This window comes from Flindersiella endophytica (genome assembly GCF_054779015.1).
In genome coordinates this window covers 227,350-285,020 of record NZ_BAAGYY010000041.1, presented here as the reverse complement: position 1 = coordinate 285,020, position 57,671 = coordinate 227,350, and the positions used below count along the sequence as shown (strand labels likewise).

At 69.2% G+C, this 57,671-nt stretch carries 42 protein-coding genes (2 of these 42 only partly in view); 18 read left to right on the top strand and 24 right to left on the bottom strand.

The annotated features are described in order from the left end of the window. The 8 genes from ACYVF6_RS42190 to ACYVF6_RS42155 form a co-directional block, all read right to left on the bottom strand. Positions 1–1,413, bottom strand: partial view of a hypothetical protein gene (locus ACYVF6_RS42190; RefSeq protein ID WP_460531268.1) — the 5' portion only. 54 nt of this gene lie to the left of the window's left edge; the window shows 1,413 of its 1,467 coding nt (coding positions 1–1,413); it begins with the start codon at positions 1,411–1,413; the stop codon falls past the left edge of the window. 148 nt (positions 1,414–1,561) lie between these two features. Then, a complete protein-coding gene (locus ACYVF6_RS42185) occupies positions 1,562–2,038 on the bottom strand; it encodes a carboxymuconolactone decarboxylase family protein (protein ID WP_460531265.1) in 477 nt (158 codons plus the stop codon). An 83-nt stretch (positions 2,039–2,121) separates the two neighbouring features. Continuing rightward, positions 2,122–4,086 carry a glucosidase family protein gene (locus ACYVF6_RS42180; protein ID WP_460531262.1) on the bottom strand — a complete coding sequence of 655 codons (1,965 nt, stop codon included), beginning with the start codon at positions 4,084–4,086 and terminating at the stop codon, positions 2,122–2,124. After that, positions 4,083–4,925: a carbohydrate ABC transporter permease gene (locus ACYVF6_RS42175; RefSeq protein ID WP_460531259.1), complete on the bottom strand. Its 843-nt coding sequence runs from the start codon at positions 4,923–4,925 to the stop codon at positions 4,083–4,085. Before ACYVF6_RS42175 ends, ACYVF6_RS42180 begins: the two co-directional genes overlap by 4 nt. Next, positions 4,918–5,817 (bottom strand): carbohydrate ABC transporter permease, encoded by a 900-nt coding sequence (locus ACYVF6_RS42170; RefSeq protein WP_460531255.1) that lies wholly within the window; start codon positions 5,815–5,817, stop codon positions 4,918–4,920. The genes ACYVF6_RS42175 and ACYVF6_RS42170 overlap by 8 nt, the downstream gene beginning before the upstream one ends. Positions 5,818–5,821: 4 nt before the next feature. Then, positions 5,822–7,282 carry an ABC transporter substrate-binding protein gene (locus ACYVF6_RS42165; protein ID WP_460531252.1) on the bottom strand — a complete coding sequence of 487 codons (1,461 nt, stop codon included), beginning with the start codon at positions 7,280–7,282 and terminating at the stop codon, positions 5,822–5,824. Between the two features lie 15 nt (positions 7,283–7,297). Beyond that, a complete protein-coding gene (locus tag ACYVF6_RS42160) occupies positions 7,298–9,592 on the bottom strand; it encodes an endo-1,4-beta-xylanase (protein ID WP_460531249.1) in 2,295 nt (764 codons plus the stop codon). A gap of 109 nt (positions 9,593–9,701) precedes the next feature. Further along, on the bottom strand, positions 9,702–10,715 hold the full coding sequence (locus ACYVF6_RS42155; RefSeq protein ID WP_460531346.1) for a LacI family DNA-binding transcriptional regulator: 1,014 nt from the start codon (positions 10,713–10,715) through the stop codon (positions 9,702–9,704). A gap of 193 nt (positions 10,716–10,908) precedes the next feature. On the opposite strand from ACYVF6_RS42155, the gene ACYVF6_RS42150 reads away from it, so the two are divergent. Further along, a complete protein-coding gene (locus ACYVF6_RS42150) occupies positions 10,909–11,601 on the top strand; it encodes a sodium:calcium antiporter (RefSeq protein ID WP_460531245.1) in 693 nt (230 codons plus the stop codon). Here the strand turns inward: ACYVF6_RS42150 and ACYVF6_RS42145 are convergent. The 4 genes from ACYVF6_RS42145 to ACYVF6_RS42130 form a co-directional block, all read right to left on the bottom strand. Next, entirely contained in the window at positions 11,582–12,823 is a 1,242-nt protein-coding gene (locus tag ACYVF6_RS42145) for a metal-dependent hydrolase family protein (RefSeq protein WP_460531242.1), read from the bottom strand. The genes ACYVF6_RS42150 and ACYVF6_RS42145 overlap by 20 nt on opposite strands. 122 nt (positions 12,824–12,945) lie before the next feature. Continuing rightward, positions 12,946–14,019 (bottom strand): prenyltransferase/squalene oxidase repeat-containing protein, encoded by a 1,074-nt coding sequence (locus ACYVF6_RS42140; RefSeq protein ID WP_460531239.1) that lies wholly within the window; start codon positions 14,017–14,019, stop codon positions 12,946–12,948. Positions 14,020–14,086: 67 nt separating this feature from the next. Next, positions 14,087–15,115 carry a phosphotransferase gene (locus ACYVF6_RS42135; RefSeq protein ID WP_460531236.1) on the bottom strand — a complete coding sequence of 343 codons (1,029 nt, stop codon included), beginning with the start codon at positions 15,113–15,115 and terminating at the stop codon, positions 14,087–14,089. A 34-nt stretch (positions 15,116–15,149) separates the two neighbouring features. After that, positions 15,150–15,437 carry a hypothetical protein gene (locus ACYVF6_RS42130; RefSeq protein ID WP_460531233.1) on the bottom strand — a complete coding sequence of 96 codons (288 nt, stop codon included), beginning with the start codon at positions 15,435–15,437 and terminating at the stop codon, positions 15,150–15,152. 182 nt (positions 15,438–15,619) lie between these two features. Here ACYVF6_RS42130 and ACYVF6_RS42125 point away from each other — a divergent pair, with 182 nt between their 5' ends. The 5 genes from ACYVF6_RS42125 (at position 15,620) to ACYVF6_RS42105 (ending at position 22,762) form a co-directional block, all read left to right on the top strand. Continuing rightward, positions 15,620–18,502, top strand: coding sequence for an alpha-glucuronidase family glycosyl hydrolase (locus tag ACYVF6_RS42125; RefSeq protein WP_460531230.1), 2,883 nt, complete (start codon positions 15,620–15,622; stop codon positions 18,500–18,502). Positions 18,503–18,535: 33 nt separating this feature from the next. After that, positions 18,536–19,057, top strand: a complete 522-nt coding sequence (locus ACYVF6_RS42120) for a GNAT family N-acetyltransferase (RefSeq protein ID WP_460531226.1) — start codon at positions 18,536–18,538, stop codon at positions 19,055–19,057. A gap of 33 nt (positions 19,058–19,090) precedes the next feature. Next, the gene (locus tag ACYVF6_RS42115) at positions 19,091–20,509 is read left to right on the top strand and encodes a peptidase C69 family protein (protein WP_460531223.1); all 1,419 of its coding nucleotides are present in this window, start codon (positions 19,091–19,093) and stop codon (positions 20,507–20,509) included. A gap of 211 nt (positions 20,510–20,720) precedes the next feature. Next, positions 20,721–20,921 carry a hypothetical protein gene (locus ACYVF6_RS42110; RefSeq protein ID WP_460531220.1) on the top strand — a complete coding sequence of 67 codons (201 nt, stop codon included), beginning with the start codon at positions 20,721–20,723 and terminating at the stop codon, positions 20,919–20,921. A 92-nt stretch (positions 20,922–21,013) separates the two neighbouring features. Next, positions 21,014–22,762 (top strand): sialidase family protein, encoded by a 1,749-nt coding sequence (locus ACYVF6_RS42105; protein ID WP_460531217.1) that lies wholly within the window; start codon positions 21,014–21,016, stop codon positions 22,760–22,762. A gap of 71 nt (positions 22,763–22,833) precedes the next feature. Here the strand turns inward: ACYVF6_RS42105 and ACYVF6_RS42100 are convergent, their stop codons facing one another. Together ACYVF6_RS42100 and ACYVF6_RS42095 are read right to left on the bottom strand one after the other, a co-directional pair. Beyond that, positions 22,834–23,664 carry a nucleoside hydrolase gene (locus tag ACYVF6_RS42100; RefSeq protein ID WP_460531214.1) on the bottom strand — a complete coding sequence of 277 codons (831 nt, stop codon included), beginning with the start codon at positions 23,662–23,664 and terminating at the stop codon, positions 22,834–22,836. Between the two features lie 82 nt (positions 23,665–23,746). Beyond that, complete coding sequence (locus tag ACYVF6_RS42095; RefSeq protein WP_460531211.1) at positions 23,747–23,890, bottom strand: hypothetical protein; 144 nt, start codon at positions 23,888–23,890, stop codon at positions 23,747–23,749. A gap of 147 nt (positions 23,891–24,037) precedes the next feature. Here ACYVF6_RS42095 and ACYVF6_RS42090 point away from each other — a divergent pair, with 147 nt between their 5' ends. The 7 genes from ACYVF6_RS42090 (at position 24,038) to ACYVF6_RS42060 (ending at position 30,499) form a co-directional block, all read left to right on the top strand. Then, the gene (locus tag ACYVF6_RS42090; RefSeq protein ID WP_460531208.1) at positions 24,038–24,499 is read left to right on the top strand and encodes a hypothetical protein; all 462 of its coding nucleotides are present in this window, start codon (positions 24,038–24,040) and stop codon (positions 24,497–24,499) included. 136 nt (positions 24,500–24,635) lie between these two features. Further along, entirely contained in the window at positions 24,636–25,343 is a 708-nt protein-coding gene (lipB, locus tag ACYVF6_RS42085) for a lipoyl(octanoyl) transferase LipB (protein WP_460531205.1), read from the top strand. Next, positions 25,340–26,608: a kynureninase gene (gene kynU, locus ACYVF6_RS42080; protein ID WP_460531202.1), complete on the top strand. Its 1,269-nt coding sequence runs from the start codon at positions 25,340–25,342 to the stop codon at positions 26,606–26,608. Before lipB ends, kynU begins: the two co-directional genes overlap by 4 nt. 97 nt (positions 26,609–26,705) lie before the next feature. Further along, positions 26,706–27,557, top strand: a complete 852-nt coding sequence (locus tag ACYVF6_RS42075; protein ID WP_460531199.1) for a S1 family peptidase — start codon at positions 26,706–26,708, stop codon at positions 27,555–27,557. A gap of 172 nt (positions 27,558–27,729) precedes the next feature. Continuing rightward, complete coding sequence (locus ACYVF6_RS42070; RefSeq protein WP_460531196.1) at positions 27,730–28,782, top strand: LacI family DNA-binding transcriptional regulator; 1,053 nt, start codon at positions 27,730–27,732, stop codon at positions 28,780–28,782. Then, positions 28,779–30,113, top strand: a complete 1,335-nt coding sequence (locus tag ACYVF6_RS42065) for an FAD-binding oxidoreductase (protein ID WP_460531193.1) — start codon at positions 28,779–28,781, stop codon at positions 30,111–30,113. The genes ACYVF6_RS42070 and ACYVF6_RS42065 overlap by 4 nt, the downstream gene beginning before the upstream one ends. Next, positions 30,110–30,499, top strand: coding sequence for a PPOX class F420-dependent oxidoreductase (locus ACYVF6_RS42060; protein WP_460531190.1), 390 nt, complete (start codon positions 30,110–30,112; stop codon positions 30,497–30,499). The genes ACYVF6_RS42065 and ACYVF6_RS42060 overlap by 4 nt, the downstream gene beginning before the upstream one ends. A 372-nt stretch (positions 30,500–30,871) precedes the next feature. On the opposite strand, the gene ACYVF6_RS42055 is transcribed toward ACYVF6_RS42060, so the two are convergent. The 6 genes from ACYVF6_RS42055 to ACYVF6_RS42030 are packed head-to-tail and all read right to left on the bottom strand — an operon-like array spanning position 30,872 to position 39,749. Beyond that, positions 30,872–31,945, bottom strand: a complete 1,074-nt coding sequence (locus ACYVF6_RS42055; protein ID WP_460531187.1) for an ABC transporter ATP-binding protein — start codon at positions 31,943–31,945, stop codon at positions 30,872–30,874. Continuing rightward, on the bottom strand, positions 31,945–32,973 hold the full coding sequence (locus ACYVF6_RS42050) for an ABC transporter ATP-binding protein (protein WP_460531184.1): 1,029 nt from the start codon (positions 32,971–32,973) through the stop codon (positions 31,945–31,947). The genes ACYVF6_RS42055 and ACYVF6_RS42050 overlap by 1 nt, the downstream gene beginning before the upstream one ends. Positions 32,974–33,023: 50 nt before the next feature. Beyond that, a complete protein-coding gene (locus ACYVF6_RS42045) occupies positions 33,024–34,220 on the bottom strand; it encodes an ABC transporter permease (RefSeq protein WP_460531180.1) in 1,197 nt (398 codons plus the stop codon). A gap of 6 nt (positions 34,221–34,226) precedes the next feature. Then, entirely contained in the window at positions 34,227–35,219 is a 993-nt protein-coding gene (locus ACYVF6_RS42040) for an ABC transporter permease (protein WP_460531177.1), read from the bottom strand. A 39-nt stretch (positions 35,220–35,258) separates the two neighbouring features. After that, positions 35,259–37,190: an ABC transporter substrate-binding protein gene (locus ACYVF6_RS42035; protein ID WP_460531174.1), complete on the bottom strand. Its 1,932-nt coding sequence runs from the start codon at positions 37,188–37,190 to the stop codon at positions 35,259–35,261. 51 nt (positions 37,191–37,241) lie between these two features. Beyond that, positions 37,242–39,749 (bottom strand): hypothetical protein, encoded by a 2,508-nt coding sequence (locus tag ACYVF6_RS42030; RefSeq protein ID WP_460531171.1) that lies wholly within the window; start codon positions 39,747–39,749, stop codon positions 37,242–37,244. A 252-nt stretch (positions 39,750–40,001) separates the two neighbouring features. Between ACYVF6_RS42030 and ACYVF6_RS42025 the strand changes: the two genes are divergently transcribed. After that, positions 40,002–41,534: an MFS transporter gene (locus tag ACYVF6_RS42025; protein WP_460531168.1), complete on the top strand. Its 1,533-nt coding sequence runs from the start codon at positions 40,002–40,004 to the stop codon at positions 41,532–41,534. Here the strand turns inward: ACYVF6_RS42025 and ACYVF6_RS42020 are convergent. Beyond that, positions 41,488–44,283 carry a heparinase II/III family protein gene (locus ACYVF6_RS42020; protein WP_460531164.1) on the bottom strand — a complete coding sequence of 932 codons (2,796 nt, stop codon included), beginning with the start codon at positions 44,281–44,283 and terminating at the stop codon, positions 41,488–41,490. The genes ACYVF6_RS42025 and ACYVF6_RS42020 overlap by 47 nt on opposite strands. Positions 44,284–44,718: 435 nt before the next feature. Between ACYVF6_RS42020 and ACYVF6_RS42015 the strand changes: the two genes are divergently transcribed. Genes ACYVF6_RS42015 through cydC form a run of 4 tightly spaced genes read left to right on the top strand, consistent with a single transcriptional unit; the run spans position 44,719 to position 50,418 of the window. Continuing rightward, positions 44,719–46,128, top strand: a complete 1,410-nt coding sequence (locus ACYVF6_RS42015; RefSeq protein WP_460531161.1) for a cytochrome ubiquinol oxidase subunit I — start codon at positions 44,719–44,721, stop codon at positions 46,126–46,128. A gap of 32 nt (positions 46,129–46,160) precedes the next feature. Beyond that, on the top strand, positions 46,161–47,192 hold the full coding sequence (gene cydB / locus ACYVF6_RS42010) for a cytochrome d ubiquinol oxidase subunit II (RefSeq protein WP_460531158.1): 1,032 nt from the start codon (positions 46,161–46,163) through the stop codon (positions 47,190–47,192). Next, positions 47,192–48,685 (top strand): ABC transporter ATP-binding protein/permease, encoded by a 1,494-nt coding sequence (locus ACYVF6_RS42005; protein WP_460531155.1) that lies wholly within the window; start codon positions 47,192–47,194, stop codon positions 48,683–48,685. The genes cydB and ACYVF6_RS42005 overlap by 1 nt, the downstream gene beginning before the upstream one ends. Next, on the top strand, positions 48,682–50,418 hold the full coding sequence (cydC, locus tag ACYVF6_RS42000) for an amino acid ABC transporter ATP-binding/permease protein (RefSeq protein ID WP_460531152.1): 1,737 nt from the start codon (positions 48,682–48,684) through the stop codon (positions 50,416–50,418). The genes ACYVF6_RS42005 and cydC overlap by 4 nt, the downstream gene beginning before the upstream one ends. Here the strand turns inward: cydC and ACYVF6_RS41995 are convergent. The 3 genes in view from ACYVF6_RS41995 to ACYVF6_RS41985 are tightly spaced (at most 35 nt apart) and all read right to left on the bottom strand, a layout consistent with a single transcriptional unit that may run on beyond the window. Then, positions 50,385–53,036 (bottom strand): vWA domain-containing protein, encoded by a 2,652-nt coding sequence (locus ACYVF6_RS41995; RefSeq protein WP_460531149.1) that lies wholly within the window; start codon positions 53,034–53,036, stop codon positions 50,385–50,387. The two genes, cydC and ACYVF6_RS41995, sit on opposite strands and share 34 nt — an antisense overlap. 27 nt (positions 53,037–53,063) lie before the next feature. Next, entirely contained in the window at positions 53,064–54,989 is a 1,926-nt protein-coding gene (locus ACYVF6_RS41990; RefSeq protein WP_460531146.1) for a DUF6519 domain-containing protein, read from the bottom strand. A gap of 35 nt (positions 54,990–55,024) precedes the next feature. Further along, positions 55,025–57,671 carry the 3' portion of a phage tail protein gene (locus ACYVF6_RS41985; protein WP_460531143.1) on the bottom strand. It continues 296 nt past the right edge of the window, so the window shows 2,647 of its 2,943 coding nt (coding positions 297–2,943); its start codon lies beyond the right edge, outside the window; it ends in the stop codon at positions 55,025–55,027.

Sequence of the window (57,671 nt, the reverse complement as noted above, 5' to 3'; positions counted from 1 at the left end):
CGACATGCTGACCACGAGCAGCGGGCCGAACCCCGACCCTGCCGGGCTGCTGCCGTGAACGTGCGGCACGAGGGCGATCCGAGTCGTGGGTTCAGGCGTGGTCGTGGGCGTCGGCGTGTGGCCGGGTCGCCCGGTTGTCGGTGACGGTCGCGGTTGCGGTGTCACCTGCCGTGGCACCGGCGACGTCGACGGTGTGGGCACCTCGGCGGCCGGCGCCGCCGCCGCGGGCACCGGATCCGTCGTGGAACAGGACTCTCGCGGCGTGCCGGGGCAGGCGCTGGTGACCGTCGCCGGCGGTCCGCGGACGACGCCGGCCTGATTGACCAGAACAGTGTCGTCTTGCGCGCCGGTCGTCACACGCACCCGCAGAGCCAGGCTCGCGGACTCTCCCGCGGCGAGATCGCCCACCGACCACAGCAGCCGGCCGTCGCCGGCGGGGTTCACCCCACCGCGCGACGGCTCGGCCGCGATCAGGTCGACGGCGGCCGGCAGCCGGTCGGCGACGACGACATCGGCCGCGGTGCCGGCACCGTCCGCGTTCCCGACCTCGACTGTGAACGTCAGCTCCGCACCGGGACGAGGGTTCGTGTCACTCACGCCGGTGCGCAAGCTCAGCTGGGCAGGAACGATCCGGCCGTTGACAGCGACGTCGTTGTCGGAACGATCGGGGTCGTCGGAGGCGGGACCCGTGACGGTGAACCGGCTGGTGAGCGGCGTGCGGCCGACCCGCCTGGCGCCAAGGCGTACACGCGCGCGCAGCTCACGGCTCTCACCGGCCCGCAGTCGGCCGAGCTCACAGGCGAGGTTTCCACCGTGGAGCCGACAGGAATCCGACATTCTTTCGACGATCAGATGACCGTCGACCACGCCGGTCACGCGGGCTTTCGGCGCTGTCGCCGGACCCCGATTAACGATCTTGAATCTCAGATCATATGACGTCCCTGGCGCGAGCTCCGGCGGACGAGTGGCGGTGATCTCAAGATCGGCAAGCGGCTTCCCAATATGGGTCCTGATTGCCGTACTGTTGTCCGACTCATCGGCGTCGTCGGACACCGAGTCGGCCGTCGCCGTCGTGTAAGCCGTGCTGTCCAGGACAGCGTCGTCAATTGCCCTGAAGGGCAGCTCGATATTCCAGCTCTCGCCGCTCTTGATCTTCTTTCGCTTGCATTTGATCTTGTTTTCGGTGAGCGCGCAGCCATCGGGAACACCGGTGACGATCAGCGCCGGATCGACCGACACACGCACCTTCGTGTGCCAGGCGCTGGCCTCACCTTCGTTCTCTACAACGATTCTGTAGGAGCCCGCCGCACCCGGCCTGACCTGCTGCGAGCCCGTCATGCTGACCGCAAGGTCGGCCTTCGGGCAATGCAACAGATCAGACGCCAGGACAGGCGAACCTGCCAACAGAAACATAATGGCGGCAGCGAAACCTGCCGTCACAAACACCGGCCCTTCCCCCCTCTATCGGGTCGAGCTTGGTTTTCTGAAACAACGGTAGCTGCGCGTTCTCCCGCTGTCACGAAAATCGCACGGTTGAGGGGCTCGGGCGGTGACGCCCCTGCTAGTGGAACGCGCCAGCTACGTAGTCGCCCTTGGCGGGCTGCTGCGTCATGACGTTCAGCCGGTTCATCGTGTTCATCACGGAAATCGTCATGACCAGGGCGGTGAGCTGGTCCTCGTCGAAGTGCTTGGCGGCGTTCGCCCACACGTCGTCCGGTACGCCACTGGCGGCGTCCGCCATCCGGGTGCCCTGCTCGGCCAGCTCGAGAGCGGCGCGCTCGGCCTCGGTGAAGACCGCGGCTTCCCGCCAGGTCGCGACCAGGTTGAGGCGGACCGCGGTCTCGCCCGCCGCGGCGGCTTCCTTGACGTGCATGTCCACGCAGACGGCGCAGCCGTTGATCTGGCTGACGCGCAGCGACACCAGCTCCCGCAGCGACGTCGACAGTCCCAGGTCCACCATCGCCCGGCCCGTGGCCATCAGGTGTTTCAGTACCTTGCCGGCGTTCGGGTTCGCCATCACGTTCAGTCGAGCTTCCATCAGCCATCTCCTGTGCCGTTGTCTTTGCCTACGTCTCTCAGGACGGATTGGCCCGGCACAGTTGTGACACCCCTCGATGTGACCTATGCCTCTCCCGGCAGTACGCGGACCGCGCGCGGCGGGCCGGCATACACTTCGGCGCCGTCCAGCGTGATCCGGGCAGCCGAGGCGCTCAGCTCGAGGTCGAGCTGGTGCCCACGAAAGCCCAGGCCCGTAAGGGCGATCTCGCCCTCGCCCGGTGGCTGTGGATCGACGACGAGGCCACCGTCCGGCTCCGGCGTCAGCCCGGCCAGTCCGCACAGGATCGCCTCGGCTCCGGCCAGGCCCGCCACGACGTTGCGCCGCTTGTGCGCCGGCGGCGCGACCGGGCGGTCGCAGTACTGCTCCTGCGGGAAGTACGGCAGCTGCTTACCGAGCCACAGGTGCCGCCGGAGTACGGACCAGGCCAGCTCCGGCCGGCGCTGCTCCCACAACGTGAGAGCGAGCTGAGGCCCTTCGCCGATATAGGCGCCGCCGCCCGACCAGTCCGGGTCGCCGAGCTCGTAGTGCAGTCGGTCGGACGTGCCGACGCTGCTGACGCCGTAGTCGCCGAGGAAGTCGCCGAGCCTGGCGAACATCGCCTCGGCCATCTCCGGCGTGCACGCGCCGGCGCGCAGCGCGTCGTACGCCTGGATCGAGTGGACGATCTCCGCATGCCCACCGGGGTGAACCGCGCGGAACCAGCCATCATCCTCGCTCCACAACTCGGTCCGGATCAGCTCGCGGATCCGGGCGGCCTTCGTACGCAGGCCGTCCGCGCCGACCGAGGCACCGGTCAGGCCGGCCAGCCGGGCGATGGTGTCGAAGCTCCACGCCCGTTCGGCGTTCGGGCTGGCGACGACATGCTCCCAGCCGGTTGCCCGCATCTCGAGCAGGTTCTCCTGGCTACCGAGGTCCAGCAGTCCGTCGTCCAGCGGCCAGATCTCGGCCAGCTGCGTCACCAGGTCGGCCGAGATGCCTTCGTGGCAGGCGATCGCCTCGGCCAGCGCGGTGATCGACCAGGCGCTGTAGGCATAGCCCACGCCGACACCCGATCCGTCCGGTGCCACGGCGTAGTGCTTGGTCAGGTCCGTTGCCAGCAACGCCGCGGCGACACGACGAGTGTCTGCACCGAGCAGCATCGTCAGCACGTGCGGCGCATAGCCTCCGGTGTCCCAGGCGTACGCGCACAGCGCCCCGCCGTCCAGTCCTGAGGTCGCCACCCATGGCGTGACCGCGAACGCGGGGTTGTCCCACAGGCAGACCAGGCCGCTGGCCAGCGAGCCGCGATAGAACTCCTCCAGCCCGTCGATGTCGCTCGCGAGCACCGGAATCCGTTCCAGTGAACGCGCGGCACGCGTCCGCCAGGCGTCCCGGGCCTCCTCGGCCAACGCCGCCAGCGCGGCCACGTCCGGCGGATCGGCGCCCACGACCACGCCGAGCGTGAACGTGTGACCGCCGCCCGCTGGAATCCGGCTCGTCAACGCTCCGCTGACAAGCGACATGGACGCTCCCTCGCCGGCATCCGCGCCACCCGGCGGCACCCACCCCCACTCCCCCAGCGGCACCAGCCGGGCCTCCCCCTCGAGCCGCGGCCGGATCGCGAGGTCGAGCGTCCGGTCGCCCCGGTTGTGCACAGCGATCCGCAGGCAGTAGCCGGCCCGCGACCACAGCGGCGTCGTCGTGCTCTCCACAGAGAACGAGCTGAGCCGGCCGTCGTCGTACCGGTGGTACGTACCGTGCCGCACCACCCGGTCGGGATACCACGTGCCGCCCGCGAACAGCAGGCCTCGCGCACCTCCTCGCGGCCGGAGCCGGTCGACGACGACCACGCCGTCGGCCGAGAACTCCACGTCGAGCGACGACTCCCCCGCCGCACAAGGCGGTCCGTAGAACCCGCCCACGCCGCACACCGAGTCGAGCCGTGGCAGGACGGTCGTCCGCCCGCTTCCCACCCACGGCTCGGCGTACGGCACGAGCCGGCGCAGGTCGAACGCGAAGTCGTCCACTTGGTAGGTGTTGCCAGTCATGCCTTGACAGCTCCAGCTATGCCGTTCACGAAATATCGTTGCAAGAGTACGAAAACCAGGATGATCGGCGCGAGCGTGAGCACCGAACCGGCGCAGAGATACGTCCACTGTGTCGAGTTCTGGCCGACGAACGCGTACATCCCGACGGCCAGAGTATGCAGCTCGGGCCGCGACAACGTGAAGACCAGCGGGATGAAGAAGCTGTTCCAGGCGCTGATGAACGTGAACAACGCCACGGTGGCCAGCATCGGACCCGCCAGCGGGAGCATCACCCGCCAGAACACCTGGTGGAAGTTCGCGCCGTCGACCCGCGCGGCGTCCTCCAGCTCCCGGTCGATCGTCATGAAGTAGCCCATGAACAGGAACGTCGCGAACACCACACCGCCGGCCGACTGCACGATCACGACCGCCCACAAGGTGTTCAGCAGGCCGAGGCCACGGATGACGTCGAACACCGGAATGATCGTGTAGCCGTGCGGCAGGAACAGCGTGACCGACACCAGCAGCAGGCAGCCGCGCCGGCCGACGAACCGTGTCCTGGCCAGCACGTAACCCGCCGTCGAGGTGAGGAACAGCGTGAGCACGACGGTCCCGACCGCGATCACCACGGTGTTCAGGAAGAACCGGCCGAACGACGCCTCCTCCCACGCCGCCGGATAGTTCGACCACACGAACTCGCTCGGTATCGGGTTGAGTCCTTGGTTGAAGAACCCGTCCGTGCTCTTCAACGAGCTGCCGAGCGTCCACAGGAACGGATAGAGCCAGGCCAGTCCGCCGATCAACAGCAACGTGTGGCCGAACGCCCGGCCGGCTGTTCTGCCACCTGGTCCCCTACGCACTGGCCGCCCTCCTCCTGCCGATCGCCCGGAACACCAGCACCTGCACGACCGAGAAACCGATCAGCAGCAGGCCGTAGAAGAACGACGCCGCCGACGCCAGCCCCACGTCAGGTTGCACGGCCGTCGTGGAGTAGCCGCCGAAGGCCAGGTGGTAGATGTAGGTGTTGACCACCTCGGTCGCGAAGAACGGCCCACCGTTCGTCAGCACCTGCACCAGGTCGAAGATCTGGAACGAGCCGAGCACGGCCAGGATCGTGATGACCACGCCGACCGACCGGAGCATCGGAATCGTCACGTACACGAACGACGCCAGCCGCCCGGCACCGTCCAGCTTCGCCGCCTCGTACAGCTCGTCCGGGATCGTCTGCAGCCCCGCCAGGAAGTAGACCAGGTTGTAGCCGAACGTGTGCCAGATGCCGATCGCGATGATGACGCCCATCGCCAGGCGCGGGTCGCCGAGCCAGTTCGTGTCGTCGCCGACGTTGGTCAGGATGAGCTGGACGACGACCGCGACCACCGCCGCAGATGTGACCACCGGCAGGAAGAACAGCGTGCGATAGAACGTCGACCAGCGCAGCCTGGAGCTGTTCAGCACCAGCGCCAACGCCAGCGCGCCGACGAGTTGCACCGGCACCACGACGGCCGCGTAGACGAAGGTGTTCCGCAGCGCCTTCCAGAAGATCGGGTCGTGCAGCACCTTCGCGAAGTTCTGCAGCCCGACGTATCGCGATGGCTCGCCGATCCCGTCCCACTGGTAGAAGGTGTAGCCCAGCGACGCGAAGATCGGATAGACCACGAACACCAGCAGGACAAGGAGCATGGGCGCCAGATAGACGTACGACCAGCGGTCGGCGGCCACCCGGCGCCACAAACCCATCGGCACCACGGACATCGAGTCAGGCTCGCTTCGTCGTGTACGCCTGGGTCGGATCCCAGTCGGCGAACACGTAGTCGTCGAGGCTCACCTTTGCCCCTGCTTCCTTGGCCTTCTTCACCCCGTCGGAGAGCGCTTGGTACTGCCGGTCGGCGAGCTCCGAGAGTGCCGCGCCCATGTCTTTGAGCTGCCCGGTGTAGAGCCCAGCCAGGACGTCGTTGATGTCCGGCTTCACCGGCGCCAGCACGACCTTGGACAGCTCCGGGTTGCGGATCGTCGGAGTCGGCCCGATCAGCGCGAGGTTCCTGGTCTCGACGTACTGCGCGAACGGCGCGAACTTCACCGCCTTCGGATCGTTGCTCTGCTCGAACACCGAGAGCCCCTGTCCCATCTCGACCCAGCGTTTGCCGGCCGCCGGGCTGTAGATCCAGTCGAACCAGGCCCACGCCTCCTCGGGATGTTTGGCCTTCGCGGAGATCCCCATCAGCGTTCCGCCGGGGCTGGCGTAGAAGTACGCCTTCGGTGTCTCGGTCGGCGACGGAAGTGTCACCAGGCTGTAGTCGGTGAACTTGTGGTCGCTCCACTCCGGCTGGTTCCAGACACCGCCGACCGTCATGCCGAACTTGCCGCGCTCGAAGAATGCCCGGGCCTGCTCGTCGGAGATGCTCATCGAGTTCGGATACATCAGGCCACGCTGCTTCCAGTCCAGCAGCAGCGTCAGGAAGTCGGTGTACGCACGGTCGGTCGCGTACGTCCACTTGCCGGTGCGGAGGTCCTGGCCACCCGACCCTCCCGGAGCTCCGGCGCCGCGGACGAACAGCTCGAGCCACCAGCTCAGCGGGCCGTTCTGCGCGTTGCCGAAGCCGAGCCCGTAGGTCTTACCGCCGCTCTTCTTGGTGATGGTGTCGGCCGCCCGGGTCACATCGTCCCAGGTCTTCGGCAACTGTGGCTTGCCGTCGGCGCCGACCAGGCCGGCGTCGCGGAACACGCCGTGATGGATGTAGAGCTGCAGCCAGGGTGCGTGCCCGCCGAACGGCGCGCTGTAGACCTTGCCACCGAAGACGTTCCCGCCCTCGTAGAAGCTCTCGGCCGGGAACTTCTTCTGCCATGCGGGCGTCGCCCACTTGTCCAGTGGAAGCAGCCAGCCCTTGGCCACCTGGTCGGGCAACGGCGGGTTGCCGGGGAGCAGGAACACCTCGGGCGCATCGCCGCCGCGGAACGACAGCGACACCAGATCGGCGTACTTGTCGGTGACCTGGGTGGTCTTCTCGATCCGGACATCCTTGTGTGCCTGCTGGAACAGCTTGATCTCGTTGTCCACCCAGCCGGCCTGGCTGACGTAGTAGTCCCAGTACCGCAGGCTCTCCGTCGACGACGAACTGCCAGACGTACCCCGTCCGCAGGCCGCCGTGCCGAAAGTAGCGGCCGCTCCTGTGAGCGCCGCACCCAGTAACGTTCGGCGGCTCACCTTCGCTGTGCTCATTGCCGTTCTCCTTGTTTATGCCGCGTTACGAAACGCGACGTCATCGACGAAGAGGTCCGCGGTGCCGGACGTCGTACTCAGCCACCACTCGGCGTGGTCGAGGGTCTTGCCGCTCCAGCTGACCGGCACGATGCCGCCGCGCAGCTGCGTCCAGCCGCTCGCGGTCGCGGTCGCGGAGGCCAGCGCGATGGTCTGCGAAGTGCCGTCGGTGAACGTCAGCTTGAGCTTGGCCTGGGCCGTGGTGTCCGAGCCGCCGGCGAGCTTGACCCAGCCGTTCGAGACGTAGGTCTGGCCGTTCACGACCTGCACGCCCTCCGCCGGTCCCTGCCACTCGGCTGTCCGGCCGGACGAGCGGATCGAGACGTTCCCGAGGTGCTGCTGGTCGGTGGTGGCCTTGGCCGTACTCGGGCTGAACCCGTACCAGCCGGCCGATCCGAGCTCGGCGTCGGCGTTCTTCAGCAGGTTGGCGTCGTCGGACGAGGTGCCGTCGGCCCGGATCGTGATCGCCTTGCCGACGTTGCTGGGCATCGAGACGTGCACCTTCTCGGTCGCACCGTTGGCGGTGACCGTCACGAGGTAGTCCCCGAGGAAGCCCTTGGTGGCATAGCTTCCGGCGGCGTTCGTGCTGCCGGAGGCGTTCGTCCACCACTGGTTGTGCACCAGGTCCTTCAGCACCTGTCCGTTCGGCTTGAGCGACCAGTCGGCGCGGTAGAGCGCGCAGTCCGGGCACCAGATGTTCGACTCCCACAGGCCCCAGTTGCTGATGCCGGTGACCTTCGGATAGCTGAACGCCATCGTCATGAAGTCGCGGGTGTAGTCGGCCTGCAGCTGCTCGTCGGCGGTGTCGAGGTCGAACTCCGTGATCTCGATCGGCAGCCCGAACGAGGCGAACCGGTCGAGGATCGGCAGCAGGTTCTCCGGTGCCGTCGGCTGCGTGCCGCGGAAGTGGCCCTGGATCCCGATGCCGTCGATCGGAGCGCCGGAGTCCTTCACCAGCTTGATGGCGTTGTAGGTGTAGTTCTGGTGGCGGACGTTCCAGCCGTTGCCCTCGAGGATGTCGTAGTCGTTCAGCACCAGGCGGGCCTTCGGGTCGCCCTGCCTGGCCAGCTGGAACCACCGCGCCATCTCGTTCTGCCCGAGGATGTCCTGCAGGTTGTGCTCGGAGTACGGCTCGTTCAGCACGTTCCAGGTCGGGATCTCACCGCGCAGGTTGCTGGTCTCGTCGACGATGTGGTTGTCGACGCGCTGGCGCAGCGCGGTCGGGTCGTTTCGCAGGGTGTAGACGTCGGCGGGGAGGTAGCCCCACGACGGCCAGACCAGGTGGCCTTCGCGGACGAACAGGCCCTGTTCCTGGGCCCACTTCAGGGCCGGCAGCGCGACGTTGTTGCGTTCGGTGAGGTTCTCCCAGTGGTGCCAGAGGAAGTCGTTGGCCAGCGACACCTGGTTGAAGTCGTCGGTCACGACCTGGCGGTACTTCGGGTTGTAGGACGCGCCCGAGACGACGTGTGCGCCGTCGGCGGCCGTACCGAACTTGAACGCGTGCTTCTGCAGGTCGACCCGCACGGCCGCGTTCGGAACGGGGTTGCCGGCCGCGTCGACGACGTTCACGGTCAGGTTTCCCTTGCGGTACTGCTCGATCCTGGCCTGTGCCTGCGTACGCCAGGCGGCGCCGGACTCCCGGCCCTGGTAGGTGACCTTCGGAAAGCCGGTGGGGTCGGGCTGGCCGTAGTCCTTGACGGACAGGCCGGCGATCTGGAACGACTGCGGGCCGTAACCCAGCCAGAGGTTGAAGTGCGTGGCGCCGGCGGCGTCCGACTCGTCCATGTGGAAGGGGTACTCGAACTTCTGCCACTCCGAGGTGAACTTCAGCGCCGCCCGGCCCGAGGTGTGGAAGCTGCCGCTGCTCTGCTGGTAGACGAACTGCGCCAGCCCGAAGGTGCCGCCGGCGATCGGCGTCGTCGAGCGGGCCCAGAACGTCGCGAGCATCGCATCGCCCTGGCTGACGGGCTGCGAGCTCAGCACGCCGGCAGTGAACTCGTACTCGCCGTCGAGTCCCTGGCTCTGCGGGCTCGCCGTTGTCGTGATCTGCAGAGCCTTGCTGAAGTTGGGGTTTCCGCTGATGTCCACCACTTGGGTCTGCGGCGCCGGGTTGCCCTTCAGGTTGGTGAACGCGGCCAGCGGATCGGCGGGCAGAACGTCGAACGGTGCCGCCGCCCTGGCCGGCTGGGCGGGAACCTGCAGGGCCGCTGCGACGATCGGCGCCGCGATCAGGAGGGCGGCCAGTGACAGCCGGGCTCTCTTCGTCATCATGCGCTTGCTCCCCTTCGAGCTGGTGCCGGAACAGGTACGGACATGACGCGCTACGGCGAACGCGGTTGTACTCGCGCTCACCCTTTTGCTGGGTGGATGCCGGGGCCGGCTAGGTCGACAGCCGCGCTGTGCTCGCGCGTACGACCAGCTCGGTCGGCATCCTGACGATGTTGTCGGCCTGCTTGTTCGGCTCGCCGCCGGCCTCGACCTCGGCCAGCAGCAGCTCGGCCGCATGCCGGCCCATTTCCCGGAACGGCTGCTTGACGGTCGTCAGCGCCGGCCGGACATCGGTGGACGACGGGTTGTCGTCGAAGCCGACCAGCGAGAGATCCTCGGGGATCCGCAGCCCGCAGTCGGCGGCCGCCTGCATCACGGCGTAGGCCATGTTGTCGTTGTGGGTGAAGATGGCAGTTGGCGGTTTCGACAGGCTCAGCAGCTCCTTCGCCTGGTCCCTCGTCGTATCGGGATCGAAACCGCCTTGTTTCACGAGCCTGTTGTTGGGTTTGACGCCTGCCTCGGTCAGCGTGTCGCGGAAGCCCTGATGGCGTTCGCGGCAGCATCGATAGGTCATCGGCCCCTGGATCGTGGCGATCCTGGTGTGGCCGAGCTCCAGCAGGTGGCGCGCCGCCAGGCACCCTCCGGTGTAGTTGTCGGCCTCGACGCACGGCAGGTCGACCGGAGTGCTGAGCGTGTTGACCACGACCACCGGAAGTCCGTGATTTCGCAACTCCACAATGGGTTCCAGCGGCTGGTAGTGCGTGACAACGAGCAGCCCAGCCGACAGCCGGGTCGCGAGGATCCGGTCGACAACGTTGCTGTAGTCGCGCTCGTTCGTACTGGTGTAGAGGATAATCTCGTACGGCGTCGGCTCCAGCACCGAGGCGACCCCGAAGTTGATCGCGGCGACCATGCCCCACGACAGTCCCGGCACGAGGATGCCGATGAACGGGCTGCTGCCCTTCGCCAGCGACGTCGCCTGGAAGTTCGGCACGTAGTTGTGCTCGCGCATCACCGCCAGCACGTGGTCGCGGGTGGCGGGGTCGACCTTCGGGCTGTTGTTGAGCACCAGCGACACGGTCGACTTCGAGACGCCCGCCACGCGGGCGATCTCGCGGATCGTCATTCGTGCCACGGGCTCACGTCCCTTGTGCCGACTCGGTTTGCTTTTGGTTTTTGGGTGTTGGACCGGTCCAATCCTCGTACGCTGTTGGACCGGTCCAACGGTGGTTTCCTGCGAAAGTAGCACCCACCGGATTCCGGGTCAACGGCCCGGCGGCGATGTCCGGAGCCGGTCAGCTGGTTCTCCAGGCGTAGGGATGGGCATTGGCACAGGCGTGACCGCGGCCCTGCTCCTGATCGCCGGCCTGGTGGCCCTGGTGGCGGGCGCCGAGCTCGTCGTGCGAGAAGGATCGGCGCTCGCGGCCCGGTTCGGTGTGCATCCGATCGTGGTCGGGATGACGGTCGTGGCGCTCGGCACCAGCCTTCCCGAGCTCGCGATCGGCATCAACGCGGCGCAGCAGGGCAACGCAGGCCTGGCGGTCGGGAACATCGTCGGCACGAACCTCGTCAACGTGCTGCTCATTCTCGGTCTCAGCGCCCTGCTCAGGCCGGTCGGCTTCGAACGGCGGTCGTTGCGCTTCGACCTTCCGGTCATGACGGGTGCGGCCGTGCTGTTGCTGATGCTCGGCGCGGATGGCGCGCTGTCGACGTCCGACGGGCTCCGGCTGTGTGGGTACGGCGGCTTCTACCTCGGCGCGCTGATCGTCATGACCGTACGCGGGCCACACGAGGTGGAGCCGCCGGCGGGTCGCGGCGTTCCGCCGTCGTCGGTGGCGTCCGTGTCGGCGTCGGTGCGACGCGACGAACGCCGGGTGGCCGTCCGGATGGTGTCGCTGGTGGCCGGGCTCGGCGTGGTCGTCGTGGGCTGCCGGCTGAGCCGGATCGAGGGCGGCCTGTTCGTGGCGACGTACGTGGCGTACCTCGGCTGGCTCATCGTTGCGCGGGTGTGAGCGTGTTCTTGACGACCTCACCGTTCTTCATGATGACGGTGAACGCGGTACCGGGCCGTGCAAGCAACGTGATGTCGTCGAGCGGGTCGCCGTCGACGAGGACGAGGTCGGCCAGCGCGCCCTCCTCGACGACGCCGAGCGTTCCCGGGTAGGGATTGCGCGGGCCGGACAGGGCCAGCAGCTCGGCGTTGGTGGCGGTGGCCATCACCAGGATCTCGGCGGGTGTGAACCAGCGGGTCAGCTTCGCCAGCTGCTTGCCCTGCTTGGCGGCGAGCACCGGATCGAACAGCGTGTCGGTCCCCCACGCGAGTCGTACGCCGTGCTTCTTGGCCAGCGTGTACGCGTTGTCGGTGCCGGCGACCATCTGCGCGAACTTCGCTTCGCTCCCGGGTGGTACGGGCACGGCGTCCTCGTCGTCCAGGAACGGCTGGAGCGACCACCAGACATCGTTCTCGGCCATCAGCGCGGCGGTATTGTCGTCGAGCAGCTGGCCGTGCTCGATGCACTTGACGCCGGCGCGGATCGCCTGCCGCACGGCACGCGGCGTGTAGGCGTGCACCATGACGTAGGTGCCCCAGTTCTCGGCCGCCTCGACGGCGGCGTGCAGCTCCGCCTCGGTGTACTGGGTGACGTCGAGCGGATCGTAGGACGAGGCGACGCCGCCGCCGGCCATCAGCTTCAGCTGGCTGGCGCCGCGCATCAGCTGTTCTCTGGCTCCTTGCAGCACTGCCTCGAAACCGTCGGCGATGCAGACCGCGCCGACGAGCTCGACGTGCGACAGGTGGCCGAGGCGTCCTCGCGGCAGGTCGTGCAGCGTACGGAAGTCGCCGTGCCCGCCGGTCTGGGAGATCATCGCGCCGGACGGGTAGATCCGGGGGCCGATGGTCAGGCCTGCGTCGATGGCCTGCTTCAGTCCGAACGCGGGTCCGCCGGCGTCGCGTACGGACGTGAACCCGCGAAGCAGCGTGTCGTGCGCGGTCTTGGCGGCGAGGATGTGCAGGAAACCGACGTCGGCATAGGTCGCGGTCTGCAACGGGGTGGCGGCGAAGATCGAGTGCCAGTGCGCGTCGATCAAGCCGGGCATGAGCGTCTGCCCGCGCGCGTCGATGACCGTCGCGGCATCATCGGTCGTGTCCCGCAGCGGGCCGACCGACTCGATCCGTCCGTTGCGCACCAGCACCTGCTCCGCCCCGCCGATCGTGGCGGTCCGGCTGTTGAACACGCGCACATCCCGAAGGACAGTGGCAGCCTCGTTCGACTCCACCGCACACCCTTTCCTCGGCCTCCCCCCTGCGTACCCCTTACCGGCCAGTATGGAAACAGCAGCGCGCTAGAGGCAGGTCGTCACGTCGTCGCCGGCAGCCGACCGGCGGCGCGGAGGATGCGGAGCGCGTTCAGCGTGATCAGCTCGCTCGGCTGGTGGGCGCGTCCCCACTCGACCACGTCGCTGCAGCGATCCTTGGTCGGCGCCCACCACTGGCGGTCGGCGGCCCACAGGCCGTCCTTGCGGCGCTTGCTCTCCAGCAGGTCGAGGCCGTCGCTCGCGCGCGGGTCGTCGATTCGGCCGAAGCGGGTGAGGAACGTGAGGACGGCCAGGATGTCGTAGTGCCAGTAGGCCGGGTAGCCCAGCTGGGCCCAGCGCTTGTTGATCAGCCGGCCCTTGGGCGGCGGGTTGGGCCGGAACCGGCTCGGGATGCCCGTGCCCAGGCTGAAGAGCAGGCGATGTTCGAGAAACAGCTCGGCCGTCCGGTCGGCGGCGTCGGCGGCTCGGGTGTCTCCGGTTGCCTGGGCGTACTCGTGGAGTCCCCAGGCGGCATTGAGCGAATGGTTGAACGTCGAGCGCCGGCCGGAGGCGTTGCGGTGGCAGTTCCAGCCGCCGTCCGGCCACTGCCATTCGAGCAGCGCCTCGGCGAGCCGCCGGGCGCGCGGATCCTCGGCCATGCCGAGCCGGCAGGCGATGCGCAGCGCCGCACCTTCACCACCGGCGCAGGCACGCACCAGTCCGTTCTTCACCAGCGGCCGGCCATGGTGCCGCCGATCGCGGAGGACCAGCTCGAGGACGTAGTTGGCGGCGGCCCGCACTCGCGGGTCGTCAGCTGGGACGGCGAGCTCGGTCAGCGCGATCAGCCGCCACATCGGAGCGGTCCACCCACGGTCCGGATTGCCCGGGACCGTTTCGACCCTGATCAGGTTGTCCGGGCTGCGGCTCGCGCCCCGGTACCGCCCAACCTGCGTGACGAACGTTCCGTAGCCACCGTCCGGCCGCTGGCCGGCGAGCAACGCGGACACTTTCGGGCCGTCGAGGATCCGGCCGGCGTCCGCTTCGGCACACTCCGCCAGCAGGTCGCGGCGCGTGACGTAGCGTACGGCGGGCTCGTCGGAGGTCAGCAACCACTCGACCGCGGGGTCGTCCACCATCCGGCTCCTCTCCGCGACCTACGATGCCGTACGTACGGGACATCCTGTGTCCTCTATGCCAGGCGAACTAGGACATCCGCGTGGACGCCGGCCGGAACCAGCCACCGGGGTTGGTGGCCTGCTCCCGAAGGCGCTCCAGGTCGGAGACCGTCGGGACGTGATCGCCGACGGGCCCGCGGAACAGCTGAGCCTTCCGCCGGATCTCGGTCAGGCTCCAGCCGATGCCGAACAGCTCGAGCCCCGCCGCCCGCGCCGGCGTGGCGTGCCGCCCGGCGCCCGTCAGGTAGTCCGGCTGCACGTCGGCCACGCCGTTCAGAATCTCCACCAGGTCGCGCTCGCGTGGGGCTAGCTTCACCGAACCCCAGTCGATCAGGTACGTCCGGCCGTCGTCGCCCCTGACCACGTTGTCGCTGTCGGGTTCGCCGTGGGTCACGACCCAGGGATCGGGGTCGGCCTCGAGCTGGAGCGTCAGGTCGTCGTAGCGGCGCAGGAGCCCACGGATCGACTCGAGCGACTCGATGAGGAAGGCGCGGGCTGCCTCGGCGTACGGCCCGCCTTCCCAGGGCCGGCCGAGGTCGTCCAGCGACGCCTCCAGCACCTCACGGCCGGGAACGGCGAAGTCCCACCGCGGCACCGAGCTCGGCGGCGTGGCCGCGTGCAGCCGGCCGACCAACCGCGCGACCTCCGCCTGCTCGGCCGGATCGTCCCAGGCGCCTTGATCGGTGCTCCAGCCGTGTACGTACGGAGTGACCTGCAGCGCCCAGCCGGGCGACATCCGCTGGACGACCGTCCCGTCACTGCCGGCGATCGGGGCGAGGACGTACTCGTGCCCCTCATCGGCGAGCTGCCGCACTGTGTCCGCGGCCGCCGAGAGCGTGGCGAAGCGCTCCTCCACCGTGTCCGGCAGATGATCCACGTCTCGCGTCAGGTCGTCCGCGGTCACGAACCAGCGCGGCCCTCCCTCGTCCGCCGCGATCCAGTGGTAACTGGCGTACCCGACCGGTGCATAGCTCAACTCCGCCGGGCGAATCCCCCATCGCTTCCGCAGCCACTCGCCCACCAGGCCTGCTGTCAACCCAACCGGTTCGTCCTTCATCGAGCGCAAGGCTAACCGCCAGAGTCAGGGCGTCTCAGCTGGTTTTCGCCGCCAGGGCCAGGATCTGCTCGAACAGATCCGGCGACGGCGGGTCGCTCAGCAGGAGCACGGTCTCGCGGGTCGAGTGGGCGCGGAGCTCGGGCGGCAGAGCCTCGTCGAGGCTGGAGTAGGCCTGGCCGGCGAGGTAGGCGAGCGCGTCGGGCAGGCCGCCGTAGGCCTCCGCCTCGCCGATGACACCAGGGCCGCCGGCGGCGCGGTACGAACGCAGGGAGCGGCGGGCGCCGTCGGCGTCGAAGCCAATTATCCGAGGCCCGCCCGGCACGGCATTTCTTGGAAGGATGCGACCCAACGACGAAAAACGCGACATCCAGGCCGCGTTTTCCCAATCGCAGAAGGCCGATCGCGGACCCGGGGTTGACGCGTTCAACGTTTCCCAACAAGTCTGGCAATCGATTTCCGGCCAGTCGGCCGCAGCGAAACGAAAGCAAGTTCCTGGAGGGCACGATGGGCATCGAGTTCAGCCGGCGCCGGCTGTTGGCCGGTGGCGGAGCGATCGCGGCCGGAGGGCTCCTGCTCCCCTCGCCCATCGCGTGGGCCGAAGCGTTCGAAACGCAAGCACAAGCGCTGGCCGCCGCCGACGAGGACGGCCACGAGCTCTGGCTGCGTTACCGCCTGGTCGACAACTCCGTCCGGCTGAGCGCGTACCGCCGCGCCCTCACCCATGTCGTCGCACCAGGAGACGACGACGTGCTGCGTTCGGCCGCCGGCGAGCTACAACGAGGACTGGCCGCGCTCACCGGCCGTACCATCCCGGCCGAGCCCACGCCGAGCCGCGACGGCGCCGTGATCGTCGGAACGCCGGAAACCTCTCCGATCATCGCGAAGACGATCGACCAGGCCGAGCTGGAACGCCTCGGCCCGGAGGGCTACCGGATCAAACGCCAACGCGTACAGGGATTCGACGCAATCCTCGTCGCGGCCAAGACCGTCCGAGGCGCGCTGTACGGCACGTTCGACCTGCTCCGCCGCCTGCAGACCCATCAGGACATCGAACGGCTCGACGTCCGCGAACGACCGGCCAACCCGCTGCGACTCGCCAACCACTGGGACAACCTCGACGGCAGCGTCGAGCGCGGCTATGCCGGCACCTCCATCTTCGACTGGCACGACCTGCCGGAGATCAAGCCGCACTACGCCGACTACGCCCGTGCGCTGGCCTCCATCGGCATGAACGGCGCGGTCGTCAACAACGTCAACGCCAACGCGAAGTTCCTCGACAGCGACTGGCTTGAACGCCTCGCGCCGCTGGCGGACGTCTTCCGCAAGTGGGGCCTGACGTTCTATCTCTCCGCCAACTTCGCCGGCCCCATCCAGCTGGGTGGCCTCCCGACCGCCGACCCGCTGGACGAGGCCGTCATCGCGTGGTGGCGCGCCAAGGCTGCCGAGATCTACGACCGCATCCCCGGCTTCGGCGGCTTCCTGGTCAAGGCGAACTCCGAGGGCCAGCCCGGCCCGGTCGACTACGGCCGCACCCATGCCGACGGTGCCAACCTGCTCGCGAACGCCCTCCAGCCGTACGGCGGCATCGTCGTCTGGCGCGCGTTCGTCTGGCACGGGCCGTCGACCTGGGCGCAGGAGTCGTACGAGACGTTCCAGCCGCTCGACGGCCAGTTCGCCGACAACGTGATCCTGCAGATCAAGAACGGCCCGATCGACTTCCAGGTCCGCGAGCCGGTGCACCCGCTGTTCGGCGCGCTGCCCAACACGAACTCGATGATGGAGCTGCAGGTCACGCAGGAGTACACCGGTCAGTCGACGCACGTCTGCTACCTCGTCCCGCTGTGGAAGGAGGTCTACGACTTCGACACCCACGCGGCGGGCGCCGGAACGACCGTCGCCGACATCGTGAGCGGATCGGCGTACGGCTACAGCCGAAGCGGTGTCGCCGGCGTCATGAACTTCGGCGACAGCACCTGCTGGACCGGCCACCACCTGGCCGCCGCGAACACGCACGGGTACGGCCGGCTGGCCTGGAACCCGGCGCTGAAGGCCGCCGACCTCGCCGGGGAATGGGCCCGGATGACGTTCGGGCCGGACCCGCGCCAGGTCCAGTTGCTCTCCCAGATGCTGCTGCGGTCGCGCGCGATCTACGAGAGCTACAACTCACCACTCGCGGCCGGCTTCGTCCAGGGCGGAGGCGACCACTTCGACCCCTGCCTGGCGTGCAACGAGCCGTGGCACCAGTCCGACGCGGAGGGCCTCGGCTTCGACCGTACGATCGCGACCGGCCCTGGCGTGACCGGCCTCTACCACCCGCCGGTTCGCGACCGGCTGGAGTCGCTCGAGACGTGCCCCGACGAGCTGCTGTTGTTCTTCCACCACGTGCCGTACACGCACCGGCTGCACTCGGGCAAGACGGTGATCCAGCACATCTACGACTCGCACTTCGACGGCCTGCAAGGTGCGGCCTGGCTGCGCGCGTCGTGGCAGGCACAGCGGGCGTACGTCGACGCACGCCGCTACCGCGAGATCCTCGACCGGCTCGACCGGCAGGTCGCACACGCCAGGCAGTGGCGCGACACGTTGCTGTCGTACTGGTACGCACACAGCCGGATCCTCGACGAGCGCCGGTCCTGGGTGCAGGCGCAGTACGTCCAGCCGCCGCGAGCGATGCACGAGGGAACGAGCTACGAGGTGCGCCTGACCGTCGGCAACGCGTCGCGGGCCGCGGTGAACGCCGTTGCCTCGTTGGAGGTTCCGGACGGCTGGAACGCGAGCAGGACGCCCGTCTCGCTGCCGGCCGGCGAGCTGACCGAGGTCACCGTGACTGTGCAGCCCGGCCCTCAGCCGGCCGAGTGGCGGATCAGAGCGCGCGTCGAGGCAGGCGACCTGGAGCAACTGGTCGAGACCGCCGAGATCCTGACCGCTCCCGACGGGCAGGGCTGCGTGCTGGCCCTGGACGCCGGGCCGGCGACCAGCCCGCTGCAGCCCGGCTACACCCGGCTCACCCCGGACAACGCCTGGGATCCGGCGGCCGGCTTCGGCTGGGTGGCCGGCGCACCGCAGTCCCGCGACCGCGGCGCCGACGGCTCCGACCCGTTGCTGCGCGACTTCGTCAACGACAGCGCCACCCGTACCCTCCGCGTCGCTGTTCCGCCGGGCGTCCACGACACCTACCTCCTCGTGGGTGACGAGGACGTCCGCTCGTTCGCGACATACGTTCACGTCGACGGCGAGCTCGTCGGTGAGAGCAGGTTCCTGTTCGGCAACGAGTTCACCTGGCTCACGTTCGCGCTGGACGGCGGCACGGCGGGCCGCGACGTCGATATCGTGTTGTCCGCTCCGGAAGGCGAGCACTGGCACCTGGTCGCGCTCACCGTCTTCTGACCGGCCGGGGCTTGTCGGAGGAGAAGGAGCGGTGTGGGCACCATCACGGCCGAGGCCATCGGAACCGCGCGGCTGGACCTGGAGCCACTGCTCGTCGAGCATGCCGGCGAGATGGCCGGCGTCCTGTCCGATCCGGCTCTGCACGCCTTCATCGGCGGGGAGCCGGCGACCCCACAGGCCCTGCACGAACGCTACGAACGCCTCGCCGCCGGCTCCCCCGACCCGGACGTGGCCTGGCTGAACTGGGTGATCCGGCTGCGCGAGGCGGACTGCCTGACGGGCACGGTCCAGGCGACGGTCAGCCCGTCCGGTGCTGACGGACTCACCGCTGAGATCGCCTGGGTGGTGGGCACGCCGTGGCAGGGCCGCGGCATCGCGACCGAGGCCGCCCGCGGACTCGTCGACTGGCTGCGGAGGCAGCCGGTGCGGACGGTCATCGCTCACGTCCACCCCGGGCACCACGCGTCGGCGGCCGTCGCCGCTGCCGCGGGTCTGGAGTCCACCGGCCGATTGCACGACGGCGAGGTCCGGTGGGAGCGTAGCTTCGAGCAGTAGCAGTAGCAGTAGCAGTCGCTTGGAGTGAAGATCATGCGTGCCTGGAGTTGTGACACCTTCGTCGTCTCGGCCGCCGCCACGCGCGGTGGGCGGGCGTTGCTCGGCAAGAACAGCGACCGGCCCATCTTCGACTCCCAGCCACTGCGCCTGCTGCCCCGGCGCCCGGCTCAGGCGTCCAGGCGACTGCGGCTCGCCTACGTGGAGATCCAGGACGACGGGGAGACCCACGCGCACCTGGGCGGATCGCCGTACTGGTGCTGGGGTCACGAGGTCGGGCTCAACGAGTTCGGTGTCGCGATCGGCAACGAGGCGCTGTTCACCCGTGACGTCGCCGGCAGCGTGGCGGCGGTGAAACGCGGTGGGAACGTGACCGCGGGCGTGCTCGGAATGGAGCTGGTCCGGCTCGGGCTGGAACGCGGGCGGACCGCCGAGCAGGCGGTCCAGGTGATGGCGGGCATCGTCTCCGAGTACGGCCAATGGGGTTCGGGAGTGCCGGGCAGCTCGCCGGCCGACGGGGCGTACGACAACTCCTTCCTCGTCGCCGATCCGCACGAGGCATGGGTGCTTGAGACGTCCGGGCGGCGCTGGGTGGCCAAGCGGGTCGAGGAGAGCAGCTGGTCGGTCTCCAACCTGCCCACGATCCGCACCGCGTGGGACCGCGCGAGCGCCGACCTCGAACGGCACGCCGTCGACAGTGGCTGGTGGCCGCCGGAACGTGCGCCGTTCGACTTCGCGCGAGCCTACGCCGACCCCGGAACTCCCTTGCAGGTCTCGCAGATCCGGCTGGCGAGGTCCCGTCAGCTGCTCGGTGACGCCATAGCCGCCGGCGGCGTCGGGGTCGAGGACGCCAAGCGGGTGCTGCGCGACCACTACGAGGACACGTTCCTCGGCGGGCCCTACTTCAGCGCCGCACTGCCCGACTTCCTGAGCCTCTGCATGCACTCCCATCCAGCCGGATTCACCTGGGGCAACACCGCGAGCTCGGTGGTGTGCGTGCTGCCGGCGCCGGACCAAGGGCTGCCGTACATGTGGTGGACGCCGTTGACGCCGTGCACCGGGATCTACGTACCCGTGTTCGTGCACGCGGCGGGCGTTCCCGAGAGCTTCACCCGCGCGGGCAGCGCGGCCCGGCGCGGTCGCCCGGAGGACGTACCGGCCGACACGTTCAGCCGCGACTCGTACTGGTGGCGGTTCGCGCAGTTGCTGGAGCGGGTCAAGGGCAGTGACCTGGCGTGGGACTTCGAGCAACGCCGGCCGATGGTTCGCCAGGCCTTCGATCCGCTGGAGGCGCGTTGGCTCGCGCAACTGCCGGACGTGGAGAAGCAGGCGTGGGAACTGCTGCACAACGGCCGGGCGGAGGCCGGCGCCGAGCTGCTGGCCGCGTTCACCGATGACTGTGCCCGGGAGGCGCTCGGCGCTGTGGACGCGCTGCTGCGGGAGTTCCCGGGCTAGGCCCTCACGCTCGCTCTACTGCGGGCTTCAGCCCTCGGGGTAGAAGAGGAACAGCGTGTAGCCGGCAGCGCCTTTTCGGCCGCCAGCGCCGTGATCGTCCCGGGCTGGGCGCCGGTGGAGGCGCCGCTCTCCGCTGACGCCGCTATGTCGGTGCTGCCTGCGAGGATCTCCCGCGCCGGCAACTCCGCCGGCACCGCGAGAGAGGACTGTCATGGCCAAGGATTCCGTGACCATCACGCTCAACGTCGTCGTCGAGAACGTCGACCCGCAAGGGCCTACGCCCGTCGCCGGCGAGGAGCTCTACGAAGCGATCAAGGCCGCCCTGCTCGACGAGTCGCCGGAGATTCGTGGTGAGGACGGTGACGAGGAGTACTACATCTCGAAGGTCGAGCGGGTGACTGTCGCCACCTAGCGGCCGGTTGTGGCCCCAGGCCTTGCAACGTTGAAGACGCGGTGCCACGCTCAGGATCGTCCAGACGTCGGACGGTCGGGAGGGCGACGGCGATGCGGGCACGGAGCGGGCTACTCGTCGGGCTGCTGGCGCTGGCCGGGATTTCGTTTGCCGGGCTGGGCGTTCCAGCCGCGGCGGACTCACCGGGCGGCTTCCTCTACACACCCACGACGCCGAACGAGTCCAACGCGTACGCGCGGACGATCCGGCTCGAGCATGCGGGCGCGAGCAACGGCAGGCTGCTGTCGACGTTCGAGCACTGGTACGAAGACGGAACCCCGTCCGCGTTCGTGATCCGCGCGAGCGACGACGCCGGCGGCACCTGGTCGACTCTCGCCACCGTGGGCGATCCGCAAACCGGGGCCGGCCATCCGGTCTCACGGATGTGGCAGCCCTACCTCTTCGAGTTCCCGAGACCGCTCGGCGCCTACCCCGCGGGAACGCTGCTGCTCATGGGCAACCTCGTGCCCGCGGACGGCTCGTACACGCAGTTCTTCGGCTGGCGATCCACCGACCACGGCGTGACCTGGACTCCCGTCGGCGAGACGCAGCTCGGAGGCACGTTCGGCCGCGGCATCTGGGAGCCGTTCCTCACCCTCGACGCGCGCGGCCGGCTGCTGATGTACTTCTCCGACGAACGCGATGCGCCCGCGCACAGCCAGATGATCGTCCACACGGTGTCGACCGACGGCGGGGCCAGCTGGGGACCGGTGATCCGCGACGTCGCGAGCGCGGTCGCCGCCGACCGGCCGGGCATGCCGACCGTCACGAGGCTGGGTCCGAACGGCAAGTTCGTGCTGGCCTACGAGGTCTGCGGACGCCCGCACTGCGAAGTACGCCTGAAGTACTCCACCGACGGCGCTCGCTGGTCCGGCCCCGCCGATCTCGGAGCGCGCCCGGAGACCAGCGACGGGCGCTACCTCGGGCACAGCCCGTACATCACCTGGGTGCCGACGGGCGCCGGCACGGGCCAGCTCGTACTCGGCGCGCAGCACGTGTTCTCGGTCGTCGGCGATCAGGCCACCGGTGAGGACTACCGCGCCGTTTTCCTCAACACCCAAGGTGAGAAGGGCGGCTGGGACTGGGCGCCGGCGCCGTGGCGGGTGTCGAACGCGTCGCCGTCCTGCAACGCGAACTACAGCCCGCACCTGATGCCGGAAGGCCCGGCCGGCGTCGTCCGGCTGACCGCGCCGACGAGCACAGGCGCGACCGGCCCGTGCGGCGAGGCGACGGGCGCGGCGTCGGTCGGGCTGCTGCCCTATCACGACTCCTTCGCCGGCAACGGCGACGCGGGCTGGAACACCTACGGCGGCTGCTGGTCGGTGCAGGCAGGCATCTACTCCAACACCTGTGACGGCGGCGCCGGGCCGAAGGCGCTGACGGGCTCGACCGGCTGGACCGACTACACCGTCACCGCCGACGTCCAGCTCACCTCTGCCACCGGCGACGCGGGCGTGCTCGCGAGGGTGACCGATCCGGCCGACGGCCCGGACTCCCACCACGGCTACCACGCGTTCTTCGACGCCGGCTCGCAGCAGCTGGTGATCGCGCGGCAGGAGTACGCCTACGTGCCGCTCGCGTCCGCACCTGTGGCGGGCGGCGTCCAGCGCGACACGTGGTACCGCCTGTCGTTCCAGGTGAACGGCTCCCGGCTGACCGCCACGTTGCAGCCCGCCGCAGGCGGAACGCCGACCACGGTGACGGTCACCGACCCGTACGACTCGTTCCCGGCCGGTCTGGCCGGCCTGCGCCACCACGCCGGAACGGCAGCGTTCCGCAACGTCAGCGTCGTTGCCGGCTGAGCTGGCCGATCTGGCTGACCTGGCCGACCTGCCCGGAGCGGCGCGCCGACCACGCGGCAAGAGCTGCGGGGTCAGCCTTGGGCGCGGCAGATCCGGCCGACGATCTCCTGTTCGACCGCCGCGAGGTCGAGGTCGACCACCACCTGGTGCGGCCCGTTGTCGTCGCGTTCCAGGGTGGTCACCCCGTCGGCGTCGACCCGGACGACACCGCGGGCGAACGTGAACAACTCGGGGCGTACGGCTGCCAGCACCGCGATCGGGTCGTGCGGGCTGTTCGGATGGCCGATCCAGCTCCGGAACTGCCGGATCTCCGCGGCCACCCACTCGCCCAGCGCGCCCGACGCGGCGATCGTGTCGACCTCGGCGTCGGTCACGGCGACCCGCCTGGTCTGGTCGAAGCCTGTCACCAACGCCGGCACACCGGCCGCGAACACCGCTTGCGCCGCGGTCACGTCGCACTCGATGTTGTGCTCCGGCCCGTCCGTGGTGAAGTCGCCGCCCATCACCACCAGCTGCTCGATGCCGTGCGTACCTTCCAGTGCTTCCGCGACGTTGGTCAGCGGGCCCACAGCGGCGACGACAGCGGACTCACGTAGCAGCGAGGTCACGTCCAGGGTCTCGTCGACCGGCTCGGACGCCAGGTCCGGCACCAACGTGCCCTCGTGTCCGGCCCACCACACCGCGCGCCCCGAACGTGTCTCCCGCGCCCCCGCCGCGACCGGCGGCGCCGGCCGCCGCGTGACGGTGTACGCACGGCGAACCATCCGGGCCCGCAGCAACGTGTCGCCGTAGACAGTGGTCACCGCCCGCAGCCGAAGCTCCGGCGAGCCGAGGATCATCGCCAGCGCGAGCAGGTCGTCGACGTCGCTTCCGATGTCGGTGTCGAAGGCCAATTCGATCATCCGCGCCACGATAGTCGGCCGGCTCGCCTTACTCCCGCATGGCGTCGATCAGGATCGGCGGCGGCGCCTCCAGGTCACGGGCCTAGAACAGGACGGCGCTCTCCACACCCATCGCCTTGCCGTTCATCGCGAGGATCTTCGGGATGAAGTCGGCCGGCGCGGGATGGCCTGGAATCGCTGCCAGGTAAGCCGCATGTGCCTCGAGCGAGGCGACACCGGCCGGCACTCGTCGAGTTCAACGCCGGCCGCCGCGCCCAGATGCAGGCGGTGATGTCGATCTTCCTGGGCTTCCGCGCGGACGACGACACGCTATCTTGAGTCTCCGACCACGTACCCTCAAGCGATCCCAAGCCCCTAGCCCGCGGGAGTTCATGTGCAGGTGCTTCAGTTCATTCCTTCCACCGTGATGGCGTTGGTGCTCCTGGGTGGCATCATCCTGATGGCTGTCAACCGGCCCAACCACGGGAGCGCCGCCGTCCTCGGCATGGTGGGCTGCGTCCTGCTGCTGATCGGCCTGATCTTCAACGCCACTCTCGGCTTCTTCATGCCGTCGCTGGTCCGTTCGAGCGGAATGAGCATCGGTACGACGGTCGCGCTGTGGAGCCTGATCTCGGTTCTCTTCAACGTCGCGGGCACCGGGCTGCTCATCTTCGCGGTGATCGCCAAGCGCAACCCGCCGCAGGGCACGCAGCCCGGCATGCCGGGGTGGCAGCAGGGCCCGGGTGGACAGCAGCAGGCCTGGCAACAAGGCCAAGCCGGTGGACCGCAGCAGCAGACCTGGCAGCAGGGACAGGGCGGCGGGCCGCAGCAGCAGTGGCCGCCGAACTACGGCTGACGGTTCGGCTTACGGACCCTCACCGGCCGCCATCGCCCCGAGCCACGAGCCAGGAGACAAGAGCCACGGTGGGAGCGCCGGGGTAACGTCGAAGGGCGATCGGCCGGTGGGCTCGTAACGAACGGATTGGCGGCCAATGCTGGAACGCGTCGACCTCGGCGAGGTCCCCTACACCCAAGCGATCGAGGCCATGCGCGAGTGGGTGCAGCAGCGCCGCGACGACGAGATCGGTGACCGGCTGGTGCTGCTGAGCCATCCCGAGGTGATCACGTACGGCTCGCGGACTCCGCCCGAGGAGCTGCCGACCGCGGACTGCCCGATCCCGCTGGTCGAGGTCGATCGCGGAGGTCAGGCCACCTACCACGGTCCGGGCCAACTCGTCGGCTACCTCGTCCTCAACCTCCGCGACCGCGAGCGTGACCGCGGCCCGGTCGACATCGTGCGCTGGCTCGAGCACGGCCTGACCGACGCCCTGTCGACGCTCGGTTTCGACGCAATCCGCCGCGACACGCCGAAGGGCGCGCAGAGCCTGGTCGGTGTGTGGACGCCGAGCCACCAGAAGCTGGTGTCGATCGGGATGCGGATCAGGCACGGCGTCACCAGCCACGGCTTCGCGCTGAACGTCGATCCCGACCTCGGCGCGTTCACCCGCTTCATCCCGTGCGGCCTTCCCGACACCGAGATGACCTCGCTCGCCCGGATCGCCCAGACCGAAGGCAAGCCGGCTCCGGCCGAGACCGACGTACGTGACGCGGTGGCGCGGGCGCTCGGAGCAGTCGTCGCCTCCGGCGCGGGCGGGCTGCTCACCGGCAAGCCCGGCCTGCGGGCCACGATGGAGTCGTGACCACCGCGCCCGACGGCTCCCGAGCCGAAGCCGAACGCCTCGACCGCTCCGACCCGCTCGCGTACCTCCGTGAACGGTTCGTGATCGCCGATCCCGACCTGCTCTACCTGGACGGCAACTCGCTCGGACGGCTGCCGGCTCGCACGCCGGACTTCCTGGCCGAGTTCGTACGCGACGGGTGGGGCCGCGGGCTGGTCCGGTCCTGGAACGACTGGATCGACTGGGGCCGTGCGCTCGGCGACCGGCTGGCCCGGCACGTCGTCGGTGCCGAGCCGGGCGAGGTGGTGGTGAGCGACTCGACGACCGTCAACCACTACAAACTCGCCTGGGGAGCACTGGACCTGCAGCCTCGTCGGCGCGCGCTGGTCGTGGACGCCGACGACTTCCCGACCAACCGGTACGTCGCCCAGGGCCTGGCGCAACAACGTGGCCTCGAGCTTCGTGTGATCGAGTCCGACGTCGACACGGGCCTCGACCTCAGCCGCTTGGCCGCCGTGCTCGACGACGACGTGGCGCTGGTGGTGCTGTCGGCCGTCGCCTATCGCAGCGGCGCGCTGGTCGACCTGGCGGCGGTCAACGAGCTCGCGCGTTCGGCCGGCGCGCTCGTGCTCTGGGACCTGTCGCACGCGGCGGGTGCGGTGCCGGTCCGGCTCGCCGCGGACGGCGCCGACCTGGCGGTCGGCTGCACGTACAAGTACCTCAACGGCGGGCCGGGCTCGCCCGCGTTCCTCTATGTCCGGCAGGGATTGCAGGAGCGGCTCAGGCAGCCGATCCAGGGCTGGTTCGGCCAGCAGGACCAGTTCGCGATGGGACCGGAGTACGTGCCGGTCGACCGGATCGAGCGCTACCTCACCGGCACGCCCGCGATGCTGTCGACCGCCGCGCTGGCGCCCGCGTTCGACCTGGTCGAGGAGGCGGGCGTCGACCGGCTGCGGGCGAAGGGACGGCTGCTCGGCGAGCTGACCGTGGAGCTGGCCGGCCGCTGGCTGGAGCCGTTGGGCTTCCGGCTGGCCTCCCCCGCCGACCCCGGGCGGCGAGGCTCGCACGTCAGCCTGTGGCACCCGGACGCCTGGCGGATCTGCCGCGCCCTGGCCGAGGATGCCGACGTCATCTGCGACTACCGCGAGCCGGACCGGATCCGCGTCGGCCCTTCGCCCGCGTACACCCGCTTCACCGACGTCTGGGACGCGGTGGCCCGGATGCGCGACCTGGTGGCCAACGGCCGGCACGAACGCTTCGCCCACGAGAAGGCCCGCGTCACCTGACGGTCGGTCCGCTTCCAGCCCGAGTTCCCGTCGGCGTGACTCTGCTGACAGCGAGACGCCAGGGCTGCGCCAGCGTGGGCCGCGAAGCTTCGTGATCATGACGAGAAGATCACTGGCCGTCCTCGCGACGACCACGGTGGCGGCATTGTCCGCGCTGACCGGCGTCGCGCACGCCGGCAGTACGAGCGACGTCGGATTCGCCAAGCCTTACGAAGGTCCGGCGCCGCAGATCATCGGCGGCAAGCCGGCGTCCGAGGCGTATCCGTTCGTGGCTTCGATGCAGTACGTCGACCCGGACCGGCCGAGCCCCATCCGCTGCGGCGCCGCGCTGATCGCGCCGAACTGGCTGGTGACCGCAGCCCACTGCGTCGCGACGGGCGACGGGACGTTGCTGGAGCCGTCGAAGTACGTCGTACGGATCGGCTCGACCGACCATCAGGGCGGGACGGTACACCAGATCGAGAAGTTCGCCGCGCATCCGTACTGGGCCGCCGGCAAGGAGAGCGCGGGCGACATCGGGCTGATCAAGATCAGGCAGCCGGCGACCGAGCAGCCGATCCAGAACATCCTGCACCCGTCGGCCAACACCCCGCTGCGCATGCTGGGTTGGGGACGTACGGTCGAGGACGACCCAGCGTCGACGCCCCGGCAGTTGCAGGAGCTCGACGCCAAGCTGCTGCTGTTCGCCGACTGCATCAACGGCGACCCGTACGACATCACGCCCGGAGATGTCTGCATGGACACCAACAGCGGCACGTCGGGTCCCTGCTTCGGTGACTCCGGCAGCCCGCTGATCTGGAAGGTCAACGGCGTCTGGCGTCTGGTCGGTGTCGACAGCCGCGGACCCGGTGAAGAAGGCTGCCTGAACGGTAACGAGGTCTACACCACGACCGACTTCTACTGGGACTGGGTGACCGAGACGATCCAGGTAGATCACACCACTTCCTGAGCGCGGATCACCCTTGGCGAGTGCCTGCTCCCGGCGCCCCCTCCGGGAGCAGGCACTCGCCGCTTGCTTGCGTCAGGGACTGAGGTCTTGCGTGCCGCCGGTTTGTGGCCTAGTCTTCTGAATCGATCAACCAAATCGATTCAGCACAGGTACGGACGGAGGCTGGCAGGCGATGCCGAGCGTGACCCTGCAGACGATCGCCAAGGCGCTGGGGGTGTCCCGGACGACGGTCTCCAATGCGTACAACCGGCCGGAGCAGCTCACCGCCGACCTGCGGGAGCGGATCTTCGCCGAGGCCAGGCGGCTCGGCTACACCGGCCCGGACGCGGCGGCCCGGTCGTTGCGGAGCAAGCGGACCGGCTCCCTCGGGCTGCTGTTCACCGAGACCCTGTCGTTCGCGTTCTCCGATCCATACGCCGTCGGCTTCCTGCAGGGTCTCGCGGAGACGGCGGAGCGGCACTCGACCAGCCTGCTGCTGGTTCCGATCGACACGGCGGTCGAAGCCGTACGCAAGGCGATGGTCGACGGCTTCTGCCTCTACTGCGTCGACGACGGACATCCCGCCGTCGAGGTGATCCGGGCGCGGAGCCTGCCGGTCGTGACGACGACGCCGACCGACGATCCGAACCTCGCGTACGTCGGAATCGACGACGAGGCGTCGGCGTACTCCGCCGGCGAGTATCTCGCGGGCCTGGGCCACCACCGCGTCGCCGTGATCATCGACCGCTGGCAGGCAGCGCAGGACCCGTCGGCCGACGGCACCGCGTCGCTGGACGTCGATCGCGTCCTCGCCGTCGCCGGGAAGTCCGCGCGGGCGAGGTACGGGGGCTACCGCCGCGCCCTGCCCGGCGCCGACCTGCTTCCCGTTGCCGCGGAACGGAACGCCCGGCAGGCCGGCCAGGCGATGGCAGCGGAGTTGCTCGACCTGCCCACCCCACCAACCGCGATCGTCACGACGACTGACGTGCTGGCGCTGGGCGTTCTCGACGCCATCCGGGCCCGCGGCCTGCGCCCCGGCGTGGACATCTCGGTGATCGGCTTCGACGACATCCCCGAGGCGACCGCCGCCGGGCTGACCACCGTCCACCAGTCGATGACCGACCGGGGCCGGGCGGTCGGCCTGATCCTGCTCGAACCGGACATGGTGACCGAGCGGCAGATCCTGCTCCCTGCCGAGCTCGTCATCCGCGCGAGCACGGGACCAGCCGAAGGCGAACGCCGATGACCGCCGCCGCGGACTGGGACCGCCTACGCCAGGATCTCACCGGCCAGTTGTTCACACCGACCGACGCCGCGTTCCCCGCGCTCGCGCGATGGCCGATGGCGAGCGGCAACGACCAACTGCCGGCCGCGATCGCCCGGGTCGCGGGCCCGCTGGACGTGGCGGCGGTCGTGCGGTTCGCCGAGAAGTACGACCTGCCGACCGGCATCCGCGGCGGCGGGCACTGCTTCGCCGGCCACTCGCGTACCACCGGAGTCCTGATCGACACCACCGGCCTCGGCACCATCACCTTCGACGGCGACCAGGCGACCGTCGGCGCGGGAACCATGCTTTCCACGCTCTACAAGGGATTGCACACCCGCCACCGGACGATCCCCGCCGGCTGCGGCCCGAGCGTCGGCATCGCCGGCCTGACGCTCGGCGGCGGACTCGGCGTACTGGGCCGCCTGCACGGCCTGACGTGTGACGCCCTGACCGCCGCCGAAATCGTCCTCGCCGACGGCACCCTGCTCCACTGCGACGCGGAGCACGAACCCGACCTGTTCTGGGCCTTGCGGGGCGCGGGCTCCGGCAGCTTCGGCGTCGTGACGGCACTGCGATTCGCGACGGTCCCGGAGCCCGCGGCGACCGCGTTCCAGCAGACCTACGCAGCGGAGTCGGCCACGGATCTCCTGTGCACCTGGCAGTCCTGGCTCCCCGACGCTCCGCCCGAGGTCTCCGCGGAAGTCAAGCTGACGAGCCCGGCCGACCCCGCCACCGCCCCCGGCCTCACCCTCATCGGCGCGACGATCGCCGGCGCCATGTCACCGAACCTGGGCTTTCCGATCGTCGGCGCCCGGGAACGCTCCGGCCTGCTGCACGAGGTCAAGGACCACCTGGCAACCTTCGGCGCCCCGGACGGCGGCCCGATGCGCTCCCGTTCGCTGTACGTCACCGATCCCCTGCCCCAGCAGGTGATCCAGCGCCTGGTCGACCTCACCCTCACCGAACGCCGGCCGGGTGAGCAACGAGAGATCGACCTGCTGCCACTCGGCGGCGCCTACAACCGCCCAGCGCCGGACGCCACAGCCTACGTACACCGCCGCGACCTGTACCTGCTGAAGCTCGCCGCCACTCCCGGCTCCCAGTGGCTGACCGCGGCCGGCGACCTGCTCGCACCCCACACGTCCGGCCGCGCCTACCAAAACTTCGCCGACCCCGGCCTACCCCGCCCGCTGACCGCCTACTACGACACAAACCTGCCGCGGCTCCTGGAGACCAAGCGCCGGTACGACCCCGGCAACCGCTTCCGCCACGACCAGTCCATCCCACTCACACAAAGGAATGACCAATGAGCAAGCTGACCCCCGACCTGCTCCGCCTGATCGACGAACCCAACACCGCCCACCTCGCCACCCTCCTCCCCGACGGCGCCCCACACAGCGTCCCCATGTGGATCGGCCGCGAAGGCGACCGGCTCGCCTTCCTCACCTCCCCCGGCTCCCGCAAGGCCCGCAACCTGGACAACGACCCGAGAGTGGCGATCTCGATCACCAACCGCCACAAGCCGAACGACATGGCCTACCTCCGCGGCCGCATCGCCGAACGCGTAGAGGGTGATCGCGCCTGGCAGATCATCGACGCCATCGCCGACAAGTACATCGGCGGCCCCTACCCACTCCGCGAAGACCGCATCATCTACCTCGTCGAGGTCGAGCACGCTGGGACGCTCAGCTTCTAGCCTCGGCACGATCGCCCTCGGCACGACGACGGACTGCCTGACTTCGGCGGCTGTTCTGGTGGGCTCTTCGCCGCTTCGGCTGCTGTCTGCTCGCGGGGCGTTGCCCTGGTGGGTTGCCTCCGGCGGGCCGGACACTCAGGGCTCGGAACCGGGGGCTTCCCGGCCCCTCACCCGCCGGACGCGCCACCGAAGGTTTAGCCGGCGTTGCCCAGGGATGCAAGGCTGCCCCAGCACGGGCAAACCGAAGCTGGGGCCTTGCATCCCTGGGCAACGCCGGCTCAATGCAAGCATGTCGCGTCCGACGGGTGAGGTTCCGGGAAGCCAGGGATTGGACTGTGCTGGCGCACCCCAGCCAGAGAACGGGCTGCGACCTCAGGACGCCAGGACGCCGCTAAGACTCAGCTCCTCCGCATGGTGACACGCCGCCCGACGCCCCGCCCCGAGCACACGCAACTCCGGCCGCTCCTCCACGCATCGTTCCTCATCCGCGTACACGCACCGCGTCCGGAAGAAGCAGCCACTCGGCGGTGCCGCCGGATCGGGAATCTCATCGGACAACCGGATCCGCCGGCCCTGGTCACGCAACCTAGGGTCCGGCCGCGGGACCGCCGACAGCAACGCCTCGGTGTACGGATGCCGCGGCCCCCCATAGATCGCATCGGTGTCCGCCACCTCCGCGATCCCACCGAGGTACATCACCGCCACCCGGTCGCAGATACTCTCCACCACCGACATGTCGTGCGAAATAAAGAGATAGGTCAACCCGAGCTCATCCTGCAGGTCCCGCAACAGGTTGAGCACCTGCGCCCGCACCGACACATCGAGCGCCGACACCGCCTCGTCAGCGATCACCAGCCGCGGGTTGGTGATCAACGCCCGCGCGATGTTCAGCCGCTGTCGCTGCCCGCCGGAGAACGCATGCGGGTAACGCCGCATGTGCCCGGAAGACAGCCCCACCTTCTCCAGCATCACCGCCACCCGATCCCGCAGCTCCGACCCCTTCGCCAGCCCTGTGGCCTTGAGCGGATCCCCAACGATGTCGAGCACTGTCATCCGCGGATTCAGCGACGAGAACGGATCCTGAAAGATCATCCGGATCTCCTGCTGGTACGGCCGCAACGCCCCAGCCGACAGCGTCGCAAGATCGACGTACCCGCCAGTTCCCGACAGATAGTGCAACGCCCCAGCGCTCGGCTGCTCACTGCGTACGATGCACCGCCCCAGCGTCGTCTTGCCGCACCCGGACTCCCCCACCAGCCCCAGCACCTCACCGGCCCGGATCTCCAGGTCGACTCCGTTGACCGCGTGCACCCATCCGGTCCGCCGCGCGAACAATCCCCTGCCCCGGATGGGAAACCGCATCGACAGCCCTTCGACCCGCAGGATCGGCTCAGAAGCCGGCCCGGGACCAGGCCCAGGAACAGGCCCAGGAACAGGCTCCGTCATCACGCCTCCTTCAGTTCCGACTGCCGAGCCGACCGGCCCGCTTCGAGCTCGGGCAGGACGCAACGAGTAATCCGCTCCGGCCCCAGCGACACAGTCGGCGGCTCGCTGCTGTCACACAGCCCGGGAACCGCCTGATCGCACCGCGGGTGGAACGGACACCCCGACGGGTACGCGAACGGATGCGGCACCTGCCCCCGAATCGTCGCCAGCCGCTGCCGCTTCCCCCGCCCCATCCGAGGCACCGACTTGAGCAACGCCCGCGTGTACGGATGCTGCGGATCGTGGAAGATCGCGTCGACCGGCCCGCGCTCGACCACCGTCCCGAGGTACATCACCACCACGTCGTCCGCGACCTCGGCCACCACCCCGAGATCGTGCGTGATGAACATCATCGACATCCGGTAGCTCTGCTGCAGGTCCCGCAACAAGTCGATGATCCGCGCCTGCGTCGTCACGTCCAACGCGGTCGTCGGCTCGTCCGCGATCAGCAACTGCGGCCGGCACGACAACGCGATCGCGATCATCACCCGCTGGCACATCCCGCCCGACAGCTGGAACGGATACGCCTCCATCGTCGCGTCGGGCCGCGGGATGCCGACCTGCCGCAGCAGTTCCCGCCCACGCGACCACGCCTCCGCCTTCGAGATCGGCAGGTGTACACGCATCGCCTCGGTCAGCTGGTTGCCGACGCTGTACATCGGCGACAGCGAAGCCATCGGCTCCTGGAAGATCATCGCGATCTCACCACCGCGGATCTGCCGCAGCTGTTCACCGTCCGGGTCGAGCTTGGCCAGATCGATCCGTTCGCCGTCAGCGGAGGGCTGCCACCAGACCCGGCCATCGACGATCTTCCCCGGCCGGTCGATCAGCCCGAGGATCGACCGGGCGGTGATGCTCTTCCCGCACCCCGACTCGCCGACGACGCACACCGTACGTCCGGCGGCGATCTCGAAGCTCACTCCGTCGACCGCGCGGACCAGTCCGTCGTCGAACGTGAAGTGCGTGCGCAGGTTCTCGATCTCCAGCACGTTCTCTTCTACTACCGAATCTGGCGCTGAAATGGTCCGCTCCTCACCGCTCAGTGCTTGTACGGATCGGCCGCGTCCCGCAGGCCGTCCCCGACGAAGTTCAGCGACAGCACGGCGATCACCACCGCGAGGCCGGGCAGCATGAGCCACGGCGCGGTCGCGATCACCTGGACGTTCTGCGCCTCCTGCAGCAGCACGCCCCAGCTGACCACGGGCGCCTGCAGGCCGAGCCCGAGGAACGACAGGGCCGTCTCCGCCAGGATCATCGCCGGAATCGACAACGTCAGCGACGCGATCAGGTGCGAGGTCAGCAACGGCAGCAGGTGCCGGAAGATCAGCCGGCGCGGCCGGTTCCCGTCCAGCCGCGCGGACGTCACGAACTCCTCCTCCCGCAAGGCCAGGAACCGCCCACGGGTGACCCGCGCCAGCTCGGTCCAGGCGAACAGCGCCAGGATCGACGTGATCGCGAAGTAGCGCTGTACGGCACCCCAGCTCTGGGGCATCGCCGCCGCCAGTCCCAGCCAGAGCGGCAGGGTCGGCAGCGACATGAACAGCTCGACCAGCCGCTGGATCACCGTGTCGGCCTTGCCCCCGATATATCCCGAGATGCCGCCCAGCGTCGCGCCGAGCACGAACGCCAGCGTCACGCCGACCAGGCCGATCGTCATCGACACGCGGGTCCCGATCAGCATGCGCGACAGCAGGTCGCGCCCGTTGCGGTCCGATCCGAGCAGATACATCGGCTGGTTGTCGTTCACCGGCCCGATCAGGTGCACCTTGGTCTCGAAGACGCCGAGCAGCCGGTACGACTCCTCGGACGTGTCGAACAACCGCAGCGGGATCTTCTGCGTCCGGTCGACGGTGTAGCTGACCGCCAGCGACTCCTTGTCGAGGTTCTGCTTGTAGCCGTAGACGTACAGCCCTACGTCGAAGCTGCCACCCTCGGTGGACAGAACGTGCACCCGCTGCGGCGGCGCGTACGGGTAGTCCTCGTGGAACAGACCCGTGCTGTACGGCGCCAGGAACTCCGCGAACAACACGATGAGATAGAGCAGCGCGGTGACCACAGCACCAGCGAGTGCCAGCCGATGCTTGCGGAAGCCCCGCCAGATCAGCCGCGCCTGGCTGGCGGTGTCGGACCTGCCCGGCCCACCGGCACCGGAACCAGGCCCGGAGCCGCCAGCCGGCGTCGCCACCTCGTCCACCGGAGGACCGGGATGGACGGCATCGACCACTGGATCAGCCATGCCCGCTCACCCCGCCATCCGCAGCCGGATCCGCGGATCCAGCCAGGCCAGTGCGAAGTCCGACAACAGGGTCCCGATCACGGTCAGCACGCTGGTCAGCAGGATGATCGAGCCCGCGAGGTACATGTCCTGGCTCACCAGCGAGCTCAGCAGCACGGGCCCGGTCGTCGGCAGCGACAGCACGGTCGCCACGATCACCTCGCCGGAAACCAGCGCGGGCAGTGTCCAGCCGATCGTCGAGATGAACGGGTTCAGCGCGACCCGGAGCGGATACTTGAGGATCAGCTTCCGCTTCGGGATCCCGCGAGCCCGCGCGGCCACGACGTACGGCTTGCGCAGCTCGTCCAGCAGGTTCGCGCGGAGGATCCGGATCAGCCCGGCCGTTCCAGCTGTGCCGAGCACGACGATCGGAACCCACAGATGTGCGAGCAGGTTCATCAGCTTGCCGATGTTCCAGTGCGCGTCCACGAACTCCGGAGAGAACAGCCCGCCGACACTCTGCCCCATGTAGCGATAGCCGATGTACATCAGCACCAGTGCGATCAGGAAGTTGGGAATCGCCAGCCCCAGAAAGCCGATCGTGGTCGCGATGTAGTCGCCGATCTTGTACTGCCGGACCGCCGAGTAGAGGCCGATCGGAAGCGCGATGACCCAGGTGAAGAGCAACGTGCAGAGCGAGATCACCACGGTCAGCGGCAGCCGCTGGGCCAGCACCGTGCTGACCGGGCGGTTCAGCGAGAACGACTCGCCGAAGTCGCCGGTCAGCACGCCGCCGATCCACTTGAGGTACTGCTCCCAGACCGGAGCGCCGAGCCCGTATCTGGCCTCCAGCAAGGCGATCCTGGACTGGTCGATGCCGCCGCCCTGTGCCCGCATCTGGCTGATCAGCGTCGTGAGGTAGTCGCCCGGCGGCAGCACGATGATCGCGAACGCCACGACGCTGATCAGGAACAGCGTCGGGATCATGTAGAGCAGCCGGCGCGCCACGTATCTGAGCACGGAATCACCACCCTCGCTTGCGAGCGGGTAGAGAGGGTCTCACTGCGGATCGAGGTAGTAGGTGGTCACGTTCGTCACCGCCGGATACGGCGCCTTGAACGAGAGCCACATCTTCCCGTCTCCGGGAACGTTGTGCAGCCGGTCGTTCTTGATGGCGTACGGATCTCCGGGGAGCGACACGCCCATCGTCCAGAACTCGTCCTTGGCGACGTCGATGATCTCCTTGAGCGCCGCGTACTGCTCGTCCTGGTTCGCCGAGCCGATCACCCGCTCCCGGTACATCTGCATCTGCCGCCGCATCGCCTCCGGCGGCTCCTCGGCGGGCGTTCCGCCTTCGTACCAGTTCGACCACAGCGGAGCGTACGAAGAGCCGCCGGTCGCGAACAGCCAGCGAGGGTCGATCACCAGGTCGAGGTAGCCGAGCTCGCCCTTGTCGAGCGTGCAGTCATAGTTGTTGGCCGTCAGCCGTTCGGTCACCAGGTCCGGGCTCACGGTGTCGATCCGCAGCTCGATGCCGAGCTCGCGCCAGGTCTTCTTGACGAACTCCATGGCGTCGATCGTGTCCGGGTAGCGAGACTGGCACAGCACCGTGATGACGATGCGCTTGCCGTCCTCGCCGATCCGGTCGCCCTTGGCGTTGCGCTGGGCGTAGCCAGCCCGGCTCAGATGCTCCTCGGCCGTTGCCAGGTCGAACTCGGTGTACTGCGTGCCGAACTCGTCTCCGGAGTAGAACGGTACGTCCGGACGTGGAGCCGTCTGCCACGGCCGGCCCTGCTTCTGGTAGACGAGATCGATGATCTGCTTCCGATTGATCCCGTGCGACAGGCCGATCCGGAAGTCCTTGTTCTGGTACATCTTCCGCTTGGCCGCGTCCTTGTGGGTCAGGTTCAGGCACAACCCGATCGTGTTGTGGTTCGGGTCCTTCTCGGTGATCAGCTTGTAGTGCCCGCGCTTCTGGGCGGCACTCAGCGTCGGCCGGTTCCGCGGAATGGTCACCTCGGCGCGCGTGTAGAAGTCCACGTCTCCGTTGGCCGCCGACAGCAGCAGCGGCTCCGGGTCGGTGAAGAACGTGAACGCCACCTGGTCGATGTAGGGCAGCTGGCTGCCGTCGCTGTCGACCTTCCAGTAGTAGGGGTTCCGCTCCCAGATCTGCCGGCCACCGTCGCCGTGCGGGTTCTTCGGCACCCACGCGCTGACCACCGGGAGGTCGACGTTCTCCAGCTGGTCCATCTTGGCCAGGAAGTCCTGCGCCCAGTCGTCCTTCAGGTCCGGGTTGAACTTCTTGTGGAACTTCTCGAGATAGTGCTTGGGGACCAGCCAGAACGGTGGGCCATGCGGCGTGAGCTCCTCCAGGAACAGCGCGTTCGGCGTGGGAAAGGTGAACGTCACCTGCCAGTCGCCCTGCGCGGTCACCTCAACGGGCCCGTCCTGCACCTTCAACGCGGTGGGGAGGACCGGCGTGATCTCCTTGTTCAGCAGGATGTTCTCGTACCACCAGGTGAGGTCCTCGGAGGTGAACGGCTTCCCGTCGCTCCACTTCATCCCCTCGCGCAGCCGGAAGACGTAGGTCCGGCCGTCCTCCTTGACCTGGAAGTCCTGGGCGACGTTGGGGATGATCTTGCTGTAGTCCGGATCCCACGTGACCAGATGGTCGTTGGTCACCGTCATCCACAGCCAGCTCGGGTCGGTGCTCTCCAGCACCGTTCGCAGCTGACCGCCGTAGATTCCGGGTTTCTCCAGCGGTTTGATCATCCTCGGCTGTTTCGGCAGCCGCTCGCTCACCTTCGGCAGCTTGCCGGCCTTGACCTTGGCGGCGAGCATCGGCGCTTCTTTGCCCTTTGCCGTTTTGGCTTTCGGGTCGTCATGAACCGCCTCGGTGGAGAAGAAGCTGCAGCCGCTGAGGCCGGCGGCGCCGAGCCCTGTTCCAGCGGCCAGGGCGAACAGGTCCCGCCTGGATATGTCCCTACGCATCAGGACACCTTTCGTCGTTGCAAGGTGAACGCCGCCGGCGACCTGCCGAGATCAGCTCGGCATGATCACGTGGTACGGCTGGTTGGCCAGGTCCGGCTCGAACCCCGGGTGCCGGCTGACGGCGCCGTCGTTGTACTCGACGGCGAAGAAGTACATGAGTGGATAGGTGCTAGCGGTGTACTCGGCGGGGATCGCGCCGCTGTAGCCGTCCGGACCGCCGGTCAGGTCGAGGTCCTGCCACTGCTCGGCCTGGTTCACGTGCCGGTACCGAAGCCGTACGGCCGACACGTTCGACGCCGGCGACACCGTGAGCAGAAGGTCCTGCCCCTGTACGTATCCGGCCGGTGGCGTGTGCTCCACGCCGGACACGCTCGGTCGGTCCGGCAAGGACAGCTTGACGACCCCGCCGGTGCCGGATCCGGATTCGACCGCCGCCTTCAGTTCGGCGGCCATGGCGTCCGCGTCTGCCTCGATCCCCGGCAGCCGGTCGGCCCAGCTCCCGTGCTCGCTGCGCTCCGGGCCGAATCGCAGGTTGGCCTGATAGATGCCCTCGCCGGCGTCCACGAGCTGGATCCAGTGGTCGCGGGACTCCTGGTTGTGCGCGAGCGCGGACCGCAGCCGGGACAGGTCGCCCGAGCGCTGGTAGATCGCGTAGTCGGCGGCCGAACGGAAGCGGGCCGCGAAGAACCGGCCGAGGCCCGACAGGATCGTCACGTCGATCGCCGTCCTGCGTAGCTGTGGATCAGGATCGGTGACCGATCCCAGCTTGGCGACATGCTCAGCGGCCGCGTCGACGAAGCCGGAGATCCAGCCGGCGACCTCCAGCGGCGTGTAACGACCGTCCAGCTTGCCGGCCAGCGCGTCCTTGGCCCACTCGTTGATGATGTAGAACGTCGTCGGGTCGAACGGGCTGACCGTTCCCCACATCGGCGGCGACTCGGTGTCGCGTCCGTGGTGCGAGGCATAGGCGCCCTCGGTGACAGGCAGGCTGGTGTAGACCTCCGGCCAGTTGCCGTTGTTGGAGCCGCCGAGACCGTGCACGACCGTCACCAGCGGCAGGATCCGGCTGAGCGGTGCCAGCGCCTGCTCCACCGTCTCGGCGAGCTCGCCGTAGGTGTCGTGCAGGTAGCCGCGCCACTCGTCGGCCGGAGCGTCGGGGTTGTAGAGCTTGCGGCCCCAGAGCAGGTAGGTGTAGGCGTACTTCGTCCAGTCCCGCAGGCCCAGCTTGAGATCCGGCGCGATGTACGGGTCCCGCCGCCCGGGCACGCCGCTGCCCTTGCGGCCCTTGAAGTACAGCGGCTCGCACACGTCGACGCCGATGGCGCCGGCGAACGTCGACATCCTGCCGTAGCCGGACGCGAGCGCCGGATCGCCCCAGAGCAGGAGCTTCTGCGTTCCGGGCCAGACCCGGAAGATCAGGTCGGCGCGGCGGTCGGTGCCGAGGAAGTCGGCGTAGCCGTAACGGGTGAAGCGCCGCGAGAACTCCGTGATGGCGGTCAGCTCGTGGCCCGGCGGCACCGGCTTGGCTTCCTCGCGCCGGCGGATGGACGCCTGGTGGTAGGGCAGGCCCTGGTGCTCGGCCCAGTACTTCGCGCCCAGCACGGGATGCAGGCCGGGCTTGTCAACGGCGTCCAGCAGAGCGTCGTCCACACCCTTGGCGTGCATGTCGACCTGCAACTGCTTCCCCGACGCCGACAGCGCGTCGAAAACCACGCTCCAGAAGCGTTCGTGACCCTCGTCGGGAATACCGCCTTCGTAGTGCACACGGAAGCTGAAGCCGTCGATGTCGGGGCACTGCCGCAGCAACTCCGAGATCGCCGCGCCGCAGTACTCCGCGTGCGTCTCCGGCGTCAGCCCGGTGATCGGGAAGCGGTGCTGGGAGTTGCGGCCGTAGTCGTAGGCGTGGTTCCACAGTCCGAGCTGGAACTCCATGCCGCGCCGCCTGGTCTCGGCCGCGATGAACCGGAGCAGCTCCAGGTTGGTGTCGCGGTCCTGCTTGGTGACGCCTTCGGCGTTCACGTCCCAGCCGGGCACGTCGAGCAGGAACGGATAGGCGAAGCAGAAGTAGTTGTCGGTGGCGCCGTTCCTGTCGGCGCCGTAGTTGTACTGCATGCCGAACGCCAGGTGGAACCGGCTGAACCGGGACCGGGCCATCCAGTCCAGGTACTCACCCCAGAACTCGCGGCTTCGGTACCACGGCAGGTCCTCGTCAACACTGGAGAACGAGCGCATGATTCCGCGGACGGGCATCGCCGCCGCGGCGGTCCGGCCGTCGAGCTCCTCGAAGCTCTGCCGCAGATCACCGGTCGAGTGGACGTGATCGGCAAGCCCGACCAGGGCGTACGACGCACCGACCGCGTCACTCGCCACGATCCGCAACCGGTCACCCGCAAGGCTGTAGGCGAAGCCCTGCGGGCCCACGTCGCCTTTGGCGGCGACGATCGACGTGCCGGCACCGCCGGGCTCGTCGGATGCGGTTCGCCGTAGCTCGCCGTTCAGTTCGCGCACAAGGAGGTCTGCCGCCCAGTCGACAGGCGGGCCGGCAATCTCATCGGACACGTGCAAGATCACTGCCGTCGCGTCAGACATGCCTCACGCTTTCGCATAGTGGAGTTCGAGCGCCATATATCGGATATGACTATCGCAGCGGCCGACCGGCTCGGCAAGGTTATGGGTACGTATTCCGAGACCGGAATGGGACAGCCGGAGAACCCTCGGCGCGTTCCTTTGGACCGATTCCGCGCCCGTTGTCGATCCTGGGCTGCCCCCTTCGTCGGTTGGGCGAAATCCGATCTGACGAAGGAGCGAGCGATGTCGCACATCGAAACCATGCCCGAGGCAACTACCAGCACTCTTGTCCGAGTCGGCGATGAGCCGGCGACGTCTCGCCGAGTCGGCGGAGTGCGCGGAGTCAGGCGGGTCAGGCGCGGTCTGGTGCTGGCGCTGGCGTGCGCCGCCCAGGCGATTGTCGGCCTGGACGCGGCGATCGTGAACGTAGCGCTGCCGTCGATCCAGCGCGACCTCGGTGGCAGCCCGGGCACCTTGCAGTGGGTCGTTGTCGCGTACGGACTCTTGCTCGGTGGATTCCTTCTACTTGGTGGGCGGATGACCGATCAACTGGGCCGCCGGCGCGTCTTCCTCGCCGGCCTCGTCGTGTTCACCGGTTCGTCGTTCCTGGCCGGTGCCGCACACCACGCGGGACTGCTGATCGCGGCGAGGGCCGTACAGGGACTCGGCGCCGCGCTGATCGCGCCGGCGGCGCTGTCGTTGCTGGCCGTCACGTTCGCGGCCGGACCGGCGCGCAACCGCGCACTCGGCATCTTCGGCGCTGTCGGCGGTGCCGCCGGGTCGGTCGGCGTCGTCGCCAGCGGCCTGCTGGCAGCAGGTCCCGGCTGGCGCTGGGCGTTCTTCATCAACGTTCCGGCCGGTGCACTGTTCGTCGTGCTTGCATTGGTGTTCCTGGCGCCCGACCGGGCGGCCGACCGTACGAAGCGGCTCGACATCGGCGGCGCGACGACAGTCACGGGAAGCCTGCTGCTGTTCGTCTACACGCTGCACCACGCTTCCGGGCACGGCTGGTTCTCGGCTTCCACGCTGGTGTTCTTCGCCGCAGCCGTTGCGCTGCTGGTCGCGTTCGTTCGGATCGAAGCACGTTCGACTGCCCCGCTCGTGCCGTTGCAGACGCTACGCAACCGGACGCTGGTCGCCGCCAACGTCACCGGGTTCCTCACGTTCGGCGGCTTCCTCGCGTTCATCTTCGCCGGCTCGCTGCTGATGCAGCAGGTGCTCGGCTTCTCCCCCGCCAAGACCGGCGTGGCCTGGCTGGCCACGACCACCACGGTCTTCGTGGCCGCGATGGCCGGCTCGCGACTCGCCTCGCTGATCGGTGTGCGGTGGCTGCTGGTCGCCGGCCTGTCGTTGGTCGCGGCCGCCGCCTGGTGGCTGGCGCGCGTACCTGCCGATGCCGGGTACCTCGCCGACCTGCTGCCGGCGTTCCTGCTCTCCGGTCTCGGCCTTGGACTCTGCGGCCCGGCCATCCAGATCGGTGCGCTGGCCGGCGTCACCCAGTCGGCCGCGGGCCTGGCTTCCGGCCTCGTCGAGACTCTCCGCGAGATCGGCGGCGCGGCCGGCGTCGCCATCGTGGCGACCGTGCTGGTCACGGGCTCCGGTCTGGGGGGCTTCCACGCCGCGTTCGCCCTGATCGGCGGCCTCACCCTGCTCGGCGTGATCGTGGCCGCGGTCGGATTCCACGCCGGCGCCGCGCCAGAGCCGATCCCCACGAGTCGATCGCGGGTCCTCAGCTTGTGGCGGCCGCGGCGTAGAGCAGGCCGCCGGAACGGGTGAACTCGACCGGCTGACCGTTCAGCAGCACCTTGCTCGCGTTCGGCGCGGCGATGCCGATCGCCTTGGCCGGATCGGTCGAGGCGGTCAGCGCGTCACCGTCGATCCGGATGGTCGAACCGTCGGCGGAGTACGTGACCGCGAGGTCGTTGACCGCGGCCGGTGCCTCGAGCAGCAGGTTGCCACCCCGCTTGACCGTCGCACCGTCGTAGAGCGCGATCGACCGCGGCACTCCCCCGGCGGTTTCCTCGACGTAGAGCAGTTTTCCGTCGAAGCTGTAGGTGCCGAACGAACGCATGGCCTTGGTCGCCCACGACTTGTAGTACGTGCCGCGGCTGCCGTCGCCGTAGCGAAGGTCGAGCGCGGTCACCAGATCCGGAGACAGCGAGCCGACCGCGAGCCGGTTGACACGCGCCGCGCTGTCGGCCGGTCCGTTCGAGGCGAGCAGCAGCGTGTCGAACGTCGTCCGGCCCGCGACCTGCTTGACGTAGGAGGAGTACTTCGCGTCGCTGACGTGGTACAGGGCCGGCGAGTAGTACCCGTCGCGCACGGAGGCGCTGAGCCGCGCCGGATCCGCCGGCACGACGGTGAGGTTCGCGCCCGTCCCGAACGCCGTCACCGTCGCCTTCGACGTGCCCGCCAGGCCGAGCCCGGCCTCGGGCAGGAAGTGCCAGTTCTGCTCGTACCGGTGCACCCCGCTGTCTCTCGGCCGGAGCTGGTCGGACACCAGCCACACGCCGGAACGCAACGCCAGCACGGATCTGGCGTGCCACGCGCCCGCCGACGCCTCGGTGTTGCCGCTGATCAGGTCGAACGCCGGATTGGTGACGAAGTGCGTGATCGCGCCGGCCGCGGTGGAGTTCTGCGGCTTGTCGTCGATCTCGATCGTGTTGTGTGCCTCGGTGCTCTTGCGCAGCCACTCCGAGCGCGGGTCCGAGCTGTAGGTGTACGCGCCGGGGTCCACCAGCAGCTCGCGCCCGCCCGCGAACACCGACAGCGCCAGCTCGTCGGGGTGGCTGTGGTTGCCGCGGTCGATGTTGTACCGCAGGTACGAGTCGCCCGCGCCCCACCCGGACCGGGAAACCGCCACCCTGGTGTCGGGATACAACGCGGCCGTGTGCGCCGGCTTCGTTCCCGAGGCGCCGGATGTTCCGGCGTGGATCAGCTCGGCGTCGTCGAGCAGTTCGCCGAGCCTGCGCAGGACCGACCGCTGGTCCTGGCTCCCGCTGTCGCCGTAGTTCGCGGTGTAGCCGTTCGGCATGGTCTGGTCCATCAGGAAATGCCCGAGCTTGCGGAGCTTCTCCCTTGCGGGGAACGCGATTCCGTGCGCCTGCATGAGCTCGACGATCTCGATGTACTGGGCGACGTAGCCGCGCGCGTACGCACTGGTCGCCTCGCGGTACCCACCGTCGGCGTAGGTCGACTCGTCGAGCTGCTCGGCCAGGAAGTCCGCGGCGTTGGTACGCGCGTCCCCCGCGCTGGTGAACTCCGGAAGGTAGGTCGCGGCTCGCAGCAGCGCGAACTTCTGGGTCTGCATCCAGTTCGGGCTGCCGTTGACGTTCTCGCGCAGAAACGCGCCGGACCGGTACATCGTCTTCAGGATCCGCGTGTTCGTCTCGGCGTCCAGCGACGGGCTGGTACGCAGCACCTCGTACGCCGCCAGCCAGTTCTCCAGCCTGCGGGCGGTGTCGAGGCTGCGTGGGTAGGAGCCGGCGCCGTACGTGGTGTCGTAGCCGTCGGCGTCGGCGATGAAGTCGTGCATCAGGCCGATCAGCGCCCTGGCGTACTTCTCGTCGTGGGTGGTTTCGTACGCCGTCGTGAGCGGTCCGGCGAAGTAGAACCGCGCGAGCTGGTAGCCGTACTCCTTGTCGGCTCCGGCCGGCTGCAGCCAGTCGAAACCACCGGGATCGCCCTGCCAGGAGTAGGTGTTCTGCACGGTGGTGTTCCAGGTGCGCGTGCGCTCGTCGAACGTCTCGGCGTTGCTGAACAGCATCACCTGCTTGCCGGCCGCGTCCGCCCGGCCGGTCAGCGCGAGCTCGGCCCTGCGCACGCCGGAGAGACCGGCGAGGTCGAACTGCACGTACGCCTTGCGCGTCTCGGCCGTGAACGGTCCGGCACCCTGGTCGCGGACCCGCAGGAGCGTCTGCGCTCCGTACACCGTGCCGGTGTCGGTGCCGGCCTTGATATAGGTGTCGTCGGTGGCGACGAGCGTCCGTTGTGTGCCGTCCGCCAGCGTCAGCCGCAACGTGGGCCGGCCGGAGGTCTGCTCGCCGCTGTTGAGGTACGCGGTGGTGGCGTCCTTGGTCCTGCTCATCAGCAGGAAGCCGGCGGACCCGCCGCCCGCGCCGGTGACGGTCCCGGTGACGTCGGCCGTCAGCGTCGACGCCGTGGTGCCGAGGCTCAGCGTGGTGAGGTAGACCTCGCCCGAGCCCAGCGTCCAGATGTGGTCGGGGGTCAGCTCCTTCGCGCCGGGCCAGTCGCCATGGCTGAACTTCCCGGCGTCGTTGGCCGGCCGGCTCCGGTAGTAGGCGAGCAGCTCCTGCTGAGCCTTCGCGTAGTCGCCGCTGTCGACCGCGGCCTTCACCCGGCTGAGCCCTGGCGTACCGGCGTAGTCCAGCAGCCCGAAGAACTCCGCGTCGGACGGGCCTGCCAGATCCAGCGACGTGGAACCGGCCCACGCGCCGACCGTCCCTGCGAGCAGAGCCACCGCCGTTGCCGCCGCGAACACAGTGGCGCGCGTACGTGCGAGCATGCCGATCCCCCAAACCTTCCTGCCGGATCACGTGAACCGGGCGCCGAGCCTAGCGGCGCGAACGGCAGGGCCGCGGCGCCCGGACAGCGATCAGAAAGCCACCGGAAAGCTCAGGTCCACTCGGCGACGCGGAACACGGTTACGTGAGGCACCAGGTCGTGCCGGTGCAGTGCACGTACGGCTCCATCGCCCAGCCGCTCTCCTTGTAGGCCACGGCCACGCCACCCTTTGAGAACTCGACCGAAAAGTGGACGTGGTTCGCCGCCTGGGCAAGACCGCCCGTTTGGACCGGATCCGGCTCGGGCAATCGGCCCCTGGAGACCGTGACGGTCGCCCCTAGCTGTGGACCTGGTCCGCAACGCAGGATTGCCGAGTGCGTCCGGGCGACCGTTCGCACCTAACCGATGGCGAACGGCGGCTGGTGGAGGCGCGGACATGGATGTGCTCGATCTGGCGCGATGGCAGTTCGGGATCACGACGGTCTATCACTTCTTCTTCGTACCGATCACGATTGGCATGTCATTTCTGGTCGCGGGGTTTCAGGCAGCGTGGGTCCGCACCGGCAACGAGCGTTGGCTGCGGCTGACGAAGTTCTACGGCAAGCTGTTTCTGATCAACTTCGCGATGGGCGTGGTCACCGGCATCGTGCAGGAGTTCCAGTTCGGCATGAACTGGAGTGACTACTCCCGCTTCGTCGGCGACATCTTCGGGGCGCCCCTTGCCATCGAGGGCCTCCTGGCGTTCTTCCTGGAGTCGACGTTCCTGGGTCTGTGGATCTTCGGCTGGGATCGGTTGCCGAAAGCGGTCCACCTGGCCTGCATCTGGCTGGCCGCGATCGGGACGGTGTTGTCGGCGTACTTCATCCTGGCCGCCAACTCCTGGATGCAGTGGCCCGTCGGCTATCACTTCAACGAGGCGACCGGCCGGGCCGAACTGAACGACTTCGGTGCCGTCCTCACCAACAAGGTCGTGCTGGTGACGTTCCCCCACACGATCCTCGCCGCGTTCCTCACCGCGGGTGCGCTGGTCGCCGGGATCGCTGTGTGGCACCTGGTCCGGCGGCCGGGCAGGAACACTGCGGAGTTCAGGTCCGCCGCCAAGGTCGGTGCTGTCGTCACGATCGTCGCGATGGCAGGGGTCTTCGTCAGCGGCGACATCCAGGGCAAGATCATGACCGAGACACAGCCGATGAAGATGGCTGCCGCCGAGGCGCTCTACGACACCGAGCAGCCCGCGAGCTTCTCGCTGTTCACGATCGGAACGCTGGACGGCTCGGAGGAAGTCTTCGCCATCAAGCTTCCGAGCGTGCTGTCCTTCCTCGCCACCGGCAGCTTCGACGGCAGGGTCGAAGGCATCAACAACCTGCAGGCGGAGTACGAACAACGCTTCGGTCCGGGCTCGTACAAGCCGAACATCCCCGTGACCTACTGGACGTTCCGGCTGATGATCGGCTTCGGGAGCCTCGCGGCTCTGATCGCGCTGCTGATCCTCTGGTCAGTGCGTTCCAGGGGCGGGAAGGAGCGGACACCGACGTCCCGATGGCTGCTGCGAGCCGCGCTGGTCATGCCGTTCCTGCCGCTGCTGGCGAACTCCTTCGGCTGGATCTTCACCGAGATGGGCCGGCAGCCGTGGATCGTCTTCGGCCTGATGCAAACGTCGGCGGGCGTCTCGCCCGGCGTCAGCACCGGTGAGGTCATCACCTCGCTGGCGGTGTTCACCGTGCTGTACGGCGTGCTGGCCGTCATCGAGTTCGGGCTCCTGGTGAAGTACGCCAAGGCCGGCCCACCCGAGGCCGACGACCAAGAGCCGAGCGGCGAGTCCGACGAACTCGCGTTCGCCTACTGAGCTCTCCAACCTTCACAGGCAAGGGATCTGACGTGGAACTGGTAACCGTCTGGTTCATCCTCATCGCCGTCTTGTGGGTCGGCTACTTCGTCCTCGAGGGGTTCGACTTCGGTGTCGGCATGCTGCTCCCGATCCTCGGCAAGGACGACACCGACCGTCGCGTGCTGATCAACACGATCGGCCCGGTCTGGGACGGCAACGAGGTGTGGGTGCTCGTCGCCGGCGGCGCGACGTTCGCGGCCTTTCCGGAGTGGTACGCGACGTTGTTCTCCGGCTTCTACCTGCCGCTGCTGCTGATCCTGGTCGCGCTGATCCTGCGCGGTGTCGCGTTCGAGTATCGCGGCAAGCGGCCGGAGCGGCGCTGGCAACGTCGCTGGGACGCCGCGATCGTCTTCGGCTCGGCGCTACCCGCCTTGTTGTGGGGCGTCGCGTTCGCCAACATCGTGCGCGGCGTCGAGATCGGCAAGGACTCGGAGTTCGCCGGCAACGTCCTCGACCTGCTCAACCCGTACGCCCTGCTCGGCGGGCTGACCACGCTCACGCTGTTCGCCACGCACGGAGCGATCTTCCTCGCGCTGAAGACCACCGGCGACATCCGCGCGCGGGCCAACGCACTGGCCGGGTGGCTCGGGCTGGTGGCCGCCGTCGTCGCGGTCGCGTTCCTGCTGTGGACGGCGTTCACGCGAAGCGCCAACGGCTCGCCGCTCGTGGCGGCGGTGGCGGCGCTCGCGTTCGTCGGGGCACTGGTGGCCAACCGGCTGGGCCGGGAGGGCTGGGCGTTCATCGGTACGGCGGTCACGATCGGGTTCGCGGTCTGCTCGCTGTTCCTCGCGCTGTACCCGGACGTCATGCCGTCGACGCTCGACCCGGCGTACAGCCTGACGGTGCACAACGCCTCGTCGACCGGCTACACGCTCACCATCATGACGTGGGTGGCGGTCGTGTTCACGCCGATCGTCCTGCTCTACCAGGGCTGGAGCTACTGGGTGTTCCGGAAGCGGATCGGGCGCGAGAGCATTCCGGCGGTGCCGGCCGGATCGGGCGTCGAGGGCTCGGCCGGCTGATGGGAACGGTCGACCGCAGGCTCCTGCGGCATGCGGCGGCGAGCCGGACGTTCCTGCTGCTGTCGGCGGTGATCGGCCTCGCACAGGTCGTTCTCGTCGTCGTGCAGGCCCTGCTCCTCGCGCGCGTGATCGCGGCCGTGTTCGCCGGAGGTGCCGGACTGGGCGAGGTGGCCGGTGACCTGACGGTGCTGGCGGTCGTGTTCGGTGGTCGCGCCCTGCTGGTGTGGGTCTCCGACCTGGTCGCGTACCGCGCGTCGGCTGCCGTCAAGTCGATCTTGCGGCTACAGCTGATGGAGCAGGTGACGCGGCTCGGGCCGCGCTGGCTGGCCGGCGAGCGCAACGGCGACCTGGCGACGTTGGTGCTGCGCGGGACCGATGCGCTGGACGCGTACTTCGCTCGTTACCTGCCGCAGCTCCTGCTGGCCTGCCTGGTTCCGTTCACGTTGGTGGCCTGGCTGCTCGCGACCGACTGGCAGAGCGCGCTCATCGTTCTGGTGACGTTGCCGCTGATCCCGGTGTTCATGATCCTGGTCGGCCAGGCGACGAAGGAACGGATCGACCGGCAGTGGGACACGCTGCAGTCGCTGACGCACCACTTCCTCGACGTATTGTCCGGGCTCGGGACGCTGAAGGCGTTCGGGCGTTCGCGGATCCAGGTCGAGACGATCCGGCGGCTGGCCGAGCGGCAGCGCCGGGCCGGGCAGGCGACGCTGCGGCTGGCGTTCCTGTCGGCGCTGGTGCTCGAGGTCGCCGCCACGCTCTCCGTCGCACTCGTCGCCGTCTCGATCGGGCTGCGGGTCGTGGACGGGACGCTCGGCTTCGAGACCGCGCTGTTCGTGCTGATCGTCGCGCCGGAGGCGTACCTGCCGTTGCGCCAGGTCGGACTGCACTATCACGCGAGTGCGGAAGGGCTGGGCGCGGCGGAGCGGATCTTCGCCGTACTCGACGAGCCCGGCCGGCCGGCGCGTACATCCGGCGCGGCGGTCGAGCTGGTGCCCGGCCGGACGGTCGGCCTGGTCGGGCCCAACGGTGCCGGCAAGACCACGGCACTCCGGCACCTGCTCGAACAGGTGGGGCCGGAGCGGGTCGGCTGGCTGCCGCAGGACCCGTGCCTGTTCGCGGGCACGGTGGCCGGCAACATCCGGCTCGGTGACCCGGCGGCAGGCGATGCCGCGGTGGACCGAGCCGCGCGGATCGCCCAGATAGACGTGCCGCTCGACCGCCTGCTCGGCGAGCGCGGCAACGGACTGTCGGCCGGGCAGGCCCGCCGGGTCGCGCTGGCCCGAGCGCTGCTGAACGATCCACCCGTACTCCTCCTCGACGAGCCGACGGAGGGCGTCGACACGCACACCGAGCGAGCCATCCTCGAGGCACTCCGCGACATCACCCATGACCGGACGGTCGTCCTGGCCACCCATCGCCCAGCCCTGCTGGAACTCTGCGACCACATCGTGCACCTCGAGCAAGCGCCGCCGACGGCGGTGGCAGCATGAACGTCAGGTGGCTGGCCCGGACGGCCGGGCCCGAGGCGTGGCGGCTGGTCGCGGCCGCGCTGGTCGGGTCGGCGGCTCAGGGTTGCGCGATCGGGCTGACGGCCGCGGCCGCCTGGTTGATCGCCCGGGCGGCGCAGCATCCGCCGGTGCTGTACCTCACCGTGGCGATCGTCATGGTGCGCGCGTTCGGCATCGGGCGGGGCGTGCTCCGTTACTGCGAACGCCTGGTCGGCCACGACGCGGCGTTCCGGGTGATGGCACGTGGGCGGGTCGAGGTCTACGCAGCGCTGGAGCGCACCGCGCCGGCAGGCCTGGGCAAGCTGCGCAGCGGCGACGTCTTCGCCCGGCTGGTGAACGACGTCGAAGCGGTGCAGGACTTCCTCGTCCGCGGCCTGCTGCCGATCGCCGTCGCTGTGTGCACCGGTGCGGCATCGGTGCTGCTGCTCGGCGCGATCCTGCCGGCGGCCGGCCTGGTCCTGCTGGCCGGGCTGCTCGTGGCCGGCGTGGTCGCACCGATGGTGACGCTTGCCGTCGCCGCGCGTACCGAGGCGCGAGTCGCGCCGGAACGAGGGCAGCTCGCGATCCCCGTACTCGAGCTGCTCGACGGAGCAGCCGACCTGGCCGCCTTCCGGGCCAACTCCCGTTGGCTGGAACGCGTTCATGCCCACGACCAGGCGCTGACGGGACTGTTCCGGCGCGCGGCCCTCGGCACGGGTCTCGGCAACGCACTCGCGACCGCGGCCCTCGGCGCAACGGTCGTCGCCGAGCTGCTGGCGGGAATCCCCGCGGTGCGGTCGGGTCAGCTGCCGCCGGTCTGGCTGCCGGTCATCGCGCTGGTTCCGCTCACGGCGTTCGAGCTGACCCTCGTACTGCCGAGCGCTGTGCAGCACCTCGTACGTGGCGGCCGGTCCCTCGATCGCCTGCGGTCGTTGAGCGTGCCCCCACGGCCGGCGGCCGCGGCGGGAACGCGCGACCTGCCGCCCGGGCCGGTGGAAGTCCAGCTCGAGCACGTCGACGTGCGCTGGCCGGACGCTCCGGCCAACGCAATCCACGACATCAACCTGACCTTGCCTCCTGGTAGCCGTACCGCGCTGATCGGCGAGAGCGGTGCCGGCAAGACCACGCTGATCGCCGCCCTGCTGGGATTCCTGCCGGCGGAGAAGGGCACCATCCGGCTGGCCGGCGTGGAGCTTCCGCACCTCACCGAGGCGGCGCTCCGGCGCACGGTCGCCGTGTGCCAACAGGACGCCCACCTGTTCGACACCTCGATCCGCGACAACCTCCGGATCGCACACCCCGACGCGAGCGACGCGGAGTTGTTCCGGGTGCTGCGCCAGGTCAAGCTGGCGAACTGGGTCGAGCAGCAGCCGGACGGCCTCGGCACCCTGGTCGGCGAGCGCGGCGTCCGCCTGTCAGGCGGCGAACGCCAGCGGATCGCGCTGGCCCGCGCCCTGCTGGTCGACGCTCCCGTCCTCCTGCTCGACGAGCCCACCGCCCACCTGGACGAGGCAACCGCGGCCGCCTTCGTACACGACCTGCTCGCCGCGGCAGCCGACCGCACCGTCCTGATGGCCACCCACCGGCTCGACGAGCTCGCCGCCTTCGACGAGGTCGTCGAGGTATGGCGGCGATCGACGGGTGCCCCCGGCCAGAGCCGAGGGCACCCGTCCGCCGCGATCGGCCACGATCACAAGAACGTTCAGTCGTCCCTGTCATCGTCGTCGAAGTGGTGATGCTCGTCGGTCAGGTCGATCGTCGGCAGGATCACCCCGCGCACCGACACCAGCAGCGTCGGCCGCTCGCGACGCCGGAAGATCACCGTGCGGGTGTACGTGCCGTCGGTGTTGACCGGCGGCGGCACCTTGTTCTTGACGTGCTCGAACACGGCGTCCCCTCGGATCGACCAGATGACGACGTTGTCGAAGCCCGGGCCGAGCAGTTCCCGGAAGTCGTCCTGTGGCGTGATGGTCACCTTCACCGCTGTGAAGCCGGGCGGCTGGTCCCGCAGCTTCTCCTGGCGGATCGTCGTCCGCTTACGGCTGATGCTGACGGCGGCCAGCGTGGACTGGTCCAGCTGGTGGTTGAACGGTTTGTTGGCGGCGTCCACACCACTGACGAACAGCGTCCAGTTGTATACGCCGTCAGCGTTCACCTTGTCGAAGGTGTTGGTGTAGATCCCGTCGCCGTCGACGTCGTGCAGCTCGCTGGAGCCGTCGACGAACAGGCCGCCCGGGTCGGGATTGCAGCGGGGCAGGCCGTCCCAGTCGTACTTGGCCAGCACCGCCTCGATCATCGCCTGCCGAGGCGCGGGCTGGTCCTCCCCACCCATCCGGCGCTGCTGCCGTTGCAGGTCGTCGGCATCCAGGGCAGAGAGCAGCGAGCCGGTGCCCTCGGCGGGTGCGTCGAGGACGGCCCGCACGGTCGCACCGAGCACGGGCCTGGCGTCGTTGCGAATCTCCACGGCCAGCTTCATCTCCTCGCCGGTGAGATAGCTCTTCTTGTCCAGCGACAACGCGGACTTGACGTGCAGGTCCTCGAACGCGATGACGTCCTCCGGCACGATCGGCTGGGCCGTCCCGTTGTTGAAACGCCGGATCCGCCAGGTCGCGCTGCCGTCGTCGCCGAACGCGCTCGCGTTGGGCACGCCGATGTAGAAGTGCCCCTCGAACTCGATCGCGTTGATGCCCTGGACCTGGAAGTCCTGGCCGTCGAACAGCGCGATCTCCACCGCGTCGATCACCTCGGTGGGTGCGGCGTCGAGCTTCTTCAGCACGGCCACGCCGAACCGTTGTGCCTGGGTGGTGTCGAAGAAGACCTCGGTCGACGAAGGCGGATCCGTGTCGACCCGGTTACGTCGCGTCTCCAGCTTGTTGGCTTCCTGCGAGTCGCTGAACATCGTCGCGTAGCCGTTGATGAGGTTCGAGACGTTGAGAGCGGCAACGAAGTGCCTCCTGGCGACCAGGGCGTCGAGCACGGGGAAGTTCGGCGCCGACCCGAGAGCGATCGTGTACAGGTTCAGTGCACCCGAATTGATGATCTCGCGGATGGGGGCTTCCTGCTTGGCCTGGTCGAACGTGATCGGGTTGCCGCCCAGCGGATCCGGACCGGGACTGATCTTGATCCGCCCGCAGTTCTCCTCTCCGTCGGACATCAGCGCGACGGTGAAGTGGACGTTCGGCGGGAATCCCCGCTCCTGCAGCTTCTGCAGGCCGAAGTACAGGCCGTCGCCGATCGGCGTGGCGTTGTTGGGTAGGCCGAAGACCCCCGGCCCGAGGTCGCCGCTGGCCACCTTGTCGGGAGAGTCCAGCGGGATCACATCGGTGATGAACGGCGGGCCCGCGGGATCGGAGCTGCGGAACGTTTGGAGGGGATCGGAGAAGACGGTGACGCCGATCAGATCGTCGGCGTTGACCCCGGCGCGGAACTCCCCGAAGAAGTTGATGAAGATCCGGGCCGCGGTCTTGGCGTTGTCCCACCGGTGCTCTGCACCCATGCTGCCGGAACGGTCGAGGATGAGCTGGACTCGCTGCGGCCGTGCGTTGATCGTCGAGTTCGCGGTGCCGCGGTTGGTCAGGAGCGCCGCGCCGCCGATGTTCGGGAACACCACGTCCACCGTGAACGGCACCGGTGTCGGCGCGTACACACCCGGAAGCGGAACGGGCTCGTCGAACTCGTCGACCAGCTGATAGGACTGACTCGTCTGGGGTTGCGACGGCAGCCCCAGGATCGAGATCGGGGCGTCGAACCCGAACCGGTACGTCGGCACCGGCGCCGGCAGCACGATCAGCCCGTTTGCCGTGCTCGTGTTGCGTACGACAGTCGGCGTCGCAGACGGCCCGACGGCGTTGTTCGCCGTCAGGGTCAGGAGCTCCTTCTCCAGCAGGCTGCCGGGCAGGCCGTTGTAGGAGGCCACCGGGTCGCACACGAGCCTGATCACGCGGGAGATGACCGCGTTGTCCACCGTGTAGGCCCAGGCGACCGGACCGCCGGCGGAAGTGCGGATCTCGTAGTGCTCGTTGAGCACCCCGGCTTCGGACGGGTCCTGGATGTTGCACGTGAGCGACGTGATGCCGCCGGCGCTGCTGCTGGACGCCCTGACGGCGCGGCCCGGGATGCTGGTGTCGTCCACCCGCCCGGGGGTCGCGGCCAGCGCGATGAGATCCAGCGACCCGCCGGGTGCGGTGATCCGGGCGAACTCGATCGCCAGCCCGGCCGGCGCGGGGTCGGGGAAGGAGATCGTGAAGTTGCGCGCGATGTCGTTGAAGTTGAGTTGGACGTTGGCCACGAACGCCTTGGAGCCCGCGATGTTGTAACTCGGCTCCAGCGGGGTGTTCGGTTGGATGGCTGGCATGGTGTCTTCTTTCGGATGTGCTGATCGCTAGATGGCGGTGACGATGCGTTTGGCGAAGAGGTCGAAGTTCCCTGGCCCGGGCCGGTCGCTTCGCCAGAGGACCCAGATCCCCTGTCCTGGCGCGAGCACCGGGTGCGGGTTCTGGTCGTTGAACGGGTTGGAGATCACCTGCTGAGCCGAGCCCCAGACCAGTGAGGCGGGGTCGCGCCGGCGCAGGAAGATTTCGTTGCTGGCCGCTGCCACGGGCCGGGTGGTCAGCAGGAACACCGTCCCGTTGGCGTCCCGGGCGACGGCGGGCTGGATGTCGGCGTTGCTGTTCGGGACTGTGACGATGTCTGTTGGGTCGGTCTTCCAGGACCCGTTCGACGCGTTGACGACCTTGATACCGGTGTCCTTGTAGAGCACCATCGCCTCGGTGCCGCTGACGCCGACCACGAACGGCTCTGATCCGGCCAGTGGCGCGGGGATGATGTGGTCCACGGCGGAGGAGGAGTTGGCCGGTGCGGTGGGTGTGAGCCGGCCCATCGTCATGGTGTTGGTCGCGTTCGTGACGTAGGCGAACCACACCACTCCCCCAGCCGCCGCAGCGTGCAGGCCGCCCGCGACACCGGTACCCGCGGGGGCCGGGAGCGCCACCGGAGCGGTGTCAACGAAGGTGTTGTCGGTGTGCCGGTACCGGCGGAAGAACCAGGTGTCGGAGTTGTCCTGCCGGATGAAGAACGTGACGATGTCGCCGGCGAGCACGCCGAACGGTGTCTCGTCGGCCGTGCCCGTGGTCGCCGAGAGGATCTGCTCCGAGGCGCCGGGCAGGCCGGAGAGCGTCGCGCGCTTGAACACCACGTCCGTGGGACCTTCGCCGAGCGCACCGTTCTGGTACGCCACGAGAAACTCACCGTTGGGCAACGGCACTGCGGTCGGTTGCTCGTGGGTCGTGCCGCTCGTGATCGGGACCGCAGGCAGGAAGCCGGTCCCGGGCGTGGCCAGGTCGATGCGCGTACCGAAGATCTGGTTCACACTGCCCACCCGCGGCGAGGTCCAGAATGCCGCCAGCCCGCCGAGAGTGTCGAGCACGAACGCCCTGCGGATCTGGTCCGAGCCGGGTGCGGGTGAGACCGGCAGGTCCTCGGTGGTGGGCAGCTGTCCGGCCAGAAGTGCGTTGACGGCGTCGCGGATGCTGATCGGCGGCCGGCCTATCCCGGCACGATAGTCGTACGGGTCGGTGCCCAGCACGTCCTCGACCAGGCTCGCCGGCGGCATCAGGAGCCGGCGCTGGCGGGCGTCGACGATCTGCCGGTCGGAGATGGTCGCCTGGCCGCCGATCCGGTTGATCAGTGCCAGCGTGGCGTACGAGTGACCGGTCAGGCGTGCCTCCGGTGCCGATGCGGGGTACGCCCGCACGACCCACTCGCGGCGGGTGCGCGCGCACGTCTCCACGCCGAGCCCGGTGTGCACGAGCGACGGATCCTCGTCCGGTGTGAGCAGCCGCTCCCACACGTCTATCTCCACGAGGATCTGGACGTCGGACCCCGGCGTGGTCAGCGGTGTGATGACCGGCACGCCGAGCCTGGCCGCCAGTGCGGACGAGCCCGGCTGGTTCGCATGCAGCGGTTGCGCCGAGAACAGCAGATCCGTTCGCAGGATGACGTCCAGGCCGTCGACGATGAACCGGCCGACCTGGCGTAGCGCGGTCTCGACGTTCGGCAGCGTTACCGTCGGGCCCTGCTGGCCCGCGCGGATCGTGACGTCGTTGGAAAGCCCGCCGGTGATCCGGTAACCGTCGTTGCCGTCTGGCACTCCGTCGCCGACGTACCACTTCAGGAACGCGCGCAACTCGAACTTGCGGATGTCGTCGAGCGTGTTCACGTCCGCGTCCACCACGGGCACACCCTGCTGGAGCCGGACGTTGACGTGCGCGAGCAGCGGATCGAACGTGCTCGGCGTGATGGTGGCCATGCGATCGGGCTCCTAAAATCGTTCGGTTTCCGCGGTCACCGCAGTGGTGGCCGGCGCGTGCACCAGCGCGGACTGGTGAGGTCGTCGAAGGTCCCGGCCGGGTCGGCCGCGGTCGCCGCGGCGGCGGTCCGCTCCAGCCCGCTTGGCGTTGGCCGGACGACGATGCGGACGTTGACCGGGACGAACCGGCTCAGCACAGCCCGCAGCCGTTCGGCCATGCTCTCGTCGGGCGGCCCCGAGCCGGCCTGCGTGAAGTACAGGCCGACCGTGCTCCGCGTGTAGACCTCGGCGTCGGTCAGCGGCGGCTCGGCGAGCTCTCCCGCCGGCCGGTGTGGCGTGTAGGCAACCAGGTCGTCCAGCGCGCCCAGCCGGTCCAGCCGATCCGCGTCGGTGAGGACGACAGTCGTCGAACCCGAGTAGCGGTGCAGCGTGCCGGCGTCCTCGAACCGGCTGGCGCCGGCGCCAGCTCCGGCGAGACCGACCGAGCGATCGCTGCGATGCAGGAGCCACTGCTGGCCGCCGACCGTGACGGGCGCCGGCCAGGTGTCGGCCGGCGCGCCGGCGGTGACCACCGCGGCGGAACCTCCGATCGGGATCGACCACAGGTCCGGGCCGCCGGAACGGTCGGAACGGAAGAACACCCGAGGCGGCAGGCCGGGCCGGACGGTCAACCCTGGTTCGCGATCCCCCGCCGTCGTGGCGGCCGGCACCGCGGTCAGCGCCGCCTCCGAGCCCCACGCTCCACCGGCCGGCTTGCTGCGCTGCCGCAACGACCAGGCAGCGCCGCCGACGAAGCCCTGCCGCGCCCACACGGCCCAGATCCGGCCGTCCGGGTCGCGGCCGAGGCTCGGCTCGCGGCTCGACAGCGCTCCACTCGAGAGCGCCTCGTCGCCCGCCCAGACGCCGCCGTCGAAGCGGATCGTGCGGACCTGCCAGGCCACGCCGTCGTGTCGTGCGTACGCGAGCTGCACGCCGGCTCCGTCGGCCGTGGCGGCCAGGTCGGCGATCCGCCCGTTCGAAACGGCGGTGAGCGGCTGAACCGCACCCCAGTCGATGCGGTCTCCCCAGTCGCCGGTGGCCGTGTGGTTGGCCGGGCCGAACCCGAGCGCCGCCGCTGCCGTGGAGGCCGCCAGGTCGATCGTCAGGCCCGCGTCGCCGCCCACGCCGAGCGAGGTCAGCCGCAATGCTCCACCCGGAGCGGCGTCGGCCGTGACGACCGCTGACAAGCGTTCGTTGACGACCGCCACGACGTCGGTGATGCTCGGCGCGTCGGGATCGGCGAAGTCACCACGGGCGAACTGCGCGCCGAACGCACGGCCTCCAGCGTCCCGCAGCAGCAGGAACGACCCGTGCCGCAAGGCGAACGGCGTACCGCGATCGCCGACGAGGACGGCCGGCGCCGGCTGGTTGGTGGTGCCGACCGCGAACCGGATCTGCGAGTCCGGCGTTCCATGCCGGGCGACCCACGCCAGCAGGATCCGGCCGGGCTGCCCGCCACCGGCCGGCGGCAGGGCGGCGGCCGCCGGCTCGCTGCCGTTGAAGACGGCTACCGAGTCGCCCCACTGTCCGCCGCGATACGGCTTGAGGTGGATCCGTCCGATCGGCGCGGCCGGCAGGAACGGCGAGCCGGAGAAGTCGTTGACGGGCACACCGAGCTCACCCGGCACCGGCGGCCGCGGGAACGCCTGCCCGGACACCACCCGCCGGGCGGCGCGATCGTCGGCCGGCGCGAGTGGGTCGGAGACCGCGTGGAACAGCCGGAACGACGCGCTGCTGGCTCCGGGTACGACGGCTATCCGGCCACGTGGCGCGTGGTCGAGCGTCACCAGGCTGGTCTCCGCGGCATCGACGCGAAGCGTTCCGGCGGGCGCGTCGAGCCTCAGCCGTCCGTTGTTCAGCGCGGTCACGGTGACGTCCTGGAACTGCCGGTTGAGCGCGGCGGCCACCTCGGCCGTGGTGGCCGCGGCCAGGTTGACCGCGTCGGTGACGGCGAACCGCGCGGCGACCGGTCCGGCCGCGTCCGTGCTCACGGTGAACTCCAGGCCCGCGCTCAGCGGGAACGGTCCGGCGACCGTACCGGTGACGCTGGCGAGGCCCTCACCCGTGTTGGGCGGAGCGAAGCCGAGCAGGTCGGCGGCGTCGCGCGCCGCCAGCCAACCGCTGCCGGCCTCGCGCAGCGCGAAGACGTTCAGCTGCGGCGCGTGCTGCGACCGGCCGATGTGCTGGGCGTACTCCGCGACGTTCACCTGCGAGCCGGTGTAGCGGGTGACGATCGAGCGCAGGTTCGGGACCGTGCCGACCGTACGGTAGAGCCCGGTCGCCGCCCGGATCTCGTTGCGCTGCTGGTAGATCGGCAACGTGCGGTCGGTACGCCAGTCGACGAACGCGGCCAGCAGCGGCAAGTACTCCGGCGGCACGCGGTCGATGTCGCGCAGCTGGCGCAACCCTTCGGCGGTCGAGCGCATCAGCCCGAGCGGCGCGGTCGCGGCAGCGAGGTAGCGGCGCAGCTGCCCCGCATCGCGCAGCGCCGGCGGCAGCGCGCCCAAGCCCGCCTGAACGTCAGGGCCGAGCGCGTGTACCTCGTCCGGCCGCAACGGCCGGTCGTCGCGCTGGAGCACGGCGGGCAGCAGCCGGTAGAAGCGCTCGCTCAGGCCGTAGTCGTCGGTCGCGAGCGCACTCGCG

Coding starts and splice junctions, on each gene's coding strand:
- ACYVF6_RS42055 (WP_460531187.1), bottom strand. CDS start 31,945: ATGACGGAGCCTGTTCCTGGGCCTGTTCCTGGGCCTGGTCCCGGGCCG.
- ACYVF6_RS42035 (WP_460531174.1), bottom strand. CDS start 37,190: ATGCGTAGGGACATATCCAGGCGGGACCTGTTCGCCCTGGCCGCTGGA.
- ACYVF6_RS42100 (WP_460531214.1), bottom strand. CDS start 23,664: ATGATCGAATTGGCCTTCGACACCGACATCGGAAGCGACGTCGACGAC.
- ACYVF6_RS42180 (WP_460531262.1), bottom strand. CDS start 4,086: ATGACTGGCAACACCTACCAAGTGGACGACTTCGCGTTCGACCTGCGC.
- ACYVF6_RS41990 (WP_460531146.1), bottom strand. CDS start 54,989: ATGGCCACCATCACGCCGAGCACGTTCGATCCGCTGCTCGCGCACGTC.
- ACYVF6_RS42135 (WP_460531236.1), bottom strand. CDS start 15,115: ATGAAGGACGAACCGGTTGGGTTGACAGCAGGCCTGGTGGGCGAGTGG.
- ACYVF6_RS42020 (WP_460531164.1), bottom strand. CDS start 44,283: ATGCTCGCACGTACGCGCGCCACTGTGTTCGCGGCGGCAACGGCGGTG.
- ACYVF6_RS42170 (WP_460531255.1), bottom strand. CDS start 5,817: ATGTCCGTGGTGCCGATGGGTTTGTGGCGCCGGGTGGCCGCCGACCGC.
- ACYVF6_RS42105 (WP_460531217.1), top strand. CDS start 21,014: ATGCGGGCACGGAGCGGGCTACTCGTCGGGCTGCTGGCGCTGGCCGGG.
- ACYVF6_RS42165 (WP_460531252.1), bottom strand. CDS start 7,282: ATGAGCACAGCGAAGGTGAGCCGCCGAACGTTACTGGGTGCGGCGCTC.
- ACYVF6_RS42140 (WP_460531239.1), bottom strand. CDS start 14,019: ATGGTGGACGACCCCGCGGTCGAGTGGTTGCTGACCTCCGACGAGCCC.
- ACYVF6_RS42125 (WP_460531230.1), top strand. CDS start 15,620: ATGGGCATCGAGTTCAGCCGGCGCCGGCTGTTGGCCGGTGGCGGAGCG.
- ACYVF6_RS42150 (WP_460531245.1), top strand. CDS start 10,909: ATGGGCATTGGCACAGGCGTGACCGCGGCCCTGCTCCTGATCGCCGGC.
- ACYVF6_RS42115 (WP_460531223.1), top strand. CDS start 19,091: ATGCGTGCCTGGAGTTGTGACACCTTCGTCGTCTCGGCCGCCGCCACG.
- ACYVF6_RS42160 (WP_460531249.1), bottom strand. CDS start 9,592: ATGATGACGAAGAGAGCCCGGCTGTCACTGGCCGCCCTCCTGATCGCG.
- ACYVF6_RS42015 (WP_460531161.1), top strand. CDS start 44,719: ATGGATGTGCTCGATCTGGCGCGATGGCAGTTCGGGATCACGACGGTC.
- ACYVF6_RS42045 (WP_460531180.1), bottom strand. CDS start 34,220: ATGGCTGATCCAGTGGTCGATGCCGTCCATCCCGGTCCTCCGGTGGAC.
- lipB (WP_460531205.1), top strand. CDS start 24,636: ATGCTGGAACGCGTCGACCTCGGCGAGGTCCCCTACACCCAAGCGATC.
- ACYVF6_RS42075 (WP_460531199.1), top strand. CDS start 26,706: ATGACGAGAAGATCACTGGCCGTCCTCGCGACGACCACGGTGGCGGCA.
- ACYVF6_RS42110 (WP_460531220.1), top strand. CDS start 20,721: ATGGCCAAGGATTCCGTGACCATCACGCTCAACGTCGTCGTCGAGAAC.
- cydC (WP_460531152.1), top strand. CDS start 48,682: ATGAACGTCAGGTGGCTGGCCCGGACGGCCGGGCCCGAGGCGTGGCGG.
- ACYVF6_RS42185 (WP_460531265.1), bottom strand. CDS start 2,038: ATGGAAGCTCGACTGAACGTGATGGCGAACCCGAACGCCGGCAAGGTA.
- ACYVF6_RS42155 (WP_460531346.1), bottom strand. CDS start 10,715: ATGACGATCCGCGAGATCGCCCGCGTGGCGGGCGTCTCGAAGTCGACC.
- ACYVF6_RS41995 (WP_460531149.1), bottom strand. CDS start 53,036: ATGCCAGCCATCCAACCGAACACCCCGCTGGAGCCGAGTTACAACATC.
- ACYVF6_RS42065 (WP_460531193.1), top strand. CDS start 28,779: ATGACCGCCGCCGCGGACTGGGACCGCCTACGCCAGGATCTCACCGGC.
- ACYVF6_RS42070 (WP_460531196.1), top strand. CDS start 27,730: ATGCCGAGCGTGACCCTGCAGACGATCGCCAAGGCGCTGGGGGTGTCC.
- ACYVF6_RS42025 (WP_460531168.1), top strand. CDS start 40,002: ATGTCGCACATCGAAACCATGCCCGAGGCAACTACCAGCACTCTTGTC.
- ACYVF6_RS42005 (WP_460531155.1), top strand. CDS start 47,192: ATGGGAACGGTCGACCGCAGGCTCCTGCGGCATGCGGCGGCGAGCCGG.
- ACYVF6_RS42060 (WP_460531190.1), top strand. CDS start 30,110: ATGAGCAAGCTGACCCCCGACCTGCTCCGCCTGATCGACGAACCCAAC.